We start from the raw sequence: 57,671 nt of genomic DNA, 5'->3' as shown, positions 1-57,671 counted from the left end.
CACACGTGCCGCCTCGGCCAGGTCGATGTCGGCCGGGTTCGCCAGCCAGCGGCGCGCGGCTTCGGCGGCCGGGCCGAGGACCAGGACCTCGATCAGCGGGGCGGGGACGGGCGCGATCTCGTCGGCCGCGATCCGCAGCGCCAGCCACTGGGCGATGCCTGCGAGTTGGGCCGACTTGGCCTTGCGGATCTCTTCGGCGTGTGCGGTCAGGTAGCCGGAGTAGGCGGATGCGTCGCCGGAGACCTGTCCGCGCTGTCGGGGATGCGGTCCGCAGCCGCCGAACTGCTGCGAGTGGTGCCGCACATCGATGTCCTCGTCCACAACGCGGGTGTCTGGCCGACCCGGTTGGAGCGCACCGGGGACGGCTTCGAGCAGGCCTTCGCCGTCAACCATCTGGCGCCGTTCCTGCTGAACCACCTGTTGGAGGAGCGACTGCGCGCCGACCGGACCAGGGTGATCCAGGTCAGCGCTGGCCTGTACGTCAAGGGGCGGGTGGACCCTGAACGGACGCCCAGGGGAGGCAACTTCCACCGGATGCGTACCTATTGCACGACCAAGCCGGCGAACCTGCTGACCGTGCCGCTGCGCCGAACGCTGGAAGGGCGAGGGCTCGACCGTCCTGGCCGTGCACCCCGGGATCGTCCGCACCTCACTGGGCGACCCCGGCGGGATCACGGGGCTGCTGCTGAAGGCGGTGAAGCGTACCTGGGCCGAGCCCGAGGCCGCAGTCGCGCCCTTGGCCAGGCCGCCGCTCGCGCCGGGCGCGGCGAACGACGGCTACTACGACGGGGGACCGTGCGACGCCGCTGCAGCCGCCGGCCACGGACGCGCTGCTGGCACGGCGCGTCTGGGACCAGGCTCTGGCGCTCACCGGCCTGGAGGACGACGCCGACCGCCTCGGCTCTCCTGGGCCCCGACTCCCGCGTGATCCTCCCGGTGGAGGTTCGGACGGGACGGCGTGCGCGCCACGGGTGCTGGTGCACGTGCGGGCCCGGTACGGCAACGTCCGCCTGCCGCGCGAAACGTGAGCAACAGCGCAGCACATGAGCGGCCGGACACGCTCTAGTCCGCGCCCACGAGCCTCGGCGACGGCGTCAGGTTGAGCCGCCCCACCGCCTCGGAGACGTCCCATGGCCAGAGCCACAACCGGTAGACGGGGTCGACGCGGAACCAGTCCTCCGGGCCGTGCAGTACCCGGGTGCGCATGTCCACGCAGTACCGCTCCCGCCAGGAGAACAGGTCGCTCGGCCGGAGCTTCTTGTCCCCCTCGACCTTTCTCTTCGTCACCGAGAAGAGGTCCTCGAGCGCGCGGTATTCGTACGCCAGCAGCGTGGTGGACTCCTCCCAGATGCCGCGCTTCTCCGCCACGGCCTTCTCGGCCGCGGCCAGCATGATCGGAAGGTCGAGCTCGCCAGGAATGGAGGGGTAGATGATGAACGTCGGTGACCAGCCCTTGGTGACCAGGTCGAGGTTGAACGTCGCCCGCTCCTCGCGGGACAGCGTGGCCAGCTCCTTGGCCGAGTAGCTGGGCGCGATGTAGGCCAGCAGCCGGTGATTGGGGTCGAACGGACTGTCGGCCATGCGGATGAACAGGTTACGTGGCGGCTTGCCGGGCCGGGCCAGCCGGTCGTTGATGTTCTTCTTGTTGAATTCCTTCGCAGCGGTGCCCTGCTCGAACTGCAGGCTGCCCGCCTTCCCGGTTTCCAGCTTCGGGAGCACGAACTCGGCGAGCCCCGGGGTGATGGGTGCGACGCCCTGCCGGATCCACTCGGCCAGCTGAACGAAGTTCTGGTCGACCTGTGCCGCGCCCTCCGCTGTGTCGGCCGTCACCTCGGGGGTGTCGACGGAGAGCATGCGGATGGGCATCCGGAAGTTCGGCGTGTCGCCGTCGTGCACATCGACCAGCGGCCGGGAGCCCAGGGCCGGCATGGTGGCACCGGCGGGCGACCACAGAATCTGGATGGGGTCGATCATGACGAAACTCCTTGCCTGGTGTCGGAGTTCGCATGGCGCATGAATGACTGCCCTTCCAGCATCACGCCATCGCCCTGCACGTGCAACCGCAGGGGAGGCCAACCACGGGGGCGTGAAAGGAGCTTGGGGCAAGCACCGAGGGCGCGCCCACACGGTGGACACGCCCTCGTCGTACAAAGGTCAACCATCTGCCTACCGGCCGGCGCCGATCACCGGATAGTGGTCGGACAGATTCGTGTAGGTGTACGTGGTGCCCCAGCTGGACACCGACCAGGGCGCACTCTGCTCCTTGACGACCTCATTGTCCCAGCCGGCGGGCCGTGCGTGCCCGGCGCGGTGCAGGACGTAGTCGAGGTCCTCGCGCGGGTCGTCCGGGTAGCGGTCCGCGGCGATGGAGTTGTCCTGCGTGTCGAAGGAGTACGGGTGCCCCGTACGCGTATCGGCGCCCGCGAGGCCCGCGTCCGCAAGCATCGAGGCGTACTCCGGGGTACGCGAATCGACGTTGAAGTCGCCCGCCACGATGACCTGTTCGGAGGCCGGAATGTTCTTGGCGTCGAGGAAGGCGTCCATCGCGCGGAACTGACGGCTGCGCATCTGGGCGGCCTCGCCCGCCGAGCAGCCCGGATCGGTCGACTGCGCGTGAGTGCCCACGACATGGACCTTCGTGCCGTTCACATCGAGCACGGCGTAGACGAAGCCCTTGTTCGACCACCAGTCCGCGCCGCAGGCGTCCTTGTAGACGTACTGCTCCTTGCGGACGATGGGCCACTTGCTCAGCACCGTGACGCCGCCGTCCTCCGGCGTGGTCGCCGAGTACGCCCCGCCCGTCGCGTCCCAGCCGCTCTTGCTGCGCCCCATCACCGGGGTCTGGTACGGGTACTGGGCGGCGGCCGTCCGCTGCAGCGCGTCCGACGAGGAGTTGTCGAAAGCCTCCTGGAGCACCACGACGTCATTGCCCTGGAAGAACGAGGTCTTCGGTATGGCGGCGGCCCGGTGGTCCTGGCCCCAGTTGGGGTACAGCGTCTTGCTGAACAGGAACGCGTTGTACGTGAGCACCTTCAGATGCGGCTGCTCGGCGGCAGCGGCGGTCGCCGTCGGCGCGGCCGCGGCCAGCGTGGTGGCGGCCAGCGCGGCGGACAGGGCTGCGCCGGGGATGCGGCGAAGCGCGGAGTGCAGCACAGGATCTCCCGTTCAAAGGTGGGGGGTCAGCCGGTTGGTCTACCGGCGCGGCACATCAAATCAGCCGTAGTTACCTTCAGGTAATAGGCAGGTGCCGAGTTTCTTTCCGCAGCCGCAACGATTGCCCCCGGTGCGGCCGGCGACCGCCGAGGATGCCGCAGTCCTGTGAGCCGCTGACCCGGCTTCAGCGAGTCGGCAGCACCCGGCTCAAAGGAGGACCCGGAGGCGACCGGGCCGGGGCGCATACTGGAACATGCATGAACCGGACATCGATCCGCGCGCCCGCCGACAGCCTGGAGCAAGCAGATGAGCAAGCCGGCAGCCGAGCCCCTGCCGCCAGCCCCCGGCGGCGTGCTGTGGAGCCTCGCCGGGGACGTCCGAGCCCTGCTGATGCTGCCCGCCGCCCTCACCATGCAGGTCGCCCACCCGGCGGTCGGCGCGGGCGTCGACGAGCACTCCGTCTTCCGCACCGACCCCTGGGGCCGCGGCGAGCGCTCCCTGCGCTCGCTCCAGCTGTGGATCTACGGAGGGGACCAGGCCGCGGAGGAGGGCCGCAGACTGCGCGAACTGCACCGCACCATCCAGGGCACCGACGCCCATGGCCGCCGCTACCACGCGCTCGGCCCCGCCTACTACTCCTGGGTGCACGCCACCGGGTTCCCCGTCTACCGGCACGCCGCCCGCTATCTTGTACGCCCGCTCACCGACGCCGAGGAGCGGCAGCTGTACGCCGAGTGGCTGCAGGTGGGCCGGATCCTCGGCATCCACGACCGGGACATGCCCCAGACCGTCGAGGAGTTCTGGCCCTACTACCGCAAGATGCTCGCCGACGAGCTGGAGGCGACCGTCGTGGTACGCGAGCTGGTCGCCGTCGACCAGCCCGTACCCGCGCCCGACCGCGGCCCGCTGCCGTTGCGACTGCTCCTGCGCATGCTGTGGCCCGCACTGCTGCCCCCGCTCGCGCGGTTCCGCCGGTTCATGACCATCGGGCTGATGCCGCCGGACGCCCGCGAGGCGATAGGCCTGGAATGGAGCGACGAGCAGGAGCGCAGACTGCGCAGACTCGCCCGGGTCGTACGGGCCGTGGTTCCCGTACTCCCCGAGCGGCTGCGCTACCTCCCGCTCGCCCGCGCGGCGCGGCGGCGGGAGCGCGAGGCCGAGCGGCTCAGGCGCTCAGACCGCCGCGCGCGATGACGTCCGCGTACCAGCGGGCGCTGTCCTTGAACGTGCGCCGCTGCGTCGCGAAGTCGACATGGACGATGCCGAACCGCTTGCTGTAGCCGTACGCCCACTCGAAGTTGTCCAGCAGCGACCACAGGAAGTAACCGCGAACATCCGCGCCGTCCTCGATCGCCCGGTGCACGGCCGTGAGGTGGGCGCGCAGATACGCCACCCGCTCCGGGTCGTGGACCTCACCGGACGGATCGGCGTAGTCGTCGTACGCGGCCCCGTTCTCGGTGATCACCAGCGGTACGCCCGGCAGATCGTCACGCAGCCGGGCCAGCAGCTCGTACAGCCCGTCCGCGTCCACCGGCCAGTCCATCGCGGTACGCGGACCCGGCGCGGGCAGGAACCGCACATGCTGCTCGGCGCCGGCCCACGGCGAAGGGCCCTCGCAGGAGCCCGCGGCGACGACGGTGGGGGAGTAGTAGTTGATGCCGAGCGAGTCGATGGGTGTCGAGGCCACCTCCAGATCGCCGTCCTGCACGAACGACCAGTCCGTGACGGACGCGGTGTCGGTGACCAGGTCCTCCGGGAGCCGGCCGTGGAAGACCGGGTCGAGAAAGACGCGATTGCCCACGGCATCGATACGGCGCGCGGCATCGATGTCCGCCGCCGCGTCCGAATGCGGCCGCACCGCATGGAGGTTGAGTGTCAGCGAGACCTCGGCGGAGCCTGGCAGCGCCGCATGCAGCACCTGTGCGGCCCAGCCGTGCGCCAGGTTGAAGTGGTGCGCGGCACACAGCGACGCGAGCGCACTGGTACGGCCCGGAGCATGGACCCCGGATCCATAACCGAGGAACGCGGCGCACCACGGCTCGTTGAGCGTGGTCCAGGTCGCGACCCGGTCGCCGAGCGCCGAGGCCATGATCCCGGCGTACTCGGCGAACCGCCGGGCGGTCTCGCGCTGCGGCCAGCCGCCCGCGTCCTCCAGCTCCTGTGGCAGATCCCAGTGGTAGAGCGTGGCGACGGGCCGGATGCCGGCCGTGAGCAGCTCGTCGACGAGCCGGCGGTAGAAGTCCAGGCCCTTCTGTACGGCGGGGCCGCGGCCCGTGGGCTGCACCCGTGGCCAGGCGATGGAGAACCGGTAATCGGTGATCCCGAGCCTGCGCATCAGCGCGACGTCCTCGCGCATCCGGTGGTAGTGGTCGGCCGCGATGTCGCCGGTGTCGCCGTTGCGGACCTTGCCCGGGACTCGGCTGAACGTGTCCCAGATGGACGGCGTGCGGCCGTCCTCGGCGGCGGCGCCCTCGATCTGGTACGCGGCAGTGGCGGTGCCCCAGCGGAAGGCGTCGGGGAACCGGAGGTTCGCCCTCGTGTCGGGGCGTGCGTCGAGCGCGGTCATGTGGTGGAACTCCCAGGAGTGAGACGGAGGCTGTGGGGCCACGGGGGGGAAGGGGTTCTGGCGTCCTCGGTCCTGGCGACCGGGGAGCCCTAGCCCTTGACCGCGCCCTGCATGATGCCGCCGACGATCTGACGGCCGAGCAGACCGAAGACGAGCAGGACGGGCAGCGTGCCGAGCAGCGTGCCGGCCATGATCACGGACTGGTCGTGGACATAGCCGCCGCCGAGCTGGCGCAGGGCGACCTGGACGGTCGGCTCCTGCGACGACAGCGCGACGATCGGCCAGAAGAAGTCGTTCCAGGCGGCCATGAAGGTGAGCATGCCGAGCACGGCCATCCCGGGGCGGGCGATCGGTACCACGACCGACCAGAAGATCCGGGCGGTGGACGCACCGTCGACACGGGCGGCCTCGATCAACTCGTCGGGCAGGGACTGCACCAGGTACTGACGCATGAAGAACACGCCGAAGGCGGACACCAGTCCGGGCAGGATCACCGCTTGCAGCTGGTTCACCCACTCCAGCTTCGCGATCAGCATGAACAGCGGGATGACGCCCAGCTGCGGCGGGATCATCATCGTGCCGACGGTGATCGCGAGCAGGGCGCCACGGCCGCGGAAGCGCAGTTTGGCGAAGGCGAACCCGGCGAGCGTGCAGCACAGCACCGTGCCGACGGTGATGGAGCCCGACACGATCAGGGAGTTGAGCAGGGCCTTGCCGATGTCCGCCTCTTCGAGCACGGCTTCGAAGTTGCTGATCAGGTTGGATCCCGGCCGCAGTGTCGGCGGCACCTTGGCCAGGTCGGCGTTGGAGCGGCTGGCGGCGACGATGGTCCAGTAGAACGGGAACGCCGAGATCAGCACCGCGAAGATCAGGATCGCGTGGGCGAGCTTGCCGCCGTGCATCGTACGGCCTGCGCGATTCCTCCCCGGGCGGGCGGTCCGGGCGCGTTCCCGGGTCGTGGACGGCTCGGTCGGCGGTGCGGCGAGCGCGGTCATCGGCCGGCCTCCTTCGCGGAACGGCGGCGCGCGATCAGGGCGTTCACCCCGACCAGCACCACGATGAGCAGGAACATCACCCAGGCGATGGCGGCGGCCCGGCCCAGGTGGAAGAAGCCCCAGCCCTGCTCGTACATGTACAGGCCGAGCGTCTGGTACTGGTGCGAGATACCGCCGGAGATGGAGCCCTCGAAGAGCAGCGGCTCACCGAACAGCTGGGTCGCCCCGATCGTGGAGACGATCGTGGTGAAGACGATGGTGGGACGCAGCCCTGGCAGGGTCACATGGAAGAACTGCCGCCAGCGGGACGCCCCGTCCATCTCCGCGGCCTCGTAGAGCTCGCTCGGGATGGACTGCATACCTGCCAGGTAGATCAGTGCGTTGTAGCCCGTCCAGCGCCAGATCACGATCGTCGAGACGGCGATCTGAGAGGCGAAGGTGCCGGTCTGCCAGTCCACGGGATCGAAACCGGCCAGGCCCAGCAGATAGTTGATCAGGCCGAAGTCCCGGCCGAACAGCTGGGCGAAGACAAGCGTGGCAGCCGCGACCGAGGTGGCGTACGGCAGCAGCATCGCGGTACGCAGAAAAGTCCGCCCGCGCAGCCGGTAGTTGAGCAGATGTGCAAGTCCCAGCGCCATCACCAGCTGCGGCACCGTGGAGAGCACGCCGATGGTGAAGGTGTTGCGCAGCGAGGTCCAGAAGAACTCGTCCTCCAGCAGCGCGGTGTAGTTGCCCAGCCCTCGCCACTCCATGTCGCCGGGTGTCTGCAGCTCGACCCGGTACAGCGACACGAACGCCGTGTAGATCAGCGGGAAGAGCCCGAACGCGGCGAACAGGGTGAAGAAGGGGGCGATATAGGCATACGGCGAGAGTGTGCGCCACGCGCGCAGCGCGGCCTGCGGCCTGGGCGGCGTCGGCGGCGCGAGCTGCTTCGCCGGTGCGGTGAGGGTCACGGGGCGGCCCTTCGGGTCGAGTCGGTTCGGGGCTGGGCCTTCGGGCCGGTCCGTTCGCGCGAGCGGACCGGCCCGAAGGAGCGGTGTCAGCCGATGGTGTTGGCGACGCCCTTCTCGGCGTTCGACCACGCCTTGCCGGGCGCGGTGCCCTTGCGCTCGACCTCGCTCAGCGCGTTGGTGATCTGCTGGTTGATGTTCTGGTCGTGCAGACCGAGGACCTGGACGGGAGCGGCCTTGGCGGCCTCGCCGAAGATCTGGCCGATCGGGGCGCCGGAGAAGTAGGCGTCCTTGGCGTCGGCGACCTGCTCGATGGCGCCGGTGGCGGAGGGGAAGTTGCCCTGCTTCTGGAAGAGCTTGGCCTGCTGCTCGGGGGCGGTGAGCCACTGGATCAGCTGGTAGGCCTCCTTCTTGTTCTTGGCCGCGCGCGGGATGGTGAGGTACGAGCCGCCCCAGTTGCCGGCGCCGCCGGGCAGCTTGGCGACGTCCCACTTGCCCTGGCCCGCGTCACCGGCCTGGCCCCTGATGTAGCCGAGCATCCAGGCCGGGCAGGGGATGGTGGCGAAGGAACCGGCGGCGAAGGCCTGGTTCCACTGCGGTGACCACTGGTCGAGCTTGGCGCTCAGTCCGGAATCGGCCGCCTCGACGGAGGTGTCCCAGGCCGCCTTCAGCGCCGGGTTGGTCTCCCAGATCAGCTTGCCGGAGGCGTCGTAGTAGCGCTCCTTCTCCTGGCCGATCATGATGGAGAAGAGGCTGCCGACGCTGTCCAGCCAGGCGCTCTTCGCCGGCGCCTTCTTCTTGTACTGCTTGCCGAGCTCCAGATATCCGTCCCACGTGGACCACTTGGCGGCGAGTTCGGCGCGGTCGGTCGGCAGACCGGCCTTCTTGAACAGGTCGCTGCGGTAGCACATCGCCTCGGGGCCGACGTCGGTGCCGAGCCCGAGCACCTTGTTGTCCTTGGTGGTCGCGGCGGCCCACTTGGCCTCGGCGAACTGGCTCTTGAGCTTGTCGGCGCCGTAGGTGTTCAGGTCCTCGAACTTGTCGGCCTGCTGCTGGGTGACGGAGGCGATCCGGCCCACCTCGATGCCCTGGACGTCCGCGAGACCGCCGCCACCGGCCAGCCGGGTCTGCAGCGACTTCCAGTAGTCGGCCTCGTCCTCGGTGTCGGTCTGCTTGATCCTGACGTTCGGGTGGAGCTTCTCGTACTCCGCGTAGAGCCCGGCCTCCTTGTAGCCGAAGGATCCGAACAGGTCGACGGTGAGCGTGACCTTGCCGCCGGCGCTGTCGGAGGCGCTGTCCGACGAGCCGGATCCGCAGGCGGCGAGCAGTGCCCCGGCGAGCGCTGCCGCACCCAGGCGGACGGCGGCCCTCTTGGCGGCTCGGGCTATGGGCATGGGAAGCCTCCCTTGGCTTCGGGGTGGAGCGAGACCGCTCTGCGCTGCTGGCCTTGAGAGCGCTCTCAACGATGCGTCTGGAGAGTGCCCCGCACACGCTCGCCCCGTCAAGACTCGAAGACATAACGGCTTGGACTCGGGACCAACTCCCGTTTGTGTCCCATCTATTGACACGTGTGTTTCAGGAGTTTTACGTTCCTGGCATCTGAGAGCGCTCTCGGCCCCCCTACTCATGAATGACATGAGGTGCCGTCCATGCCAGCCCCCCGCACCAGACCGGCCACCGTGCTGGTTCTGGCCACCACCCTGGCCGCTTTCGGCCTGGGTCCGTCAGCCGCTCCCGCGGCGGCCGCGACCGTGCCCGTAGGCTCCGGCAGCTACTCCGACACCCGTCCCGCCGGCGCATCCGGCCCGACCACCAACACCGGCACACCGGTCATCCCCAAGGTCACGGCCGCCGCGAAGAACCGGCCCGTGCCCACCAACGACTGGTGGTCCTCGCTCGCCTTCCAGCGCTATGGAGACAACCCGCACTCCACGCCCATGTACGGCCACCCGCTCACCTACCAGGCGACCGCCGGCGGCCTCGAGGTCGGCTACCCGACCACGCCCGCCGTCGTCGGCGACGGCCGCCAGTACGAGTACGCGCACAAACGCGATCTGACCCTCGGTCTGACCGGCCTCGACTCACCCGACACCAAGGCCGACGACTGGTCCGACTGGACCGTGACGCCCTACTGGTCCGACGGCAGCCGCACCCTGCGGACCACGATCGGCCACGGCCTGCCGTTCGTATACGCCAAGGGCTCCGGCGGGGACGCCAGGATCACCACCGCGACGGCCCCCGCCGTCTTCGCCGATCAGGGCAACGTCCTCGGCATCACGGTCGCAGGTCACCACTACGCCCTGTTCGCACCGACCGGCAGCGACTGGACGGTCTCCGGCTCCACCATCAGCGCCGGCCTCGGCGCCAAGGACTACTTCTCCCTCGCCGTCCTGCCCTCCACGGACGTGCTCGCCACCTACAAGAAGTACGCGTACAGCTTCGTCACCGGGTCCACGGCACAGTGGAGTTACACCGGCGGCACCGTGAAGGCCACGTACACGCTGACGACCGAGGCGAAGGAGGGCACCGAGCGCGGCACGCTCCAGGCCCTCTACCGTCACCAGTGGCTGCACACCACCGACGCGCTCACGCCGTACACCTATGTGTCGCCGCGCGGCACCATGAAGGTCCGCGAATCGGCCGCCTTCACCACCAGCCAGAAGGCCTCCGCCGTGCTGCCCGCCCTGCCGGAGGCGGACGGCGTGGACACGGCCCGGCTCCGCGGCCATCTGAACGAGGTCGCCAACGCCGCGGACCCCTTCTCCGGCTACACCGACACGTACTGGACCGGCAAGGCGCTCGGCCGGCTCGCCCAGCTGGTGCCCGTCGCCGACCAGATCGGCGAGACGGCGACCCGCGACAAGCTGCTCGGTCTGATCAAGGGCAGACTTCAGGAGTGGTTCACCGCCGGCGGCGCCAGTGAGTTCAGCTACGACAAGGACTGGAGGACCCTCACCGGCTACCCGGCCTCGTACGGCAGCGACACCGAGCTCAACGACCACCACTTCCACTACAGCTACTACGTGTACGCCGCGGCGGTCGTCGCCCAGTACGACCAGAGCTGGGCCGCCGACTCCGCCTGGGGCGGCATGGTCAAGACCCTCGTCCGGGACACGGCCAACCCCAGCCGTACCGACACGGCCTTCCCCTTCCTGCGCGGCTTCGACGTCTACGCCGGACACAGCTGGGCCTCCGGGCACCAGGGGTTCGCGGCCGGTAACAACCAGGAGTCGTCGTCGGAGTCCACCAACCTCAGCGCCGCTCTGGTCCTGTGGGGCTCGGCGACCGGCGACACCTCGCTGCGCGATCTCGGCACATATCTGCTCACCACGGAGTCCGAGGCGATCGCCCAGTACTGGTTCGACGCCGATGAGCAGGTCTTCCCCTCCTCTTTCGGCCACGACACGGCCGGCATGGTCTGGGGCAGCGGCGCGGCCTACGCCACCTGGTGGACCGCCAACCCGGAAGAGATCCATGGCATCAACGTCCTTCCGGTGACCGGTGGTTCACTGCACCTGGGTGGCAAGAAGGCCGCCGTCCGGCGCAACATCGCCGAGATGGAACGCGAGAACGGCGGCCCGGCCGTCGAATGGCGCGACATTCTCTGGGAGTTCCAGTCCTTCGCCGACCCCGCCGCCGCCAAGGCCAAGTGGGACGCGGGCCACGCCGGTTACACGCCCGAGCAGGGCGAGTCCAAGGCCCACACGTACCACTGGCTCGCCACCCTCGACACGCTCGGCGCACCCGATGCCACGGTGACCGGTGACATCCCGAGCTCGGCCGTCTTCACCAAGGGCACGGTGCGGACGTACGCCGCGCACAACTACGGCGCGACGGCCCGCACGGTGACCTTCTCCGACGGCAAGACGCTGTCGGTGCCGGCCCGCTCCACGGCGACCGGCACCGGCAGCGGCGGCGACCCGGACCCGGATCCCGACCCGCCGAGCGGCAACACGTTCCAGCTGCGCAGCGGCGGTGTTCTCACCACCGCGACCGGCGGCACGGCGGGCAGCGACACGGTCGCGTCGGCCGGCGGCGCCAACCACGACGGCACCCCCTACCAGCCACTCGTCTACGAGGTGAGGAACGTCAACGGCACGCTCACACCCGGCGCAGCCACCGTCTTCCGCCTCCAGCTGGACGCGGGCACCTCGGTCGGGCTCGGCCAGCAGGCCAGGATCAGCTTCGACCTGACGGGCGACGGCACGTTCGACCGCGTCGAGACGTACCACTACTTCGCGACCGATCCGGTGGCGGGATGGGAGGAGTACGCCCAGTCACGCGGCCTGAAGTCGGCGACCGGGACCCTCGGTGACCTCACGGGCGGCACCGTACGGCTGGAGGTGTGGAGCGCGATCGGCAACGGCACGTCCAGGCTCCAGACCGGCACCGACCGCTCGGTGCTCGTGATCCCCTACGGCTAGCCAGGGGGCCGCAGGGTGTGCGGCGGGCATCGGAGGTCAGGCCGATGCCCGCCGCACCAGCGTGGTCGGCGTGATCACCGAGGCGGGCGCGCCCGTCTGCGTCCCGTGCTCGTTCAGCAGCCGCATCAGCAGGCGGACCATCAGCCGTCCCATGCCCTCGATGTCCTGGCGCACCGTGGTCAGCGCCGGACTCGACTGCTCGACGACCGACGGCATGTCGTCGAAGCCCACCAGTGCCACATCCTCCGGAACCCCCACATTCCGTTCGCGCAGCGTTCGCAGTGCGCCGAGCGCCATCAGATCGTTGGAGACGAAGACCGCGTCCACGTCCGGCCGGCGCTCAAGCAGTTCCGCCATCGCGCGGGCGCCGCTCGCCTCGGTGAAGTCGCCCTGGCACAGCAGCGCCGGGTCGGCGTCCACCAGCACGTCGTGATAGCCGTCGATCCGGTCGAGCGCGGAGGTCTGGTCGCGCGGGCCCGCGATGTGCGCGATGTGCCGGCGGCCGAGTGAGACCAGATGGCGCACGGCCTCCCGGGCGCCACCGCGGTTGTCGGCGTCGACATACGGCACGGACAGGTCGGCCCCGGCGCCCGGGCGGCCGCCGAAGACCGTGGGGATCTTCGCGCGGTCGATGATCGCGGGCAGTTCGTCGTCGTCGTGGAGGGAGAAGGCCAGCGCGCCGTCGACATGCCCGCCACCGAGATAACGGGCTATCCGGTCGTGGTCCCCGGGCCCCTCCACCCACAGGAGCACCAGCTGGGAGTCGTACGCCGTCAGCTCGCGGCTGATCCCGCGCACCTGCTGCTCGAAGAACGGGTCGGAGAAGATCCGGAACTCGGGCTCCGCGATGATCACGGCCACCGCGCCGTTGCGCCGGGTGACCAGGGTGCGCGCCGCGTGGTTGGGCACGTACCCGAGTTCCTCGACCGCCCGGCGCACCTTGTCGACAAGCGGCGGGCGTACACCGGCACCGCCGTTGACGACCCGCGAGGCGGTGGCCCGGGAGACGCCGGCACGGGCGGCGACGGCTTCCAGCGTGGGGCGTGCCCCGGTGGACTGCTCGGGCAAGGCGGGCGCTCCTCGTCTGCTCCAGTCAGCTGCTCGGCACGAGCGCGGACGGCGTGATGCTGCCGCGGACAGGATATCCGCACTTCAGGGTCTGATGAGAGCGCTCCCATCCCTGGTCCAACGACCACGGGGCCTTGTGCCTGGAGGACACGCCCGGCGGATCGCGGAGGCCGTGACGCATTGCGGAGGGGCGCCGATCTCGCGCAGGTGCACTCGGAGGCTGACCGGGTTCATCGCCTGACGGTAGCCGGACGGACAGTGAGCCGCCTCACCGGCCGAAGCCGTAGTCGCCGCGGCCGGCGGTGAGCGCGATGCCGAGGGTGTCCTGGTCGAAGGTGACGGTGTGCGAGGCCGAGATGCCGCAGGTGGAGCCGGACAGCACCCAGAGGATCGGGTCGGTGCCGCCCGGTGACAAGTAGCTGCCGATCACCAGTTCCGCCGAGTGGTCCCGGTCGGTGTCCAGCAGGGCTTTCGCGTGGCCGAAGCCGGCCTCGATGTCGTCGGATCCGGTGATGCCGGGGGTGAGCCGGCTGAAGAGCCGTGCGCCTTGCGTGGTCAGGCCCTTGGCGCTGCCCAGCAACAGGATGACGGTCGGGCGGCCCACTGCGTCCGTTCCCACCGAGCCGCTGAAGACGGCATCGGCGTGACCGTCGCCGTTGGTGTCCCCGACGGACACACCCGCGCCGAAGGAGCAATAGGTGAATTTCGGCGAGCCCGGCAGCGCGGCATGCTCGGTGATACGGACCGGCTTGAGCCTGGTGCTCTGCCCCTTGGGACCGCCGTATGAAACCTCGACCCGGCTGCCGCCCTCCGGGATCACTGGATCGCCGAACCCCTCGCAGGCGAGGCCCATGACGACGTCCGCGTAGCCGTCCTTGTCGATGTCGGCGGTGACGGGTGCATGGCCGTACAGGTCCTTGCCCTGGGAGTCCTTCAGGCGCGGGCCCTTGGTGAGCCGGCCGTCGGCCGCACCCCGGTACAGGACGGTGGCGCGGGGACTGTAGGCAGCGTCGCCGTACTTCGACCAGGTGACGACGAGGTCGTCACGGCCGTCGCCGGTGACGTCCCCGGCGGCGGAGGGTGTGGCGATGTCATCCTCGGACGTGAAGGGCTCGCCCTCCGGGGTGAGGTCGAGCCGGACGGTGCGCTCCGGCTTGCCCGCGCGGCTGAAGGGTCCGAGGGCCAGGGTGCCGACGTCCGTATAGGTGTCCCTGGAGACGAGATCGGTGTAACCGTCGCCGTTGAAGTCACCGGCCACGGGTGACACGCCGGTCAGCCGGGCAGCGCCGGACTCGGGCAGGCCGCGCCTGCCGCCCCAGACGACGAAGATGGTCTTGCTGCCCGCTGTTGCGACGAGGTCCGCGTAGCCGTCGCTGTCGAGGTCCGCGCTGACCGAGTCGTCGCCGAAGCGGCCGCCCTGCCCGGCCTTGCCCAGCCCCAGGTCGTTCTGGTCGATGACCTTGCGGTGGGCGGTGCCGGGGCCCTTCGCGGAGCCGTGGACCACGACCACCTGTCCGGCGGCGTAGATGCCCTGGACCGTGGCGTCGGAATCGGTGACGACCAGATCGCTGTAGCCGTCGCCATTGAAGTCGGAGACGGAGGAGGCGACGGCCGGGCGTTGCTTCGGCTTGTCGGCGGTGCTGCTACCTGAGCATGCGGTAGTGACGGCCAGGAGGGCAGCGAGGCAGGCAAAGGCTCGTTTGCGCATGGTGGTTGGACTCCCCGTCCGCCCCAAGGGTTGTGTGGGTCACCTCCCATCACAACTGCCCCACAGCGAAGGACGGCTGTCGGCCTCGCAGCCCACGCGACCGGCCGGTTGCCGGACTCCTTGGGCCGTGTAGGAATGACCACAGTCAAGGCTTCTTCGTAGCCTTCTTGCCGCGATGCTGCCGCGAGGCGGCTCTGAGCGACGCGGATCTCGGCCCCTGGTTTGCGGGCACTGGTCCGGCCTAGGCAGTGGCTCTTCCCATCCCGGACCGTAGTTCCACTGCGTACTCCATGTGGCGACAGCGAGGTCGGCCCAGCGGTCGGCGGCACCGAGCGTGCCGAGGTCGACGTGTCCGGTCCACGTGCCGTCGTCACCGACCACGGTGTTGGGGGCGCAGGCGTCGCCATGACAGACGACGAGCCGGTCGATGGGCGGGATGTCAGTGAGCGACAGGTGTTACACAGCATCCTTTTGCACCACAGGAGCCGCTGCACCGGTTGGCCGATTGCAATGCGGTCGTCAGTTGGCGGTGACGACGGTGATGTTTCCGCCACCCGTGTGCGCCCTCACCTTGTGCGAGGAGGACGGATCGCTGGCGATGCCCACCTCACGGTCGCCGCCGTCGGTCCTGGCATCCACCGCGTAGGCGCCTTCGGGTAGCCGCACCGCGATGTTGCCGCCCTCCGACTCGGCCTCGATCTGGTCGGGCGCCGCGGTGAAGGAGACGTCGAGGTCGCCGCCGCCTGTGTGTGCGGAGAGCTTCTTCGGGGCGGACTCTGTGATCCGGACGTTGCCACCGCCCGTGTCCACGGACAGGATGGAGCCGTGCGGGACCGCCACGGTGTAGTTGACACTGCACTCTCCGGCGTCGCTCTCCGTGCAGCCAGGAGCGTTCAGCGAGAGCTCGCCGTTGCGCACGAAGTGTTCGGTGCGCGGCTTCTCGTCCGTGTACTCAAACCTCTCGGTGACGCTGACGCCGGAGCTGTTTGCGGCAACCACTTCGACGTTCCCGCCGTTCGTCTTGATGTGTAGGGACGTCACCTTCTCGTTGACCTGGTACTGCGACTCCTCCACTGTGGTCTTGCCGTTGCAGGCCGTGAGTGCGGCGCCGGCGAGGGCGGCGGACACCGTGACCAGGAGAAGGCGTCCGGTCTTGTTCCTGGCGCACGTCGAGTACATGGTTCCTCCTCAGGTTTGGCTGGAAAGGCAGGAGCACGGATGGTGACGGGGGCGCTTCCGGTACTCCGGTGCTCGGCCGCGGCTACTCGACGTCCTTGAGAGTGCGTTCCATGGACTCGACCCGCGATCGCATGTCGGCGAGCTGTGCCGAGATCTCCGACAGTCTCTGGTCCGTCAGTTCCTGTGTTGTCAGGGCCAGTTCGGTGAGCTGACGGTATTCCTGCTCGCGGGCGAGGACGGCCTCGGCGCGCTGTGTCTTGCCGCGCTGGCGCAGGGCCACGATGATCACGGGCGTGAGCAGCAGCAGACCGCCCAGCGTGAGAATGATGCCGTCCAGACCGTAGTTGTGGTTCAACGTTCCCCCTTGGCCTGGTCGGCCTCTTCGTCGGTGGCGATGGTGATCGTCTCGGCGAGCGCGATGACGCTGCGTGGAGTCAGGTTCAAGGCGAAGGGCACGACTTCGTAGTACTTCATCGCCTTTCCGTCCTCTGAGAGCTCAAGCGTGGAGGAGACCAGGCCGGCACTCTCCAGCTTGCGCAGGTGGACCTGCAGTAGGGCCCGGCTGATACGGAGCTCGCGAGCCAGTCGGCTCACGTAGTTGCGCTCCCTGGCCACGGCCGCGACGACACGTAGCCGATGCGGATTGGACAGAGCCGCGAGCACCTTCGTCAACTCGTCTCCGGTGAGATCAGAGAGGTTCATACGGACTCCTTGCTCCTGCCAAGAAAAATTAGCAGGTGCCAGCAACGCGTACAACGGGATGGCTTGTTCGGTGTGCAGGCGTGACGGAAAACCACACGTCCCCTGCGGCACTTCCACGAGGCCGAGGTGAGGGTGCGTCGGTCGGGCCGGCCGATCGTCATGGCTCGGCTCACCGGCTGCCGCCGCCCCTACCGACGCTATGAACGCAAGGCCGAGAGCTTCCTGGCCTTCACCAGCATCGGCTGCACCCTCATCTGCTGCCGCAAGGCCCGGCCTGCGGAGTCGTTCCGAGTCATTTTTGACCTGCGAATCCTCGTTGACCGGGGCCACGGGAAGAGGCCATGAAGGAGTCATGACAGCCCCGAAGGCCCGTCCCCGCGCACCGGCGGGGACGGGACAGCGCCGCCGCCCCCGAAGGGACGGCGGCGCTGTCAGGGCTGTGCACCCGGGTCAGTGGCCGTGGTCGTGGACCGAGTTCGTCGCGGCGATCTTCTTCCAGGACGCCGGCGGCTGCGGTGCCACGGACTCCGACCGCGCGTCACGCACCTTCGCGGCAGCCGGGGCAGCCGGCTTCGAGGGCGCGTACAGCCAGGTGTCGAAGAGTGCGGCCAGCGGCTTGCCCGAGACCCGCTCCGCATACGCCACGAAGTCGCCCACCTTGGCGTTCTTGTAGGCGTACTCGGTGGGCCAGCCCTTGAGGATCGCGAAGAAGTCCTCATCCCCGATCTCGTTCCGCAGGGCCTGGAGTACGAGGGCACCCCGGTCGTACACGGCGAGGTCGAACTGCTTGTCCGGACCCGGGTCGCCCGGCTTGACCGTCCAGAAGGCGTCGTCGGCCGGGTGCTGGGCGTAGACCCAGTCCGCGAGCTCCTGGGCGGTGCCTTCGCCCTCCTTCTCCGACCACAGCCACTGGCTGTAGCGGGCGAAGCCCTCGTTGACCCAGATGTCCTTCCAGCCGTCGACCGACACGCTGTCGCCGTACCACTGGTGCGCCAGCTCGTGCACCACCACCGAGACGTTGGCGCCGTTCGCGAACTGGCGCGGGCTGTAGAACGGGCGGGTCTGCGTCTCCAGTGCGTACCCGCTCTTCACGTTGGGCACGTAGCCGCCCAGCGCGTTGAAGGGGTAGGGCCCGAAGACCCCGGTCAGCCACTCGGCGACCTCACCCGTCCGCTCGACGCTGGCCCGCGCCGCGCCCGCGTTGTCGCCGAGGTCCTTGCTGTACGCGTTGAGGATCGGCAGCCCGTCCGCCGTTCTGTCGGTGGTGATGTCGAACTTCCCGACCGCGAGCGTGGCCAGATACGACGCCTGCGGTTTGTTGGAGCGCCAGTTGAAGCGGGTCCAGCCGAGCCGTGAACTCTGCGACTGCAGCACGCCGTTGCTGATGGCCTGGGTGCCGTCCGGAACCGCGACCGAGATGTCGTAGGTCGCCTTGTCCAGCGGGTGGTCGTTGCTCGGGAACCACCACACCGCCGAGTCCGGCTCCTGCGCGGCGACTCCGCCGTCCGGGGTGCGGTGCCAGGCGGTGAAGCCGTCGATGCTCAGTTCGGACGGCTTGCCCGCGTAGCGGACCACGACCGGCACCGGCCGGCCCTTCTCCAGCGCAGCGGCCGGGGTGATGACCAGTTCCCGGTCGCCCTCCTTGGCGAACGCCGCCTTCCTACCGCCTACCCGTACCTCGCTGACCGCGAGTCCGAAGTCGAGGTTGAAACGGCTCAGGTTCTGTGTGGGGGTGGCGAGGATCGTCGCCGTCCCTTCCAGCAGATCGGTGGCCGGCTGGTACCTGAGGCGGAGGTCGTAGTGGGAGACGTCGTATCCGCCGTTCCCGCTGGCCGGGTAGTAGGGGTCGCCGATGCCCGGTGCCCCGGGCGACGAAGTGGCGGCCGATGCCGGGATCGCCAGCAGGAGGGTGGCCGCGAGCGCGCCCGGGACGATGAGTCTGCGGTGCACGGATGCTCCAAGTCGTTGGGACAAGTGATCTCTCTGGACCCTAGGCACGACCCCTGCCGCCCGACAGGAGCGCGGCCCGGCCATTCACACGATCGCCATGGGGCCGACATGCCACCTGGTGTCCCTTTGGCCGCTTCGGAGCGCCGACTGCCCTCTTTTGCACGGGAGTTGACCGGAGTACCTTCCGCCCATGCCGAATCGTGTGCGGGGCAACCGCTTTACGTGCAGATCGCTGGTGGTGGCGGCCTCGGCCGCTCTGATGTCCCTGACGCTCGCCCCGACCGCCGCGCAGGGCGCGTCCGTCCGCGAGAGCAGGCCGGTCTACTCGTACGACAACGCGATACGTGAGTCCGTCTGGGTCGACACCCGGCTCGACGGCGACGGCGACGGCAGGACCGACCGGGTCGCCGTCGACATCGTCAGGCCGCGCGAGGCCGCCGAGCAGGGCCGCAGAATCCCGGTGATCATGGATGCCAGCCCGTACTACGCCTGCTGCGGGCGCGGCAACGAGAGCCAGCGCAAGACCTACGACGCGAACGGCCGCCCGGTCCAGTTCCCGCTCTACTACGACAACTACTTCGTTCCCCGCGGCTATGCCTTCGTCGCCGTCGACCTGGCCGGAACCAATCGCTCGGACGGCTGCGTGGACGTCGGCGGCCGCTCGGACATCCAGTCGGCCAAGGCGGTCGTCGACTGGCTGAACGGCCGCGCCCGCGGCTACACCACCCGCACCGGTGCCGTGCGCGCCCGGGCCGGCTGGAGCACCGGCGCCACCGGCATGATCGGCAAGAGCTACGACGGCACCATCGCCAACGGTGTCGCGGCCACCGGCGTACGAGGTCTGAGGACCATCGTCCCGATCGGCGCCATCTCCTCCTGGTACGACTACTACTTCGCCAAGGGCGCACCGTTGTACGACTCGGGCCCCGAATGGCTCTCCGACTACGTGGAGAGTCCCGAGGCGCGCGCCCGCTGCGGGGCCGTCCAGCAGCGACTGGTCGACGAGGCCCCGCGCAGCGGCGATCTGACGGGGCTGTGGACGGAGCGGGACTATGTGCCGGACGCCGGCCGCGTCACCGCCAGCGTCTTCGCCGTCCACGGCATGCAGGACCTCAACGTCCGTACGAAGCACTTCGGTCAGTGGTGGGACGCCCTGGCCGCGCAGGGTGTGGACCGCAAGATCTGGCTCTCGCAGACCGGGCACGTCGACCCCTTCGACTTCCGCCGCGGTGAGTGGGTCAGCACGCTGCACCGGTGGTTCGACCACTACCTCCTCGGCTACGACAACGGGGTCGACCGGGAGCCGATGGCCGACATCGAGCGCGCCCCCGACCGGTGGTCCACCGACCGGGTCTGGCCGCCGCGCTCCACCACCGCCACCAGCCTGCGCCCGGGCAGCGGCACCGCGGCCGGCGTCGGCACCCTCACGCTGCGGCCCGCCCGGCCCGGCGCCACCGAGACGTTCACCGACGACCCGCGACTGGACGAGACGGACTGGGCCGCGGCCGTCGACACCCCCACTCCGGCCAAAGCGGGATTCATCACCGAGCCGCTGACCCGCGAACTGCGCCTGTCCGGCTCCGCGCGGGTGACCGTGACGGCCACCGCGTCCACCTCGAGCGCCCACCTGTCCGCGGTCCTCGTCGACCTCGGTCCCGACACCATCCGCGACTACGCGGCGTCCGGCGAAGGCATCACCACCCTCGCCGAACGCACCTGCTGGGGCGCGAGCACCGCAGGAGACAGCTCGTGCTTCAAGGAGACCCGAGCGCGCACCACCACGGTCGGCCACACCATCTTCAGCCGTGGCTGGGCCGACCTTGGCAATCACGCATCCGACGCCCACGGCCGTCCCCTGACCCCCGGCCGGCCGTACACCATCAGTCTCGATCTGCACGCGAGCGACCACGTGGTCCCGGCCGGCCACCGGCTCGCGCTGATCGTCGGCGGCACCGACCGCGATCTGATCGACCCGCCGCCCTCCGTACCGCGCCTCACCCTCGACCTGGCGCGAACGGCCGCGCACCTGCCGATCGTCGGCGGAACACCGGCCTTCGTAGGCGCCACGGCCGGTTCATCCGAAGCACTCGGCCCCCGCGAGTCCCGCCTCGGCGGGGTCGCCGAACCGCGTCCGATCCGACCGATCCCGGGAGGCAGCACCCGATGACGCCCCGCCTGTCCCGCCCGCGTGTGCGCGCTCTCGCCGTGACCGGCGCCGCCGTCGCGCTGGCCGTTCCCCTGCTCACCGTTCCCGCCGAAGCGGCCCACACCCCGCCGCGCACCGGGTTCGAAGAGAGCGACGGCGCACGCTGGACCAGCCAGAGCGAGGAGCAGACGTTCCTCGCCGCCGTCGACCGCGGCAGCGGGCGCATGTCCGTGGCCCGGATCGGCACCACGAAAGAGGGCCGCCCGCTCCAGCTCGTACGCGTCGGTGACCGGCGTGCCGCCCACACCGTGCTGCTGATCTGCAGTCAGCACGGCGACGAACCGTCCGGCCGTGACGCCTGTCTGACCACGATCCGCGATCTCGCCTACGCCAGGGCCGGCAGCCCCCGCGGGCTGCCGGCCCGCACCCGGGTCCTTGTCGTCCCGACCGCGAACCCGGACGGCCGGGCCGCAGGCACCCGGGGCAACTCCGACGGCGTCGACATCAACCGCGACCACATCGCCCTCAGGACGGCCGAGGGCAGGGCCGTCGCCGCCGTCATCCGTGACCAGCGCCCGGACATCATCTACGACCTGCACGAGTACGGGGCGACCCCGCCCTACTACGACAAGGACCTGTTCGACCTGTGGCCGCGCAACCTCAACACCGATGCGCGAGTTCACCGTGAGGCGCGGACACTGTCGGACCGGTACGTGCGCCCGGCGGCGGCCGGAGCGGGTTACAGCACCGGTACGTACGGCATATGGACGGACCCGGTCACCGGGGATCCCGTCAAGCAGACCGCGGGCGACGGGCAGGAACGCATCCTGCGCAACGCCTCGGGCATCAAGAACGCAGTCGGGCTGCTCATCGAGAGCCGGGTCGACCCCCTGACCGACCAGGAGAAGGCGGATCCCGCGCTCAACAACCGGCGCCGGGTGCACAGTCAACTCGCGGCACTGGAAGGCCTGTTCGCCTTCAGTGCGGAACGGCGCGGCCGGATCGAGGCGGCGACGTCCGGGGCCCGGGCCGCCGGGACGGCGGACAGCGGGCCGGTCTATCTGGGCGGAGCCGACAACGACCCCGCCACCGGCGAGGAGACCCTCCAGGACCCGCCCTGCGGCTACCTCCTCGACGCCGCCCAGTACACGGAAGTGAAGGACGAACTGGCGTTGCACGGCGTCACGTCGCGGCCGGGACCGGAGGGCGCGTTCGTGCCGCTGCGCCAGCCGCAGCGGGAGCTGGTCCCGCTGCTCCTCGACGGCCGTGCGACCTATCACCTGGTATCAGGTGAACCGGTCACCGCCTGTTGAGGTCTGTGGTGTGCATCACATGTGGTAGGGGGTAGTCGAGAGCGGAGCCCCGATTCCGCAACCCCGCGAAAGGTGCCATCTGTGCCGCACGACGAACAACGACCGGCGGACCGGGGAGAGCTGTCGGTGACGGCAGATCTCCCCGGCCGTCCGAAGGAGACAGGGCGCCCCACGACCGACCGTGTGGTCTTCGGAGTCACGGCCGTGCTCACCCTCGCCTTCGTGGTGTGGGGCGCCGTCGCGACGGACACCCTCGAGGACGTCTCCGACGCGATGCTCGCGGGACTGATCCACAACGGCGGCTGGGCGTTCGTGCTCGCCGCGTCCGGCTTCGTGGTCTTCTCGCTCTGGCTCGCCATCAGCCGCTACGGCAGGATCACGCTGGGGCAGGAGGAGGAAGAGCCCGAGTTCCGCACCATCTCCTGGGTAGCCATGATGTTCAGCGCCGGCATGGGCATCGGCCTGATGTTCTACGGAGTCAGTGAACCGCTCGCGCACTTCACGAACCCTCCGCCGGGCACGGCGCCGGCCGACTCGGCGGATGCCATGGTCACTGCCATGGCGACCACGCTCTTCCACTGGACGCTGCACCCCTGGGCCATCTATGCGGTGGTCGGACTCGCCATCGCCTACAGCTCCTACCGCCGCAGGCGGCGGCAGACCATCAGTGCTGTCTTCGAACCGCTCATCGGCAAGCGCCGGGCGAACGGCGGCGTCGGCCGCTTCATCGACATCCTCGCGATCTTCGCCACGCTCTTCGGCTCCGCCGCGTCCCTCGGCCTCGGCACTCTGCAGATCGGCAGTGGCTTCACCGAGCTGGGCTGGATGGAAAAGGCCGGTATCGGACTGCTGGTGGGCATCATCGCCACCCTGACCGTCGCGTTCGTCCTTTCGGCGGTGTCCGGTGTCGAGAAGGGTATTCAGTGGCTGTCCAACACGAACATGGTGCTGGCGCTGCTGCTGGCTCTGTTCGTGCTCGTCGCGGGTCCGACCATCATCGTGCTCGATCTGCTGCCGACGTCCATCGCCGCCTACTTCGGCGAACTCCCGCAGCTCGCGGGCCGCACCGAGGCGAGCGGCGGGGAAGGCGTCGCCGATTGGCTGGGCAGCTGGACGGTCTTCTACTGGGCGTGGTGGATCTCGTGGACCCCCTTCGTCGGCATGTTCATCGCCCGGATCAGCAGGGGGCGTACGATCCGGCAGTTCATCGGCGGCGTCATCCTGGTGCCCAGCACCGTCAGCCTTCTGTGGTTCGCGATCTTCGGCGGATCGGCGATGAAGCTGCAGGAACAGGGGCGGCTCGGTGACGAGACCACGCCGGAGGGCCAGCTCTTCGCGGTACTCAGGGAGTACCCGCTCACCACCGCGATGAGTGTGCTCGTGATGATCCTTGTCGCCATCTTCTTCGTGTCGGGAGCGGACGCCGCGTCGATCGTGATGGGAACGCTCTCCCAGAAAGGTGTCTTCGAGCCGAACCGGCTCGTCGTCGTCTTCTGGGGTGTGCTCACCGGCGCCGTCGCCGCCATCATGCTGCTGATCGGCGACGGCAAGGGCGATGCGCTGGCGGGCCTGCAGAATCTGACGATCCTGGTCGCCGCGCCGTTCGTACTCGTCATGCTCGGCATGTGCGTCGCCCTGATGCGCGATCTGCGCAGAGATCCGCTGATCGTGCGCAAGGAGCTCGGAGCGGAAGCGGTGGAGTCCGCGGTGATCGCCGGACACACCCACTACGACGGCGACTTCGAGCTCCGGATCGGTCCGGGCACCGGCGAGGACACCGCCGGTGGCGGCGGCGTCCCCGGAGCAGGGAGCGAAGGTGGGGGCCGGCCGCCGGCCGGCGCCGGATGACCCGGTACGAGAGACGGGACCCGCACCGGCTCGGGTGCCGGAGGTCCCGCCCTGCCGGTGGCGCCGGGGTCCCGCCCCGCCTTCCCTGTGCACGGAACGGGAGTACCTTTGCGGCTGCCGTGACCCGCTCCGGCCGGCCGGGCCCGGGGCGTGGAGCGGGGGCCCGCCCCGGAACACCCCGGAATGCCTGACCGGATCGGACCGGATGAGACCGGCTCAGCTCGGTCGGCGCAGCAGCGTGCCCCGCGCCCCGGCCAGATGTCGCGGGGGACGTTGCCCGCCGGGCGTGCCGGCCGAGTCAGCACGTGTCCTCTCGCAACCGGCGCCCACCGCAAGGCCGTCCACATGCCCGTCGCCTCCCCGCCGGCGGGCGGCCATCCGGGCCCCGCGAACGGCCGCACCCCCGCTTCCCCAGGGTGCTCGGCCAACTCCTCGCAGACGTACCGGACATGAGCGATCAGCCCCGACCGGAGTGCGCGGCTCGAGGAGACATGGCCACCACAGGGCGCCCGCCCCCCGAGGCCGTCACGTCGGGACCATGACATCACCCGAATCACCGTGCGTGGACGGAACGTGGTCGGAGAGTGACCCGCGGGATTGCAACCCGCCGGGACGCGTGTGCACGGATCACGGCACAGTTGGGGATACTCACGACATGTCTGTCGAGTACGCGACCTTCGGTCTGGCTCCGGCGATGCGGGCCGGCGGTGTCCTCGCCGATGGCGGCTATCAAGTGCACCGGGACTTCCTGGACTTCATCGTCGACGGCCGTCCCTTGCTGTTCCAGCTCTGCGACCTCGATGCGGTCTCCCCGCTGGCCGCCGACGTACCACCGGCGATCTTCAGCGCACAGGTGCGCACCCTGCTGCTGGAGACGGATGCCCCGTTCGAGGGCAGCCGCTGTGTGATCTACGGCTGTCCGGAGTGCGAGGACATCCAGTGCGGAGCGGTGACCGCCGTCATAGAACGCGACGGCGACGACATCGTCTGGCGGGACTTCGCCTGGCAGACCGACGGCAGTGCCGATCTCGACCTCAACGGCTACCAAGGGATCGGCCCATTCCGCTTCCGCGGCGAGGAGTACCGCCGTGCGCTGCAGCGTCTGCTGCCCGGCGACGCGGACCAAGTCCCCGTCCGCCGCCGGGTGCTGCTGATCGGTGCGCGCGTGAACGTGCTCGCCAAGCTTGCCGCCGCGCTGCGCACCATCGGCATCGGTGCGGAGATCGCGCACGATGCCGACACCGTGCCTCCCGAGGAGCTGCGCACCTATGGAGCCGTCGCCTTCGGACGCGCGGTGGGGCAGGACGAACGAGCCGCGGTGCGCGCGGCGTTCGAGCGGGCAGCCGCCCCCGCAGCGTACGTGGAAGGGCTCGCCCCGATCATCCCTCTCCTCGTCGCCCAGATCGAACACGCCTTGGACCGCAGCCCCTTGGAGCAGCGACGGCTCACACGGCTGAACGCCACGGCGGACGGCGCGGAGGTCGAGGTGACGTCCGCGTGCCGCGTCCAGCTGGTCGCGTACCGTCTGGACCGCCTCTACCGCAGCCACACCCAGCAGCTCTTCGACGGCATGCTCGAACCGGGCCGGCACCTGATTCCGCTGGACGCGAAGACGGCCAAGGGACAGTCCTTCGTCGTGGCACGCGCCACGGGGGGTGTGCTGGTCGCACCCGTGGCGCGATGACGGAACCGAGTGGCCCGGGCGAGCCGTGGACCGCCGAGGAGAAGACATGCAGCCGCCGATGAACCGGAGGTCTGCCTCCGTGCGCCGATGAGCGCGAGGCGGATCGGACCCGCTTCGCACCCGTACGCGCGACGAGCTGCGCCGCAGGCACGGGCCCCCTACTGCCGGGACCGCCTCCACGCCGCCCCCCTGCCGCTGCACGGCGCCGGCCCGGGAACGCCCGTCGGCACCTGTGACGCGGTCGGCGCCTGCTTGACCGCGCCACGCTTTCGGTGGGTGCTCGAGGACCTGGCCTGCGGCGACACCCTGCGCAAGCCACTCGGCAAGCAGCTGTGCGCCCTCCTGGGACTTCGTCCCGGGGGCTAGGATCTCCCCCTGATGACTGCAACCCTCGTCGCCAAGGACCTCGCCGCCGGCCACGGCGACCGCTCGCTCTTCTCCGGGCTCGACCTCGTCGTCGCGCCCGGAGATGTCATCGGCCTCGTCGGCGTCAACGGCGCCGGCAAGTCGACCCTGCTGCGGCTGCTCGCCGGACTTGTCACACCCGAGCACGGGGAGCTGCGACTCTCCCCGCCCAGCGCCACCGTCGGGCACCTTCCGCAGGAGCCCGAGCGCCGCGCGGGCGAGACCGTGCGGGCCTTCCTCGCCCGGCGCACCGGCGTGGCCGCCGCCCAGGCGGCGATGGACGAGGCCACCCAGGGGCTGGTCGACGGCACCCCGGGCGCGGACGACGCGTACGCCGTCAGCCTGGAGCGCTGGCTGGACCTCGGCGGCGCCGACCTCGACGAGCGGGCGGAAGAGGTCGCGAGCTCGCTCGGCCTCACGATCGGCCTCGACCAGCCGATGACCTCGCTCTCCGGGGGCCAGGCAGCCCGCGCCTCACTCGCCTCCCTCCTGCTGTCCCGCTACGACGTCTTCCTCCTCGACGAGCCGACGAACGATCTGGATCTGGACGGCCTCGAGCGGCTGGAGACATTCGTCCACGGCCTGCGCGCGGGCACGGTCGTGGTCAGCCACGACCGCGAGTTCCTCACCCGAACGGTCACCAAGGTCCTGGAACTCGATCTTGCCCAGCAGGAGATCACCCTCTACGGCGGCGGCTACGCGGCCTATCTGGAGGAGCGGGAGACCGCCCGCCGGCACGCCCGTGAGGAGTACGACGAGTACGCCGACAAGAGGGCGGCACTCGAAGGCCGCGCCCACATGCAGCGCTCCTGGATGGACAAGGGCGTCAAGAACGCCCGCCGGAAGGCCACCGACAACGACAAGATCGGCCGCAAGCTCCGCAGCGAGGCCAGCGAGAAGCAGGCCGCGAAGGCCCGCCAGACGCAGCGCATGATCGAGCGCCTCGATGTGGTGGACGAGCCCCGCAAGGAGTGGGAGCTGCGGATGGAGATTGCCGCGGCCCCCCGCTCGGGCGCGGTCGTCGCCACCTTGCGCGAGGCCGAGGTCCGCCGCGGCGACTTCAGCTTCGGCCCGGCCACGCTGCAGATCGACTGGGCCGACCGGGTCGCCATCACCGGCGCGAACGGCGCGGGCAAGTCGACCCTGCTCGGCGCGCTGCTCGGCCGCATCACGCTCGATTCCGGCGACGCCTCGCTCGGACCGGGCGTCCTCGTCGGCGAGGTCGACCAGGCGCGGGGGCTCTTCCTCGGTACGGAGTCGCTGCTGGAAGCCTTCTGCGCGGCCGTCCCGGACACCGAACCCGCCGAGGTCCGCACGCTGCTCGCCAAGTTCGGTCTGAAGGCGGCCCATGTGCTGCGCCCGGCCACCACCCTCTCGCCGGGCGAACGCACCAGGGCCGCGCTCGCACTGCTGCAGGGCCGCGGAGTCAATCTGCTCGTACTGGACGAGCCGACCAACCACCTGGACCTGCCGGCGATCGAGCAGCTGGAGTCGGCTCTCGACTCGTACACGGGCACACTGCTCCTGGTCACTCACGACCGCCGGATGCTCGATGCCGTGCGCACCACGCGCCGGATCGAGGTGGCCGACGGGAAGGTGACCGAGCTCTGACGCAGCCCGAGCCGGTGACCGGCTCGATGCGTTGACCGGTCCGATGGCGGACCCGGACCCGGACCTGACCCCGGTGCGGACGGGACGACCGGTCCGGCCGACGATCTCCGTGCCTCCGCGGGACCGTGCAGCCCTTGGGCGGGGCCGGTCGGACCCCCTGGAGAGCGTGAGGCTCCGGGGCTCCGTACAAGCACTGGGCCCCGCAACGTCAGTGATGCGACACAGCGATGCGGGCCGGCCGGGGAAGCCCCGGCCGGCCCGCACGACTTGCTCAGCCCCGCCTGCCTCCGCCGTTCTTCGGGTCCACGAGACCGGCCCTGCGCAGGGCGTCCGCCATCGCGCTGTTGGCCGGCGCGGGGGCCTGCGCCTGACGGCCGCCGCCCGCACCGCCGCGCCGGTCGCGGGCGCCGCCGCCCTGGCGCTGCTGCGGCGGGCGGCCGCCGCGCTCCCGCCTGGGCGCGCCCGGCTCCGCCGTCTGCGCCGACGCCTCGTCGTCCAGCCGCAGCGTCAGCGAGATCCTCTTGCGCGGGATGTCGACGTCCAGCACCTTGACCTTGACCACGTCGCCCGATTTGACCACGTCACGCGGGTCCTTGACGAAGGTCTTCGACATCGCCGACACGTGCACGAGTCCGTCCTGGTGGACACCGACGTCCACGAAGGCGCCGAAGGCGGCGACATTGGTGACGACACCCTCCAGCACCATTCCGGAGACCAGGTCGCCGATCTTCTCCACGCCCTCCTTGAAGGTCGCGGTCTTGAAGGCGGGCCGGGGGTCGCGGCCCGGCTTCTCCAGCTCCCGCAGGATGTCCGTCACCGTCGGCAGACCGAACGTCTCGTCCACGAACTCCGTCGGCCTCAGCGACCGCAGCACCGACGTGTTCCCGATCAGGGACGCCACCTCGCCGCCCGTCGACTTCACCATGCGCCGCACCACCGGATACGACTCCGGGTGCACGCTCGAGGCGTCCAGCGGGTCCTCCCCGCCGCGGATCCGCAGGAAGCCCGCGCACTGCTCGTACGCCTTGGGCCCGAGCCGCGCCACGTCCTTCAGCGCCTTGCGGGAACGGAAGGGACCGTTGGAATCCCGGTGCGCGACGATGTTCTCGGCAAGACCGGTGCCGATGCCCGAGACCCGCGAAAGCAGCGGCGCGGACGCGGTGTTGACGTCGACGCCGACACCGTTCACACAGTCCTCGACCACCGCGTCGAGCGAGCGCGACAGTTTCACCTCGGACAGGTCGTGCTGGTACTGGCCGACGCCGATCGACTTCGGGTCGATCTTGACCAGCTCGGCCAGCGGGTCCTGAAGCCGGCGCGCGATCGAGACGGCGCCGCGCAGCGACACATCGAGACCGGGCAGCTCCTGCGAGGCGAAAGCGGAGGCGGAGTACACCGAGGCACCGGCCTCCGAGACCATCACCCTGGTGAGGCCCAGCTCCGGGTGCTTCTCGATGAGTTCACCGGCGAGCTTGTCCGTCTCGCGGGACGCCGTGCCGTTACCGATGGCGACCAGTTCGACGGAGTGCTCCTTGGCGAGCCGCGCCAACTTCGCCAGCGACTCGTCCCACTTGTTCGCCGGGACGTGCGGATAGATGGTGTCCGTGGCGACGACCTTGCCGGTCGCGTCCACGACGGCCACCTTCACACCGGTACGGAAGCCGGGGTCGAGGCCGAGCGTCGCCCGCGTGCCGGCCGGCGCGGCCAGCAGCAGGTCGCGCAGGTTCGCCGCGAAGACCCGTACCGCCTCGTCCTCCGCGGCTGTGCGCAGCCGCAGCCGCAGGTCGATGCCGAGGTGGACGAGGATCCGGGTCCGCCAGGCCCAGCGGACCGTGTCGCCGAGCCATTTGTCGCCCGGTCGGCCCTGCTGGGAGACGCCGAAGCGCACCGCGACGAGGCCCTCGTACGACGAAGGCCCGTCCACCGGCTCCTCCGGCTCGAGCACCAGGTCGAGAACCTCTTCCTTCTCGCCCCGGAACATCGCGAGAATCCGGTGCGAGGGCAGCTCGGTGAAGCCCTCGGCGAAGTCGAAGTAGTCGGCGAACTTCGCGCCCGCCTCCTCCTTGCCGTCCCGCACCTTCGCCGCGAGACGGCCCCGCGTCCACATCCGCTCACGCAGCTCGCCGATGAGGTCGGCATCCTCGGAGAAACGCTCCGTAAGGATCGCCCGCGCACCGTCCAGGGCGGCCGCCGCGTCGGCGACGCCCTTGTCGGCGTCGACGAACGCCGCCGCCGCGGCGAGCGGCTCCACCGACGGATCGCCGAGCAGCCCCTCGGCCAGCGGTTCGAGCCCTGCCTCGCGGGCGGTCTGCGCCTTGGTACGCCGCTTGGGCTTGAAGGGCAGATAGATGTCCTCGAGGCGCGCCTTGGTGTCGGCGGCCCGGATCCGGGCCTCCAGCTCGTCGGTCAGCTTGCCCTGCTCGCGCACGGACTCGAGGATCGCGGTCCGCCGCTCCTCCAGCTCCCGCAGATAGCGCAGCCGCTCCTCGAGCGTGCGCAGCTGCGCGTCGTCGAGCATCTCGGTCGCTTCCTTGCGGTAGCGGGCGATGAACGGCACGGTCGACCCGCCGTCCAGCAGCTCGACGGCCGCTTTCACCTGCCGCTCGCGTACGCCGAGCTCCTCGGCGATCCTGCCTTCGATGGACGTCGTCACGGTTCCCCGACTCGCCTTCTCGTGCTGGCTGTGCTTGAGAGTGCATTGTGCCGGGTGGCCGGGTGCCGTGTCGCGTGGCCTCACGGGTGCGCGGGTCGCCCGGTGCGGCCGCGCCGGGAGGGTACGGGTGCGCCAGGGGTGGTCCGGCCCGTCCCGGCGGCCGGTCGGCGCGCCCGGCGGGAAGAGACCCTCGGGAAGGAACCGGCTGGAAGAGAGCCGCGTCCCGCCGCGGCCGGGGCGCGATCCCCGGCACGTCCCCGCCGTCCGAGCCCTGGCCGACCGACCGGGGCCGGAGCCCCCGGCGCCGCGTCAGTCGTCCCGTTGCAGCGGCTCTTCGGCCGACGGGTGCCGTCCGGCGTGGCGACGACGGCCTCGCCGGGACCGGCGGGCCTGGCTCAGCCCGTGGCCTCCTTGGGGAACGCGCCCGCGGCCGCCGCAGACATCAGCAGGCTGCGCCCCAGCTCGGTCAGCCGCTCCACGCCCTCCGCGCCCAGGTGTTCGTACGGTGCGAGGTCGATCCGGTCCGTGTGCTCCTCCACCTCCGCCCGCAGCCGGGTGCCGGCCTCCGTCAGAGCGTCCGCGTCGTCCAGCAGTCCGCGCTCGCGCAGCCGTCCCTGGGCGGCTTCCCAGTCGGTGCGCCGCCAGCCGCGGCTGGCGAGGATCCAGCGCGGGGACATGCCCTTGCCGGTCGCGGTGTGGCTCACCAGCGCCTCCAGCGGGTCGAGCCCGGCGGACAGCAGGGCGGCGAGGTGACCGTCGCCGCGGTGTTCCCGCAGCAGGGTCGCGGCGTGCCAGTAGGCGAGATGCGGCTCGTCGGGCACCGCCAGATCGGCGTGCGCGGCATACAGCGGCCGGGCGTGCGGCGTGCAGGCCTCGGTGGCGCGCAGCGCGAGCTGCGCCGCCTCGGCGAGCTCCTTGGAGGCGAGGATCTCCTCACCCAGCAGCCTGCGCAGCGTGGTGTCGACGGCCCGGAGCCGCGCCTCAAGCACGGCTTCGGGCGCGGCAGTGGCCCAGACCGCCGGCAGATGCCGGGCGATCAGCTCGGGATTGAAGTTGTAGAAGGTCGCGGCCACCGCACCGGGCCCGACGGCGCCCATCGCGGCCGCGCGGGTCACGAAGTACCCGGCGCTCACGTCCTCGATCCCCAGGCGGCCGAGCTCCGCGGCCAGGTCCGGGGAGAAGTAGACCGTCGAGTGCATCGGGTTGATGACGTTGTGGCAGCGGCGTCCCGCGCGCGGTGGCAGAGAGGTCATGGATGCAGGTTACCGACTGGTTGGTACGTTCGGAACCCGGAGTGCGTGATGGCAGGAAAGGTGGGGTTCTCGACATTGCGGCCATGACCGGCAGCGTCAAGCATGGAGGGCATGACACAGCGACGCCCCCTGCTCGTCGTCCTCTTCGACGGCGTGCAGAGCCTGGACGTGACCGGCCCCGTGGAGGTGTTCGCGGGAGCGGGCCAGGCCGTCGGCGATCCCGGCGCCTACCCGATCCGTACCGCATCACCCGACGGGTCGCCCGTCCGTACGCACAGCGGACTCACCCTCGTGCCCGACTGCTCGCTGGCCGACGCCGAGGTGCCCCACACCCTGCTCGTCCCGGGTGGTCGCGGCACCAGGACCCCGGACCCTCGGCTCGTCGACTGGCTGCGCGAGCACGCCGACGACGTCGAACGGATCGTGTCCGTGTGCACCGGAGCCGCGCTGCTCGCCGCTGCCGGGCTGCTCGACGGCCGCCGTGCCACCACCCACTGGGCGTACTGCGACCATCTGGCCCGGGCGCACCCCGCCGTCGAGGTCGACGCGGACCCGATCTTCGTACGCGACGGGAAGATCGCCACATCCGCCGGAGTCACCGCGGGAATCGACCTTGCCCTCGCCCTGGTCGAGGAGGACCTCGGCCGCGACACGGCCCTCACCGTCGCCCGCCATCTCGTCGTCTTTCTGCGCCGCCCGGGCAACCAGGCACAGTTCAGCGCGCAGCTGGCGGCCCAGACCGCACAGCGCGAACCGCTGCGCGAGGTGCAGCACTGGATCACCGAGCACCCCGCCGGCGATCTCTCGGTCGACGCGCTCGCGCAGCGCGCCCGGCTCTCGCCGCGCCACTTCGCCCGTGCCTTCCAGGCGGAGACCGGCATGACACCGGGGCGCTACGTCGAACGCGTGCGGCTCCAGCACGCCCGGCGTCTGCTGGAGGAGACCGGCCACGGCGTCGAAGAGGTCTCACGCGCCTCCGGTTACGGCACACCCGAGGCGATGCGCCGCGCCTTCGTCAAAGTCCTCGGCGCCGCGCCCGCCGAGTACCGCCGCCGATTCCGCGCACCCGTCAACTGACACCGGTCCCACCGACACCGGTCCCACCGACACCGGTCCCACCGAGGTCCCACCGACACCGATCCCACCGAGGTCCCACCGACACCGATCCCGGTGACATCGATCGAAAGAGGAACCATGCAGATCGCGATCCTGCTCTACGACCGCTTCACCTCGCTCGACGCCGTCGGACCCTACGAGCTGCTGGCCCGGCTGCCCGGCGCCGAGACGGTCTTCGTCGCCGATCGGACCGGCCCGGTACCCAACGACCAGGGCAGCCTCAGCCTCGTCGCCGAGCGCACCATCGCCGAGGTGCAGGCCCCGGACATCGTCCTGGTCCCCGGCGGCCCCGGCGCACGCCAGGCGATGCACGACGAAACCTTGCTCGACTGGCTCCGAGCGGCCGATGCCGCCAGCACCTGGACCACCTCCGTGTGCACGGGGTCGCTGGTGCTCGGCGGTGCCGGGCTGCTCAAGGGCCGCCGCGCCACCTCGCACTGGCTGGCCCTGGACGACCTCGTGCCGCTGGGCGCGGAACCGACGGGGGAGCGTGTCGTCTTCGACGGCAAGTACGTCACGGCCGCGGGGGTCTCGTCCGGGATCGACATGGCGCTGCACCTGCTCGGCCGCATCGGCGGCGACGAGGTCGCCCAGACGGTTCAGCTGCTGACCGAGTACGACCCGCAGCCGCCGTACGACGCCGGCTCCCCGGACAAGGCGCCCGCCGAGATCGTCTCCAAGTGGCGTACGCAGGCGGGAAGGGTCACGAGCTGACCGGACGCGGCCTCACACGGACCGCTCTCCGCGAGATCCCACGGACCACTCGAAGCGCGGCGTACGCCGTTCCAGGAAGGCGGCGACCCCCTCCGCGGTGTCGCCGCTGCCGCGCGCCTGTTCCGTCCAGTACGCGTCCCGGTCGGTGCGCCCCGCCGCGAACTCCTTTGCCGCGCACTGGGTGAGCTGCGATCGCGTGGTGAGGATCCGGGTGAACTCCGCGGCCCGCTTGCCGAGCTCCGGGGCCGGCAGCACCTCGTCCACCAGCCCGGTGCGCAGCGCCCGCTCCGCATCGATCAACTCACCCGAGAAGAGCAGATACTTGGCGGTGGCCGGCCCCACCAGCGCGGCCAGCCGCCGGGTGGAGGCCGCCGGATAGACGATGCCGAGCTTCGCCGGCGTCACGCCGAACAGCGCGTCCTGGGCCGCGAACCGCAGGTCGCAGGCGGCGGCGAGCTGGCTTCCGCCGCCGACGCAGTAGCCGCGTACGACGGCCAGCGTCGGCTTCGGGAACGCGGCCAGCGCCTCCTCTGCGCCCACCGCCAGCGCCTGCGGGTCCACGCCGGGGCCACGCAGCGAGGAGATGTCGGCGCCCGCGCAGAACGTGTCGCCCGAACCGGTCAGCACCAGCACCCGCACCGAGGGATCGGCGGCCAACTCGTCGAGCAGCCCGGGCAGTGACGACCACATGCCGGCGGTCATCGCGTTGCGCTTGGCGGGATTGCTGATCACCACTGTGGCGACACCGTTCTCGACGGTGTGCGTCAGCTGCGGCTCGGAAGGCGTGGTCGGCGCGGAGGGCTCCATGCGCCGGATGCTATCCGTCAGGGCCGGACCAACGATCAAGGAGGGGTACGGCGAGGAGGCACCAGGGGAGTCTCTGCGAGCGGAAAAAACGATCGATACGGCAAAGCGGACAGAAGCAGATCAAAGTCAGCTGCACTACTGACGCTGTCATACGCGTCCGATCGGAAAGCGTCGATAGGCGCTGAATTCTGATCGGCGGTTCGGTACGGACCAACCGACTGCCAACACTTGTTACTCGAAGGTCAGTGGCACGGGCCAGTGGCCGACGAGCCGAGGGTGGGTGCCGGACTATGGAGAGCCGCGGGAGCGTGCCGGCCAGGCCGCTGTCGTACGAGGGCGTCTGGCGTTTCACCGCCCCGGCGGTCGACGTCTCCGTTCCGCAGGCCCGCCACGCCGTACGAGATCTGATCGGCCGGCAGCGGGTACCGATGCATGACGATCTCGTCCAGGGGTTGCTGGTGATCGTCTCCGAGCTGGTCACCAACGCCGTGAAGCATGCGGCCCTGCTCTCGCCCGAGGTCGCCGTCGAGGTGGCCATCGGCGCGCACTGGGTGCGGGTGTCCGTGGCGGACAACCACCCCTACCGGCCCAAGGCGCTCGAGACCGACTACGCCCAGACGGGCGGGCGGGGCCTGCTTCTCGTCCGCGAGATCACCCGCGAGTCCGGCGGCAGCTGCGACGTCGAGCACACCGCGAGCGGCGGCAAGATCATCTGGGCCGAGCTGCCGCTCGCTCCGGTGCACACCAGCGGCGCGGCGCCGGTCTGACCGCCGCGCCGCCGCCGCACCGGGGGCGGGGCTCACCAGCCCACGGACGGACCCGTCAGCTCCTTGATCGCGGGCCGTGCCGCGTCCAGCACCGTCATGAACCACGCCGAGAACACGGCCTGCTCATGGCGCTCCGCGAGCTCCTTCGGCGTCACGAAGGCCGTTTCGCCGATCTCTGCGGGATCCGGCCGCAGCGGCGCCTGCACCATTCCGACGAAGAGGTGGTTGAACTCCTGCTCGACCAGGCCCGACTCGGGATCCGGATGGTTGTAGCGGACGGTGCCGGCCTCCGCGAGGAGCGAGGGCGAGATTCCCAGCTCCTCGTACGTACGCCGGGCGGCGGCCGCGAACGGCGCCTCGCCCGGGTACGGGTGACCGCAGCAGGTGTTCGACCACACTCCGGGGGAGTGGTACTTGCCGGGCGCCCGGCGCTGCAGCAGGAGCCGCCCGTGCTCGTCGAAGAGGAACACCGAGAAGGCGCGGTGCAGCTGACCGGGCGCCTGATGCGCGGCGAGCTTCTCCGCGGTGCCGATGGTGTTGCCCTGTGCGTCGACCAGCTCGAGCAGGATCGCTTGTGACGTGCCGTTCGACGAGCTGTTCGCCGTGACGGCTGGAGTGATCGGCATACCCATCCTTCGCATCGGTCCTCGGCCCTGACAGGCCTGTCCAGTCTGCCGTACAGAAGCAGCTTGTCCGCACTTCGGCGACTCGGCATGTCCGCCCCGTCGAGCGACGTCGCCGACGGGGCGGACATACACGTCAGACCCCGAAGGCGGCCGGACAGCGGATGGTTCCCCCTGGCACGTCCCGCGATCCGTCGAGTACCAGGGCCATCAGCGCCTCGTCGGGTACGTCGAAAGTTGGCCGGATTCCGTACCGTGAGGCCCGCTCGAAACCGAATCGCGGGTAGTACTCCGGATGCCCCAGCACGACAGCCAGCCGCTCACCGCGGGCCCTGGCCGCGTCCAGCACCGCACGCACGACGGCCTGGCCCGCACCCCGGCGCTGGTGGTCGGGCGCCGTCGCGACCGGGCCGAGCGCGAGCGCGGGTGAGTCACCCACCCGGCACCGCGTGAGCAGGGCGTGCGCCGCCACTGTGCCGTCCGCAGCCTCGGCCACGTAAGAGAGGCCGGGCAGCCAGGCCTCGCCGTCCAGGCGCAGCGCGTCCACCAGGGCCGCCTCCTCGGCTGTCGGGAAGGCCGCGGCGTTGAGCTCGCGCACCGCCGGGATGTCGGCCGCCCTCTCGGGCCGGGTACGCCAGTGCACATCGGCCGGGCGCAGCACGTAGCCGGTGTAGCCGTACTCCGACCCGTGCTCCTCGCGCATGGCGATCTCCGCCCGGGTGGCGGCGAGCGCCTGGTCCATGCCGGGGGCCGCCGGATCAGCGGCGGCGGCCCGCTCGCCCAGCGGAAGGTAGTACTCCTGCCAGTCGCTCTCCGGCTGCCGGTACACGCCGCGCACCGTGCAGCCCGCGGCGACCGCGGCGGCGCAGTTCTCGGCCGTCGTACGCAGCGGATAGTGCAGGTCCCAGAAGGCGCGTGCGTCGGCCGAGGGATGCTCGGCCGTCCACTCGCACTCGGTCAGGACCAGAGCACCACCGGGCCCCAGCAGCCGTTGCCACTGCCGCAGAGCGGTGTCGAAGCCGATGCTGTAGACGGAGCTCTCGGCCCAGACGAGGTCGAACGAGCTGTCGGGGAAAGGGAGCTCGCCCATGTCGGCGCGGACCGTGCGGACGGCATCGCCGAGCCCACGGGCGTCGGCGGCCTGCCGCAGCTCGTCGAGGAAGGGTTCGTGCAGATCGACCGCGGTCACCCGCGCAGCGGCCTCGGCGGCCAGCAGCAGCGCGGACCGGCCGGGACCGCAGCCCAGATCCAGGACACGCGGACGGACGGGCACCGGGCCGGCCAGGTCGAGCAGCCGGCGCGAGGTGGCATCGGAGCCGGGGCCCTGGCGCGGCAGACCCTGGTGCAGGGTGAAGAAAGCGTCGTGGAGAGTGTTGTCGGACAACGTGAAACCCTTGAGTGTGAGAGGGCTCCGGCCGACGGGCGAGATCGGATCAGTGAGGACGCGATCGGATCAGGGCCGGTGGGGAGCCCGGAGGCAGAGGGAGGACCGGGTGCTGCGCGAGGCAGGGGGCACCACCACGCCGCAGGCGTAGGGGGACCTCACCGCGGCGGTCATCAACCTCAGCTCCTCTCAGGGGGACGGGACCCGAACGGTCCCGACGTGTTCCCGGCGCAGACCCTAACAGCCGCATCACCTCAGTGGCAGAGCTTTGCCTCGTGCTCCGCGTGCCCGACGGGCTCCAGCTGGAACGTGCAGTGCTCGACGTCGAAGTGATGACCGAGGCAGCCCTGCAGATCGTGCAGCAGCTTCTCGTGCCCCACCGCGTCCAGCACGTCCTGGGTCACCACCACATGTGCGGAAAGCACCGGCATCCCCGAAGTGATCGTCCAGGCATGCAGATCGTGCACGTCCTCCACACCGGGCAGTGCCAGTATGTGTTCGCGGACCTCGGCCATGTCGACGCCCTTGGGCGCCGCCTCCAGCAGGACGTTCAGCGTCTCGCGCAGCAGCTTCCAGGTACGCGGCACGATCATCAGGCCGATGACCAAGGAGGCGATCGGGTCCGCCGCCTGCCAGCCGGTCGCGATGATGATCGCGGCGGACACCAGCACCGTCAGCGAGCCGAGCGTGTCCGCGAGCACCTCCAGATAGGCGCCGCGCACATTGAGGCTTTCCTTCTGCCCCCGCACCAGCAACGACAGCGAGACCATGTTGGCCACCAGGCCGACCAGGGCGAAGACGACCGTGAGACCGCCGCGGGTGTCGGCCGGGTTGATGAACCGGTCGACCGCCTCGAAGAGCAGATAGCCGCCCACGACGAGCAGGAGCAGACAGTTGGCGAGTGCCGCGAGGATCTCGGCACGCGCGTACCCGAACGTGCGGTTCGCCGTGGCAGGCCGGCCCGCGAAGTGAATCGCGAGCAGTGCCATCGCGAGTCCGACCGCGTCCGTCGCCATGTGCGCGGCGTCGGCGATCAGAGCGAGCGAATCGGCCAGCACACCGCCGACGACCTCCAGCACCATCACGCCGAGCGTGATGGCGAGCGCGATCCGCAGCCGTCCCTTGTAGGCCGCGGCCGCTGTACCGGTCGGCGGCGGGCCGCCGTGCGCGTGCCCGTGGTCGTGCCCAGCCCCCATGAAGCTGCCTCCCGCAATCGTCGGACGTGGTCTCCCGGCACGTGCAGTGAACTACGGGTGGGGGGTATGGGGCAACACGGGACTGAACACCGTTGTCATGTGCTCTGACCTGCGGAAATGATCGCAGGTCAGAGCGTCGGGAAGATCACGCGGCGGCGTCGGGGTGCCGGAGCAGCCAGCCCTCCCAGGCCGACGCGACCATGTCGCGCACATCGTGCGAGGCCGTCCAGCCCAGCTCCTTGGAGATCAGTTCGACCGAGGCGACCGCGCGGGCGGCGTCGCCGGCCCTCCGCGGCTCGACCACCGGATCGAGGCGGTGGCCGGTCACCTCGCCCACCAGATCGGCGAGCTCCCGCACCGAGACACCCACCCCGCGGCCGATGTTCACCGTCAGGTCGCCGGTGGCGTCCGGCTCGGTGAGCCGGCGGGCGACGGCGAGATGGGCGTCGGCCAGATCCGACACATGGATGTAGTCCCGGATGCAGGTGCCGTCCGGCGTCGGATAGTCGGCGCCGAAGATCCTGGGCGCCTCGCCGCGGGTGATCCGGTCGAAGAACATGGGGATGATGTTGAACACCCCCGTGTCGGACAGCTCGGGGGTGGCCGCGCCCGCCACGTTGAAGTAGCGCAGGCAGGCGGTCGGCAGTCCGTGCGCGCGGCCTGTCGACCGCACCAGCCACTCCCCGGCGAGCTTGGTCTCCCCGTACGGGTTGATCGGCTCGCACGGCGCGCTCTCCGGGATGAGATCCAGTTCGGGCACCCCGTACACGGCGGCCGACGAGGAGAACAGGAACCGCTGGACACCGGCCTCGACCACCGCGTCCAGCAGGACGGTCAGACCGTGCACATTCTCCCGGTAGTACGTCAGCGGCCGCTCCACTGACTCCCCGACCTGCTTCTTCGCCGCGAGATGTACGACACCTGTGACCTCGTGCTCGGCGAGGGTGCGCGCGACCGTCCGCGCGTCGAGCACCGATCCGCGTACCAGTGGGATCGAGTCCGGCAGCCGCTCGGGAATCCCGGTGGAGATGTCGTCGAGCACGACGACCCGCTCCCCGGCCGCCGCCATGGCGTGCGCCACATGTGCGCCGATGTATCCCGCTCCGCCTGTGATCAGCCAAGTCATGTCGGCCACCCTAGGGCCTTCCTTCCGGATCTTGCCGGGCTCCTGTGTCCTGGCTCTCCCACAGCCCTCGGCGCGGGTGGTGCCCCCGCACCGGACCCTGCTCGCTGATCCGGCCCGATCCGGCCTGATCAGGAAGAAAGGCCCTGGCGGACGGGGCAAGGACCTACGCGCCGACCGGCCTTCCCGAGGTCCGCGGTTTGGAGGGCGGGGTGGTGATCGAGGATGATGATTCCGGCGGGCCGCCAGGGCGTAAACGGCTGGTGAACTCCTGCTTCCATTCATCCGATAGCCTCTGCCGACGTGCCGCCGCCCGGGGACCGGGCCGAGCCGCCGTGCTCTTGCACCGTCAGCTCCAAGGAGTGAGTTCGTCTGTCGACCGCCATCCTCACCGGTCCGCCCGTGCCCGGATCGTCGCTCGAGGGCGATCTGCGGTCGCTTGGGTTTGACGTACGCGTCGCCTCCGGCGCCGAGGACACCGCCGCCCTGATCGCCGCCGTACCCGCAGGCGACCGGGTCGCCGTCGTGGACCCCCGCTTCGTTGGGCATGTCCACGCCCTCCGTCTCGGGCTGACCGATCCCCGTTTCGACGCCGCCGCCGTCACCGGCGCGCTGACCGTCCAGCCGCAGGCCCGCCAGGCCCTGACCGATGCCGTGCGCACGGTCTGCGCCCATGTGCCGGCCGGCGCCGCTCCTGCTGGTGCCGACGGTCTCGTGGACACCGTGGCCGAGGCGCTGGTCACAGAGGGCACCGTGGTGCACCGGCCCGAGCTGGGCCGGCTGGTCGCTGCCGTACCCACCGACGCGCAGGAACGCCACCAGGCTCGTGCCGAGGTCGAGGCCGTGGACGAGGAGGCCGTACGGCTGCGCTCGGCGGTCAAGGCCCGCGACGGCTTCTTCACCACGTTCTGCATCAGCCCGTACTCGCGTTACATCGCCCGCTGGTGCGCCCGGCGCGGACTGACCCCGAACCAGGTCACCACCGCCTCGCTGCTCACGGCGCTGATCGCGGCCGGCTGCGCCGCGACAGGGACCCGCGGCGGCTACATCGCAGCAGGCCTGCTGCTGCTCTTCTCCTTCGTCCTTGACTGCACCGACGGGCAGCTCGCCCGCTACTCCCTGCAGTACTCGACGATGGGCGCCTGGCTGGACGCCACGTTCGACCGCGCCAAGGAGTACGCGTTCTATGCGGGCCTCGCCCTCGGGGCCGCCCGCAACGGCGACGACGTATGGGCGCTCGCCCTCGCGGCGATGATCCTGCAGACCTGCCGGCACATCGTCGACTTCTCCTTCAACGAGGCGAACCACGACGCGACCGCGAACACGAGTCCGACCGCTGCCCTGTCCAGCAAGCTGGACAGCGTCGGCTGGACGGTGTGGGTGCGCCGGATGATAGTGCTGCCGATCGGCGAACGCTGGGCCATGATCGCCGTGCTCACCGCCGTGACCAGCCCCCGGATCGTCTTCTACGCGCTCCTCGTCGGCTGCTCGCTGGCCGCCTGCTACACCACCGCGGGCCGTGTTCTGCGCTCGCTCACCCGCAAGGCGCACCGCACGGACCGTGCCGCGCAGGCGCTCGCGGACCTCGCCGACTCCGGCCTGCTCGCCGAGACGGTCGCCCACGCCGCCGCGTCACGCGTGAGAGGGCTGCCGGGCCTGATACCCCTCGCGTCGGCCGTGGCCGGCGGTGCCGCCCTGGTGGCGACCGCGGCCTTCACCGGCTTCGGCACCGTCTGGCCCGTCCTCGCGGCTCTTGTGTACATCATCACTTCCGGCATCGCCGTCGCCAGGCCCCTCAAGGGCGCCCTCGACTGGCTCGTCCCCCCGGTGCTGCGGGCCGCCGAATACTGCACGATCCTCGCCCTCGCGGCCCACGCGGAGGTGAACGGGGCACTTCCGGCAGCTTTCGGGCTGGTGGCCGCCGTCGCCTACCATCACTACGACACGGTGTACCGCATTCGCGGTGGCACGGGCGCGCCGCCGCGCCGGCTGGTGCGCGCCATCGGCGGGCACGAGGGGCGGGTCCTGGCAGTCGCACTGCTGGCCTTCCTGACCGACAGCACAGATTTCACCATCGCGCTGGCGGCCCTGGCCGTGGCCGTGGCTCTCGTGGTGCTCGTCGAGAGCACCCGCTTCTGGGTGTCCTCGCAGGCACCCGCCGTACATGACGAAGGAGAACCCGCATGATCGGCCTCGTACTGGCAGCCGGAGCCGGACGCCGTCTGCGCCCCTACACCGACACGCTTCCGAAGGCCCTCGTGCCCGTGGATCCCGCGGGAGACGGTTCCAGCACGGTCCTGGACCTGACGCTCGGCAACTTCGCCGAGATCGGGCTCACCGAGGTGGCCATCGTCGTCGGCTACCGCAAGGAGGCCGTGTACGAGCGCAAGGCCGCCCTCGAGTCGAGGTACGGGCTGAAGCTCACCCTCATCGACAACGACAAGGCCGAGGAGTGGAACAACGCCTACTCCCTGTGGTGCGCGCGTGACGTCCTCAAGGAGGGTGTGATCCTCGCCAACGGCGACACCGTGCACCCCGTGTCCGTCGAGCGCACCCTGCTGGACGCCCGCGGAGACGGCCGGAAGATCATCCTCGCCCTCGACACGGTGAAGCACCTCGCCGACGAGGAGATGAAGGTCATCACCGATGGCGACAAGGGCGTGTCGCGCATCACCAAGCTGATGGACCCGGCCACCGCCACCGGCGAGTACATCGGCGTCACCCTCATCGAGCCCGAGGCCGCGGCCGCCCTCGCCGACGCGCTGAAGGCCACCTTCGAGCGGGACCCCGACCTCTACTACGAGGACGGCTACCAGGAGCTGGTGAACCGCGGCTTCCGTATCGACGTCGCCCCCATCGGCGACGTCAAGTGGGTCGAGATCGACAACCACGACGACCTCGCGAAGGGCCGTGAGATCGCGTGCCAGTACTGACCCGGCTCATCCCGTCCCCGGTCGTCGTCGACATCAGCTGCGGGGCGCTTGACAACCTGGCCGGCGTCCTGGCCGACCAGAGGATCTCCGCCTCCGGCAAGCTGGCGTTCGCGGTCAGCGGCGGCTCGGGGAAGGCGCTGCGCGAGCGGCTCTCCCCGATGCTGCCGGGCGCGGACTGGTACGAGGTCGGCGACGGCACGATCGACTCGGCGGTCAAACTCGCCGACGACATCAAGGGAAGCCGGTACGACGCGGTCGTCGGCCTCGGCGGCGGCAAGATCATCGATGTGGCGAAGTACGCCGCGGCCCGCGTCGGCCTCCCGATGGCCGCCGTCGCGACGAACCTCGCGCACGACGGACTGTGCTCGCCGATCTCCATCCTGGACAACGACAACGGCCGCGGCTCCTACGGTGTCCCCTCGCCCATCGCCATGGTCATCGACCTCGACGTGGTCCGTGACGCCCCCGTCCGTTTCGTCCGCTCCGGCATCGGCGACGCGATCTCCAACATCTCGGCGATCGCGGACTGGGAGCTCGCCCACCGCGTCAAGGGCGAGCCGGTCGACGGCCTCGCCGCGGCCATGGCCCGCACCGCGGGCCAGTCCGTACTGCGCCACCCCGGCGGCATCGGTGACGACGAGTTCCTCACCGTGCTCGCCGAGGCACTCGTGCTCTCCGGCATCGCCATGTCGATCAGCGGCGACTCCCGGCCCTCCTCCGGCGCCTGCCACGAGATCAGCCACGCCTTCGACCTGCTCTACCCCAAGCGTGCCGCGAGCCACGGCGAGCAGGTCGGCCTCGGTGCCGCGTTCGCGATGCATCTGCGCGGAGCTCACGAGGACTCGGCCCTCTTCGCCGAGGTGCTGCGCAGACACGGACTGCCGGTGCTGCCCGAGGAGATCGGGTTCTCCCCGGACGAGTTCGTCCGGGCCGTGGAGTACGCACCGCAGACCCGCCCGGGGCGTTTCACCGTCCTCGAGCACCTCGACCTCACCAACGACCAGATCAGGGACGCGTACGCCGACTATGCCAAGACCATCCGTAGCTGAACTCCGCCCGGTCGTGCACCCGGCCGGTGTCAAGGACCGGCGTAGCGGTGAGCACTGGGGCGGCCGCCTGTACATGCGCGAGATCTCCCTGCGCATCACCCGCGTCCTGGTCGGCACCAAGGTCACGCCGAACCAGCTGACCTACCTGATGACCCTCGCGGGTGTGCTGGCCGCCCCGGCGCTGCTGGTACCGGGCATATGGGGTGCCGTCCTCGCCGTGGTGATGGTTCAGCTCTACCTGCTGCTCGACTGCGTGGACGGCGAGGTCGCCCGCTGGAAGAAGCAGTACTCCCTTTCCGGCGTGTACCTGGACCGGGTCGGCGCCTATCTGTGCGACGCGGCGGTCCTGGTCGGCTTCGGCCTGCGCGCCGCGGACCCGTGGGGCAGCGGGCGGATCGACTGGTTGTGGGCTTTCCTGGGCACCCTCGCCGCCCTCGGCGCGATCCTGATCAAGGCCGAGACCGACCTGGTCGGCGTCGCCCGGCACCAGGCCGGGATGGAGCCGGTCAAGGAAGCAGCGGCCGAGCCGCGCTCGTCCGGTATGGCGCTCGCCCGCCGGGCCGCCGCCGCGCTCAAGTTCCACCGGCTGGTCCTCGGCATCGAGGCATCTCTGCTCATCCTCGTGCTGGCCGCCCTCGACCAGGCTCGGGGCGATCTCTTCTTCACCCGCCTGGGTGTCGCCGTGCTGGCCGGTATCGCGCTGCTGCAGACGGTGCTGCACCTGATCTCCGTCCTCGCGTCGAGCAGGCTGAAGTGACGCCGCTCATGAAGGCACCGGTGAAGCCGATGAAGCTGGGCGCGGTCATCATCACGATGGGCACCCGGCCCGACGAGCTGCGTGCCCTGCTCGAGTCGGTCGCCCGGCAGGACGGAGACCGGATCGAGGTCGTCGTCGTCGGAAACGGCGCCGAGGTCAGGGGTCTGCCCGAGGGCGTGCGCACCGTGACGCTGCCCGAGAACCTGGGCATCCCCGGCGGCCGCAACGTCGGCATCGAGGCCTTCGGCCCGTCCGGTTCCGACGTCGACGCCCTGCTGTTCCTCGACGACGACGGACTGCTGCCGAACTCCGACACGGCGCAGCTGGTCCGCGAGGCCTTCGAGGCCGACCCGGAGCTGGGCATCGTCAGCTTCCGCATCGCCGATCCGGAGACCGGGCTCACCCAGCGCCGCCACGTCCCGCGGCTGCGCGCCTCCGACCCGATGCGCTCCTCTCGCGTGACCACCTTCCTGGGCGGCGCGAACGCGGTGCGGACCAAGGTCATCGCCGAGGTCGGCGGCCTTCCCGACGAGTTCTTCTACGCGCACGAGGAGACCGACCTCGCCTGGCGTGCACTGGATGCCGGCTGGGCGATCGACTACCGCGCGGACATGGTGCTGTTCCACCCGACGCTGCCGCCGTCCCGGCACGCGGTGTACCACCGGATGGTGGCCCGCAACCGCGTCTGGGTCGCCCGGCGCAACCTGCCGGCGCCGCTGGTCCCCGTCTACCTCGGCGTGTGGATGCTGCTCACCCTGGTGCGGCGCCCGTCGCTGCCCGCGCTCAAGGCGTGGTTCGCAGGCTTCCGCGAAGGCCTGCGCACGCCCTGCGGACCGCGCCGGCCCATGAAGTGGCGTACTGTGTGGCGGCTCACCCGGCTGGGCCGACCTCCTGTCATCTGACAAGCTCGGTTCTGAGAGCATCGGGGGCGCTCCCGAAATGCCGCGCATCTTGGACACGAAAGTTTCAACTTGTGAGTGACACAACCCATGACGGTGCCATCGCGATGAGCCCCACGCCATCGCCCGACGACGGCCTGTCTCCGGCACAGCTCGCCGCCAAGTACGGCCTGTCGGTGAGCGGTGCCCGCCCGGGCCTGTTCGAGTACGTCCGGCAGCTCTGGGGCAGGCGCCACTTCATCCTGGCCTTCTCCCAGGCAAAGCTGACCGCCCAGTACAGCCAGGCCAAGCTCGGGCAGCTCTGGCAGGTGGCGACCCCGCTGCTGAACGCCCTGGTCTACTTCCTGATCTTCGGGCTGATCCTGAAGGCGAACCGGGGCATGCCGACGAGCATCTACGTCCCCTTCCTGGTGACGGGTGTGTTCGTCTTCACCTTCACCCAGAGCTCCGTCATGGCCGGTGTCCGGGCGATCGCGGGCAATCTGGGCCTTGTGCGCGCACTGCACTTCCCGCGTGCCTCGCTGCCGGTCTCCTTCGCGCTCCAGCAGCTCCAGCAGCTGCTGTTCTCCATGATCGTGCTGGTGGTCATCGTGGTCGCGTTCGGCAGCTTCCCCACGTGGTCCTGGTTCCTGGTCCTACCCGCCCTCGCGCTGCAGTTCGTGTTCAACACGGGGCTCGCGCTGATCATGGCGCGGCTGGGGTCGAAGACGCCTGACCTGGCCCAGCTGATGCCGTTCGTCATGCGTACCTGGATGTACGCCTCGGGTGTCATGTTCTCCATCCCGATCATGCTCGCCGACCGGCCGGCCTGGATCGCCGACGTCCTGATGTACAACCCGGCGGCCATCTACATGGACCTCGTCCGGTTCGCCCTGATCGACGGATACGGGTCCTCGAACCTGCCCTCGCACGTCTGGGCGGCGGGCCTGGGGTGGGCGGCCCTGATCGGCTGTGCGGGCTTTGTGTACTTCTGGAAGGCTGAGGAGCGCTACGGCCGTGGCTGAGAACAAGAACGACCGGCCGGACGTGAACGCCGCCGCACGCGTCCCCACGGTCATCGCGGACAACGTCCACATCGTCTACCGCGTCAACGCGGGCCGCGGCGGCAAGGGCAGTGCCACGGCCGCGCTCAGCCGGATGGTCCGCCGGAACAAGGGCGAGTCCCGGGGCGTGCGCAAGGTGCACGCCGTGCGCGGCGTCTCCTTCACCGCTTATCGCGGTGAGGCGATCGGTCTGATCGGTACCAACGGTTCCGGCAAGTCCACCCTGCTGCGGGCCATCGCCGGCCTGCTGCCGACCGAGAGCGGCAAGGTCTACACCGATGGCCAGCCCTCACTGCTCGGCGTCAATGCCGCTCTGATGAACGATCTGACCGGAGAGCGCAACGTCATACTCGGCGGCCTGGCCATGGGTATGTCGCGCGAGGAGATCCGCGAGCGCTACCAGGGAATCGTCGACTTCTCGGGGATCAACGAGAAGGGCGATTTCATCACCCTCCCCATGCGCACGTACTCCTCCGGCATGGCGGCCAGGCTCCGGTTCTCCATCGCGGCCGCGAAGAACCACGATGTGCTGATGATCGACGAGGCGCTGGCCACGGGCGACCGCCGCTTCCAGATCCGTTCGGAGCAGCGCATCCGTGAGCTGCGCAAGGAGGCAGGCACGGTCTTCCTGGTCAGTCACAGCAACAAGTCGATCAGGGACACCTGCGACCGCGTTCTGTGGCTGGAGAAGGGCGAGCTGTTGATGGACGGTCCGACCGACGAGGTCATCAAGGCGTACGAGAAGGAGACCGGCAAGTAGCCCGGTCCCGCGCTCGGTGCCGGTGGACCCCTGCCGCCGCTCAGCGGCGCCAGGGGCCTTCGGCCTCAACCCCTGTGGAGCCGGGGGCGGTTGGGAGAACTGCGTTCCATGGGGCAGGAACGCGTCGCACCCTGACGTGTCGTTCGGTGTTGTACAACGTAAGCTGGAGCGGTGCTGAATTGCGGAGAACGGGGCGAAACCCCCTAGGCATCCCGTCCGTCAGGCGATCACCCCCGAGTCGGGACGACCGGCGGCGTGTCCGAAATAGGATGTATTGGGTCGGCAGTGTAGAACGGGAGATGTGACGGCCATGACGGAAACTCTCCAGCTCCGCGAAAACGTTGCCGTCCCCGCAGCGGGCAGCGGGCAGTGACAGGCGTCCGCCAGTCGCGTCCCCAGGCGCCTGCCCGTGCCACCCTCGACAAGGCCGCGGACGAGAACTTCCCCGTCGCCCCCTTCTTTCTGCCCCGCGCTTGGCGCCAGGATCTGAAGGCCGTCTACGGCTACGCGCGGCTCGTCGACGACATCGGCGACGGCGACCTCTCTCCCGGTGGCGCCGATGCCCGGCATCTCGGCGTCGAACCCGAGCACGCCGAGGACCCGGCCGTCCTGCTCGACGCCTTCGAGGCCGATCTGTGCCGCGTCTTCGACGGCACGCCGCGCCACCCGCTCCTGCTGGCGCTGCAGCCGACCGTCCGCCGCTGCTCGCTCACCCCGGAGCCGTTCCTCGGCCTGATCGCCGCCAACCGGCAGGACCAGCTGGTCCGGCGCTACGAAACCTGGGACGACCTGCTCGCCTACTGCAGGCTGTCGGCCAACCCCGTCGGCCGGCTGGTGCTGCAGATCACCGGCACCGCCAGCCCCGAACGGCTGCGCCGCTCCGACTCCGTGTGCACCGGTCTGCAGATCGTCGAGCATCTCCAGGACGTGGTCGAGGACCTCGGACGCGACCGGATCTATCTGCCCGCCGAGGACATGAAGCGCTTCCAGGTCACCGAGGCGGATCTCACCGCGGCCACGGGCAGCGCATCAGTGCGCGCACTGATCGCCCACGAGGCCGAGCGCGCCGGTGAGCTGCTGGATGAGGGCACCTTTCTGGTGGGCAGCGTCCACGGCCGACTCCGGCTTCTGCTGGCCGGATTTGTGGGCGGTGGGCGCGCCGCTCTCACTGCGATCGCCGCGGCCGGACATGATGTGCTGCCCGGACCGCCCAAGGCCGCCACATCGGATGTGCTGCGTGAAGCGGGTGCTGTCCTGCGACGAGCGCGTGGAGAGAGGTGAGCCGGACGATGGAGGGACCCATCCAGCTGTCCGCGCCTGTTCAGGCCGCCTACAGCTACTGCGAGGCCGTCACCGGCCACCAGGCACGTAACTTCGCCTACGGCATCCGTCTGCTGCCCGCCGGCAAGCGCCAGGCCATGTCGGCGCTCTACGCCTTCTCCCGGCGCATCGACGACATCGGTGACGGCAAGCTCGCATCGGATGCCAAGCGGGGCAGGCTCGAGGAGACCCGGGAGCTGCTCGGACGCATCAGACGCAACGCCGTCGACCAGGACGACACCGACCCGGTCGCCGTCGCGCTCGCGGACGCCGCGCAGCGCTTCCCGGTGCCGCTGGGCGGGCTCGACGAACTCATCGACGGCGTGCTGATGGACGTACGCGGCAAGACGTACGAGACCTGGGACGACCTCAAGGTCTACTGCCGGTGCGTCGCGGGAGCGATCGGACGGCTCTCCCTCGGCGTGTTCGGCACCCTGCCCGCCGCGCGCGGCGCCGAGCGCGCCTCCGAGTACGCCGACACGCTCGGTCTCGCACTCCAACTCACCAACATCCTCAGGGACGTTCGCGAGGACGCCGAGGGCGGGCGGATGTATCTGCCCGCCGACGACCTCGCCAAGTTCGGTTGCGGCGCGGGCTTCCACGGCGCCACCCCGCCACCGGGCTCCGACTTCGCGGGCCTGGTCCATTTCGAAGTGCGGCGCGCCCGCGCCCTGTTCACCGAGGGCTACCGGCTGCTGCCCATGCTCGACCGGCGCAGCGGCGCCTGTGTCGCCGCCATGGCGGGCATCTACCGAAGGCTGCTCGACCGCATCGAGCGCGACCCTGATGCGGTCCTGCGCGGCCGGGTCTCCCTGCCCGGACGCGAGAAGGCGTATGTCGCCGTGCGCGGCCTGTCCGGCCTCGACGCCCGGCATGTCAGCCGGCAGTCCTTCAGGGGGCGGGTGTGACGAACTGCGCCTGCATCCACGGCCGGTGGGCAGCCCTGACCCACCCGTCCACGTCCGCGACTGCGGTGGCTCGAAGGGAGATCGCATGCCGGACCACTCCATGACGCCGCGGCACGCGGTGGTCGTCGGCGGCGGACTCGCCGGTGTCACAGCGGCCCTCCGGCTCGCCGACGAGGGCGTCCATGTCACCCTCACCGAGGGCCGGCCCCGCCTCGGCGGCCTCGCGTTCTCCTTCCGCCGCGGCAGCCTCACCGTGGACAACGGCCAGCACGTGTACCTGCGATGCTGCACCGCCTACCGCTGGTTCCTCGACCGGGTCGACGGCGCCGCACTCGCGCCCCTGCAGCGCCGTCTCGACGTACCCGTCCTGGACGTGGCCGCCCCCCACGGCCCCCGGCTCGGACGGCTGCGCCGCAGTGCGCTGCCCGTACCCCTGCACCTGGCCGCGAGCCTCGCCGGCTATCCGCACCTCTCGCTCGCCGAGCGGGCGGGTGTGGGCCGCGCCGCCCTGGCCCTGGGCAGGCTCGACCCGGCCGACCCGGCACTCGACGGCATCGACTTCGCCACCTGGCTCGGCCGCCACGGCCAGTCACGGCGCGCCATCGAAGCCCTGTGGGACCTCGTCGGCGTGGCCACCCTCAACGCCACCGCGGCCAACGCCTCGATGGGGCTCGCCGCGATGGTCTTCAAGACCGGTCTGCTCTCCGAGCCGGGCGCCGCCGACATCGGCTGGGCGCGTGTCCCCCTCGGCGAGCTGCACGACACGCTGGCCCGCAAGGCGCTCGACAGCGCCGGTGTACGCACCGAACTGTCCACCCGCGTCCGTGAGATCACCCGTGGCGAGGGCGGACGCTGGCACGTGGACGTCGACGGCGAGCGGCTGGACGCGGACACCGTCGTACTCGCCGTGCCCCAGCGCGAGGCCCATGCCCTGCTGCCCGACGGCGCGCTGGAGGACCCCGACCGACTCCTCGACATCGGCGCCGCGCCCATCCTCAACATCCATGTGCTCTACGACCGCAAGGTGCTGCGCCGGCCGTTCTTCGCCGCGCTCGGCACCCCCGTGCAGTGGGTCTTCGACCGCACCGACGCCTCCGGACTGGGAGAGGGCCAGTACCTGGCCCTCTCCCAGTCCGCCGCCCAGGACGAGATCGACGCACCCGTCGCCGAGCTCCGCGGGCGCTATCTGACCGAGCTGGAGCGACTGCTGCCCGCCGCGCGCGGCGCCGAGGTACGCGACTTCTTCGTCACCCGGGAGCGGGCGGCGACCTTCGCGCCCTCCCCGGGCGTCGGCCGGCTGCGGCCCGGCGCCCGCACCCGCCTGCCCGGTCTGTACCTGGCCGGAGCGTGGACCGCCACCGGCTGGCCCGCGACCATGGAGAGTGCCGTGCGCAGCGGATTCACCGCAGCGGGCGCCGCACTCTCGGCGCTCGGCCGCCCCCATGAACATCCGCTCAAGGAGGCGGTGTGAGCACCAGTACTGGAACCAGAGGAGAGATCGTGCCGACAGTGCCCTCGGCGGAAACCGCTGAAGACACCGCACACAGCCCAGGTGACGTGCCGAACACGGACATCCACGCGTTGCTGGAGCGCGGCAGGACCCTGTCCACACCGGTGCTGCGTGCCGCGGTGGACCGCTTGGCCCCGCCCATGGACACCGTCGCCGCCTACCATTTCGGCTGGATCGACGCATATGGGCGGCCCGCCGAGGGCGACGGCGGCAAGGCCGTACGCCCCGCGCTCGCGCTGCTGTCCGCCGAGGCTGCCGGTGCGGCACCCGAGGTCGGCATCCCCGGCGCGGTCGCGGTCGAGCTGGTGCACAACTTCTCGTTGCTGCACGACGACCTGATGGACGGTGACGAACAGCGCCGCCACCGCGACACGGTGTGGAAGGTGCACGGACCCGCCCAGGCCATCCTGGTCGGCGACGCGCTCTTCGCGCTGGCCAACGAGGTGCTGCTGGAGCTCGGCACCGTCGAGGCCGGCCGCGCGACCCGCCGGCTGACCACCGCCAGCCGCAAGCTGATCGACGGTCAGGCCCAGGACATCTCCTACGAGCACCGCGAGCGGGTCACCGTCGAGGAGTGCCTGGAGATGGAGGGCAACAAGACCGGCGCGCTGCTGGCCTGCGCCGTCTCCATCGGCGCGGTGCTCGGCGGCGCCGACGACCGCACCGCAGACACCCTCGAGGCCTACGGCTACCACCTCGGTCTCGCCTTCCAGGCCGTCGACGATCTGCTGGGCATCTGGGGCGACCCGGTCGCCACCGGCAAGCAGACCTGGAGCGACCTGCGCCAGCGCAAGAAGTCCCTGCCGGTCGTCGCCGCCCTCGCCGCCGGAGGCCCGGCATCACGACGTCTCGGCGAACTGCTCGCCGCGGACGCCAAGAGCCATGACTTCGACACCTTCTCCGAGACGGAGTTCGCCACCAGGGCGGCCCTGATCGAGGAGGCGGGCGGCCGCGAGTGGACCTCCCAGGAGGCCCGCCGGCAGCATGCCGTCGCGATCGAGGCCCTCAGCCGAGTCGACATGCCGGAACGTATCCGCGCGCAGTTCGTCGCACTCGCGGACTTCGTCGTCGTACGAAAGAGATGATCACCATCACCCGCTCGATATGAATCGCAGTCGCCGGCCGGTGACCGACATCGTCACCGGCCGACGGCCACCCCAGCACAGCAGAGATCCACTGCAACGAAGGGGAAGCCATGACAGCGACGACCGACGGAAGCAGCGGGTCCTCGGGGACCCGTGCCCCCGCGGCCACTGAATCGACCGACACACGGTCCGCACTCGTCCAGGCGCCGGACGACATCCATGAGGCCGCGCGGCGCGCCGCAGAACGCTCGAGCGCCTATCTGCTCGCCCGGCAGGACGCCGAAGGCTGGTGGAAGGGCGACCTCGAGACCAATGTGAGCATGGACGCCGAGGATCTGCTGCTGCGTCAGTTCCTCGGGATCCAGGACGCCCGCACCACCGACGCAGCCGCGCGGTTCATCCGGGGACAGCAGCGTGAGGACGGCACCTGGGCCACCTTTTTCGGCGGCCCCGGCGAACTGTCCGCCACCATCGAGGCCTACGTCGCCCTGCGGCTCGCCGGCGACCGGCCCGACGACCCGCACATGGCACGGGCCTCCGCCTGGGTCCGCAAGCACGGGGGGATCGCCGCCGGCCGGGTCTTCACCCGGATCTGGCTCGCGCTCTTCGGCTGGTGGAAGTGGGAGGACCTCCCCGAACTGCCGCCCGAGCTGATCTTCCTGCCCACCTGGGCGCCCCTGAACATCTACGACTTCGGCTGCTGGGCACGGCAGACCATCGTTCCACTGACGGTCGTCTCGGCCAAGCGGCCGGTGCGCCCCGCCCCGTTCCCGCTCGACGAACTGCACACCGATCCGAAGACGCCGAATCCCCCCAAGCGCCTCGCACCTGCCGCGAGTTGGGACGGCTTCTTCCAGCGGGCCGACAAGGCGCTGCGCCTCTACCACAAGGTTGCACCGCGCCGGCTGCGCCGAGCGGCCATGAACACCGCAGCCCGCTGGATCGTCGAGCGGCAGGAGAACGACGGCTGCTGGGGCGGCATTCAGCCGCCGGCCGTGTACTCGGTCATTGCGCTCCATCTGCTCGGCTACGACCTGAAGCATCCCGTGATGCGCGCCGGCCTCGAGTCGCTGGACCGTTTCGCGGTCTGGAGCGAGCGGGACGGCCGTCCCGTCCGCATGATCGAGGCCTGCCAGTCCCCGGTCTGGGACACCTGCCTCGCCACCATCGCGCTCGCCGACGCCGGCCTGCCGGGCGACCATCCGGCCCTGGTCAAGGCCGCGGACTGGATGCTCGGCGAGCAGGTCGTGCGGCCCGGCGACTGGTCGGTACGCAGGCCAGGCCTGTCGCCGGGCGGCTGGGCGTTCGAGTTCCACAACGACAACTACCCGGACATCGACGACACGGCCGAGGTGGTCCTTGCCCTGCGCCGGGTGAAGCACCCGCACCCCGCGCAGGTCGATGCCGCGGTGGAACGCGGGGTGCGCTGGAATCTCGGCATGCAGTCCGCCAACGGTGCCTGGGGCGCGTTCGACGCCGACAACACCAGCGCCTTCCCCAACCGGCTGCCGTTCTGCGACTTCGGCGAGGTGATCGACCCGCCGTCCGCGGACGTCACCGCGCATGTCGTGGAGATGCTGGCGTGGGAGGGCAAGGCCCATCATCCACGTACTCGCCGTGGTATTCGGTGGCTGCTCACCGAACAGGAGGCCAACGGCGCCTGGTTCGGCCGCTGGGGCGTCAACTTCATTTACGGCACAGGGTCGGTGGTGCCCGCTCTCACCGCCGCCGGGTTGCCGCCCTCGCACCCCGCGATCCGCCGCGCCGTCCGCTGGCTCGAATCCGTGCAGAACGACGACGGCGGCTGGGGCGAGGACCTGCGCTCGTACCTTCCCCAGGGACATCGTCCTGGGGGGACCCCGATGGAGAGCTGGATCGGACATGGCACGTCCACCGCTTCCCAGACGGCCTGGGCCCTGCTCGCGCTGCTGGCGGCGGGGGAGCGGGACAGCAAAGCGGTCGAGCGCGGGATCGTCTGGCTCGCCGGGACCCAGCGCGAGGACGGCTCCTGGGACGAGCCGTATTTCACCGGTACCGGATTCCCCTGGGACTTCTCCATCAACTACCACCTGTACCGGCAGGTCTTCCCGCTGACGGCGCTCGGCCGGTACGCGCACGGCGAGCCGTCCGCCGACCGTTCGGCCACCCGCAAGGGGGGCTGATGCCGGACCCCGTGGAGCCCTCCGGCTCCGCCGCGCCGCTGCTGATCGCCTGCGCGCTCGGCATCGAGAAGATCGCCCTGCGCACCGGCGACCACAGCGGCGCGCGCGGCCAGGTCACCGTCCTGCGCACCGGGATGGGGCCGGTCTGCGCCGAACGGGCGCTGCGCGCCGCCTGCGGCGACGGCCCCCTGCGGGAGGCGGCCGTGATCGCCTCCGGCTTCTGCGCGGGGCTCGCACCGGGAATGCACCCGGGCGATCTCGTGGTCGCCGACCGGACCCGGCTCGCCACCGCGCACACCCCCTGCACCGCAACCGAACTGCTGGTCAAGGCGGTGTCCAGGGCGCTGCCCGGCCGCACGGTCCACACCGGACTGCTGGCCGGCACCGACCATGTCGTGCGCGGACACGAGCGGACCGAGCTGCGCGCCACCGGCGCCATCGCGGCGGACATGGAATCGGCCGCCACCCTCAGCAGCGCCCTGAGCGCCGGTCCGCGTCCGGTTGCGGCCGTCCGAGTGGTCGTGGACGCTCCTGAGCACGAACTGGTCCGTATCGGCACGGTGCGCGGTGGAATATCAGCCTTCCGCGTTCTTCGCGCCGTACTTCCCGCGTTCTTCGAATGGCACCGTTCTTTGCTGCTCCCCAGGAGGTGAGCCAGATGGCCATGCCGCTGCGTCAGACCGTCAGGGTCGGGACCTATCTCATTGAACAAAAGCTCCGCCGCCGTGAGAAGTTCCCGCTCATCGTCGAGCTGGAGCCGCTCTTCGCCTGCAACCTCAAGTGCGAGGGCTGCGGGAAGATCCAGCACCCGGCCGGAGTGCTCAGGCAGCGCATGCCGGTGGCACAGGCTGTGGGAGCGGTGCTGGAGTCAGGTGCCCCGATGGTCTCCATCGCGGGCGGCGAACCTCTGATGCATCCTCAGATCGACGAGATCGTACGCCAATTGGTCGCCAGGAAGAGGTACGTCTTTCTGTGCACCAACGCACTGCTGCTGCGCAAGAAGATCGAGAAGTTCGTACCGTCCCCGTTCTTCGCCTTTGCCGTGCACATCGACGGGCTGCGCGAGCGGCACGACGAATCGGTGGCCAAGGAAGGCGTGTTCGACGAGGCCGTGGAGGCGATCAAGGAGGCCAAGCGGCGCGGCTTCCGGGTCACCACCAACTCGACCTTCTTCAACACGGACACCCCGCAGACCGTCATCGAGGTGCTCAACTACCTCAACGACGACCTCAAGGTGGACGAGATGATGATCTCGCCCGCATACGCCTACGAGAAGGCGCCCGACCAGGAGCACTTCCTCGGCGTCGAGCAGACCCGCGAGCTGTTCAGGAAGTCCTTCGCCGGCGGCAACCGGCGGCGCTGGCGGCTCAACCACTCACCGCTCTTCCTCGACTTCCTCGAGGGCAAGGCGGACTTCCCGTGCACCGCCTGGGCGATCCCCAACTACTCGCTCTTCGGCTGGCAGCGCCCCTGCTATCTGATGAGCGACGGGTACGTGCCCACATACCAGGAGCTCATCGACGACACGGACTGGGACAAGTACGGCCGCGGCAAGGACCCGCGCTGCGCCAACTGCATGGCGCACTGCGGCTACGAGCCCACCGCCGTACTGGCCACCATGGGCTCGCTGAAGGAGTCGCTCAGGGCAGCCCGCGAAACCGTCACCGGGAGCCGATGACGCCGCACGAGAAGGGGTCAGACCGTGACGATTCTCGAGACCATCCGGTGCCCGCGCGACCTCAAGTCGCTGGGCGAGGAGGAGACGGTCCAACTCGCACAGGAGATCCGGGACTTCCTGATCCAGGCGGTGGCCAGGACCGGCGGCCATCTGGGCCCCAACCTGGGTGTGGTGGAACTGACCATCGCCCTGCACCGGGTCTTCGACTCACCCGCGGACCGGATCCTTCTGGACACCGGCCACCAGTCCTACGTACACAAACTGCTCACCGGACGGCAGGACTTCTCCAAGCTGCGCGGGAAGGGCGGGCTGTCCGGTTACCCCTCGCGGGAGGAGTCCGAGCACGACGTGATCGAGAACTCCCATGCGTCGACCGTGCTCGGCTGGGCGGACGGACTGGCCAAGGCGCACCAGGTACGGGGCACGAGCGACCATGTCGTCGCGGTGATCGGCGACGGAGCCCTCACCGGCGGCATGGCCTGGGAGGCCCTCAACAACATCGCCGCGGCCAAGGACCGGCCGCTGATCGTCGTGGTGAACGACAACGAGCGGTCCTACGCGCCGACGATCGGCGGCCTCGCGAGCCATCTCGCCGCCCTGCGCACCACCGACGGCTATGAACAGCTGCTGGCCTGGGGCAAGGACATCCTGGAGCGCACCCCCGTCGTCGGGAAACCGCTCTACGAGTCCCTGCACGGCGCGAAGAAGGGCTTCAAGGACGCCTTCGCGCCCCAGGGCCTGTTCGAGGACCTGGGGCTGAAGTACCTCGGGCCGGTCGACGGGCACGACATCGAGGCCGTCGAGTCGGCGCTGCGCCGTGCCAAGCGCTTCCGTGGACCTGTCCTGGTGCACTGCCTGACCGAGAAGGGCCGCGGATACCGGCCGGCCCTGGAGGACGAGGCCGACCGGTTCCACGCGGTCGGTGCGATGGACCCGGTGACCTGCGCGCCGCTCGCCCTGCCCGACCGCGCGTCGTGGACCTCGGTGTTCGGGGACGAGATCGCCGAGATCGGGGCCGAGCGCCCGGACGTCGTGGCCATCACCGCGGCGATGCTGCATCCCGTGGGGCTCACGAAGTTCGCCGAGCGCTTCCCGGACCGGGTGTGGGACGTCGGCATCGCCGAGCAGCATGCGGCGGTCTGTGCCGCGGGGCTCGCCACCGCGGGGCTGCACCCGGTCGTCGCCGTCTACGCCACGTTCCTCAACCGTGCTTTCGACCAGCTGCTGATGGATGTCGCCCTGCACAGGTGCGGCGTGACGTTCGTACTGGACCGGGCCGGGATCACCGGCACCGACGGCCCGTCCCACAACGGCATGTGGGACATGTCCCTCCTGCAGGTCGTCCCGGGTCTGCGGATCGCGGCCCCGCGTGACGCCGTACGGCTGCGGCAGGAGCTGCGCGAGGCGGTCGAGGTGGGCGACGCGCCCACCGTGCTGCGCTTCCCGAAGGAGAGCGTCGGTGACCCCGTCGAGGCCGTCGGGCGGATCGGCGGGATGGACGTACTGCTCCGGCCAAAGGACGCCGATGTGCTGATCGTGTCCGTCGGGGCGCTGGCACCGGTCTGCCTGCAGACGGCCGAACTGCTGTCGGGCCGGGGCATCCGCTGCACGGTCGTCGACCCACGCTGGGTCAAGCCCGTCGACGAGCAGCTCGCCCCGCTGGCCGCCCGCCACCGGCTGGTCGCGGTCGTGGAGGACAACAGCCGCAGGGGCGGCGTCGGCTGCGCCGTCGCTCAGGCATTGCGCGATGCCGGGGTGGACGTGCCCCTGCGGGACTTCGGGATCCCCGAAGAGTTCCTCGCCCACGGCAGGCGCAGCGAGGTGCTGGCCGACATCGGGCTGACCCCGGTGGAGATCGCCGGGCGGATCAGTGCGGCCATGGCAGCCAAGGAGATCTGAGCGATGACCGAGCGGCCCAAAGGCTTCGATCTCGCGGCGCTGCTCGCCGAGCGCGGGGCCGAGCGCTATGAGCTGCACACCCGCCACCTCAACCACCAGCTGCCCCGCATGCTGCACACCATCGGCTTCGACAAGGTTTATGAACGGGCCGAGGGCGCGTACTTCTGGGACGCGGACGGCAACGACTACCTCGACATGCTCGCCGGCTTCGGCGTGATGGGCCTCGGCCGCCACCACCCCGTCGTACGCAAGGCGCTGCACGACGTCCTGGACGCCTCGCTCGCCGATCTGACGCGTTTCGACTGCCAGCCGCTGCCCGGGCTGCTGGCC

General features: G+C 70.3%; 48 protein-coding genes and 1 pseudogene (2 of these 49 only partly in view). 28 read left to right on the top strand and 21 right to left on the bottom strand.

What is annotated here, in order from left to right; genetic code table 11:
- The 3 genes from OHS70_RS03610 to sph all read right to left on the bottom strand — a co-directional run.
- On the bottom strand, positions 1-393 hold the 5' portion of the coding sequence (locus OHS70_RS03610) for a hypothetical protein (RefSeq protein WP_328406183.1). Its footprint begins 42 nt before the window's first position; the window shows 393 of its 435 coding nt (coding positions 1-393); it begins with the start codon at positions 391-393; the stop codon falls past the left edge of the window.
- Between the two features lie 669 nt (positions 394-1,062).
- The gene (locus OHS70_RS03605) at positions 1,063-1,974 is read right to left on the bottom strand and encodes a nuclease (RefSeq protein ID WP_328393554.1); all 912 of its coding nucleotides are present in this window, start codon (positions 1,972-1,974) and stop codon (positions 1,063-1,065) included.
- 192 nt (positions 1,975-2,166) lie between these two features.
- Entirely contained in the window at positions 2,167-3,153 is a 987-nt protein-coding gene (gene sph / locus OHS70_RS03600; RefSeq protein WP_328393552.1) for a sphingomyelin phosphodiesterase, read from the bottom strand.
- 306 nt (positions 3,154-3,459) lie between these two features.
- On the opposite strand from sph, the gene OHS70_RS03595 reads away from it, so the two are divergent.
- The gene (locus tag OHS70_RS03595; RefSeq protein WP_328393550.1) at positions 3,460-4,347 is read left to right on the top strand and encodes an oxygenase MpaB family protein; all 888 of its coding nucleotides are present in this window, start codon (positions 3,460-3,462) and stop codon (positions 4,345-4,347) included.
- Here OHS70_RS03595 and OHS70_RS03590 read toward each other — a convergent pair.
- The 4 genes from OHS70_RS03590 to OHS70_RS03575 form a co-directional block, all read right to left on the bottom strand.
- The gene (locus OHS70_RS03590) at positions 4,319-5,719 is read right to left on the bottom strand and encodes a GH1 family beta-glucosidase (protein WP_328393548.1); all 1,401 of its coding nucleotides are present in this window, start codon (positions 5,717-5,719) and stop codon (positions 4,319-4,321) included. The genes OHS70_RS03595 and OHS70_RS03590 overlap by 29 nt on opposite strands.
- A gap of 89 nt (positions 5,720-5,808) precedes the next feature.
- On the bottom strand, positions 5,809-6,714 hold the full coding sequence (locus OHS70_RS03585; RefSeq protein ID WP_328393546.1) for a carbohydrate ABC transporter permease: 906 nt from the start codon (positions 6,712-6,714) through the stop codon (positions 5,809-5,811).
- On the bottom strand, positions 6,711-7,667 hold the full coding sequence (locus OHS70_RS03580; RefSeq protein ID WP_384048844.1) for a carbohydrate ABC transporter permease: 957 nt from the start codon (positions 7,665-7,667) through the stop codon (positions 6,711-6,713). Before OHS70_RS03580 ends, OHS70_RS03585 begins: the two co-directional genes overlap by 4 nt.
- 86 nt (positions 7,668-7,753) lie before the next feature.
- Entirely contained in the window at positions 7,754-9,058 is a 1,305-nt protein-coding gene (locus OHS70_RS03575; RefSeq protein ID WP_328393544.1) for an ABC transporter substrate-binding protein, read from the bottom strand.
- A gap of 255 nt (positions 9,059-9,313) precedes the next feature.
- Here OHS70_RS03575 and OHS70_RS03570 point away from each other — a divergent pair, with 255 nt between their 5' ends.
- Positions 9,314-12,088, top strand: coding sequence for a glycosyl hydrolase (locus OHS70_RS03570; RefSeq protein WP_328393542.1), 2,775 nt, complete (start codon positions 9,314-9,316; stop codon positions 12,086-12,088).
- Positions 12,089-12,124: 36 nt separating this feature from the next.
- Here the strand turns inward: OHS70_RS03570 and OHS70_RS03565 are convergent, their stop codons facing one another.
- The 6 genes from OHS70_RS03565 to OHS70_RS03540 form a co-directional block, all read right to left on the bottom strand.
- A complete protein-coding gene (locus OHS70_RS03565; RefSeq protein WP_328393540.1) occupies positions 12,125-13,156 on the bottom strand; it encodes a LacI family DNA-binding transcriptional regulator in 1,032 nt (343 codons plus the stop codon).
- A gap of 268 nt (positions 13,157-13,424) precedes the next feature.
- Positions 13,425-14,864 carry an FG-GAP repeat domain-containing protein gene (locus OHS70_RS03560; protein WP_328393537.1) on the bottom strand — a complete coding sequence of 480 codons (1,440 nt, stop codon included), beginning with the start codon at positions 14,862-14,864 and terminating at the stop codon, positions 13,425-13,427.
- A 39-nt stretch (positions 14,865-14,903) separates the two neighbouring features.
- Entirely contained in the window at positions 14,904-15,293 is a 390-nt protein-coding gene (locus tag OHS70_RS38975) for a phosphotransferase (protein WP_443062724.1), read from the bottom strand.
- Between the two features lie 90 nt (positions 15,294-15,383).
- Positions 15,384-16,043 carry a DUF4097 family beta strand repeat-containing protein gene (locus OHS70_RS03550; RefSeq protein WP_328393535.1) on the bottom strand — a complete coding sequence of 220 codons (660 nt, stop codon included), beginning with the start codon at positions 16,041-16,043 and terminating at the stop codon, positions 15,384-15,386.
- 82 nt (positions 16,044-16,125) lie between these two features.
- Positions 16,126-16,398 carry a hypothetical protein gene (locus OHS70_RS03545; RefSeq protein ID WP_328393533.1) on the bottom strand — a complete coding sequence of 91 codons (273 nt, stop codon included), beginning with the start codon at positions 16,396-16,398 and terminating at the stop codon, positions 16,126-16,128.
- Positions 16,395-16,745, bottom strand: coding sequence for an ArsR/SmtB family transcription factor (locus OHS70_RS03540; RefSeq protein WP_328393531.1), 351 nt, complete (start codon positions 16,743-16,745; stop codon positions 16,395-16,397). Before OHS70_RS03540 ends, OHS70_RS03545 begins: the two co-directional genes overlap by 4 nt.
- 168 nt (positions 16,746-16,913) lie before the next feature.
- On the opposite strand from OHS70_RS03540, the pseudogene OHS70_RS03535 reads away from it, so the two are divergent.
- Positions 16,914-17,012: pseudogene (locus OHS70_RS03535) on the top strand (IS5/IS1182 family transposase); the annotation flags it as partial.
- 183 nt (positions 17,013-17,195) lie between these two features.
- Here OHS70_RS03535 and OHS70_RS03530 read toward each other — a convergent pair.
- Complete coding sequence (locus OHS70_RS03530) at positions 17,196-18,695, bottom strand: M1 family metallopeptidase (protein ID WP_328393529.1); 1,500 nt, start codon at positions 18,693-18,695, stop codon at positions 17,196-17,198.
- Between the two features lie 190 nt (positions 18,696-18,885).
- Between OHS70_RS03530 and OHS70_RS03525 the strand changes: the two genes are divergently transcribed.
- The 6 genes from OHS70_RS03525 to OHS70_RS03500 all read left to right on the top strand — a co-directional run bounded on the left by OHS70_RS03525 (position 18,886) and on the right by OHS70_RS03500 (position 27,702).
- Positions 18,886-20,862 carry a Xaa-Pro dipeptidyl-peptidase gene (locus tag OHS70_RS03525; RefSeq protein WP_328393527.1) on the top strand — a complete coding sequence of 659 codons (1,977 nt, stop codon included), beginning with the start codon at positions 18,886-18,888 and terminating at the stop codon, positions 20,860-20,862.
- Complete coding sequence (locus tag OHS70_RS03520) at positions 20,859-22,154, top strand: M14 family metallopeptidase (RefSeq protein WP_328393525.1); 1,296 nt, start codon at positions 20,859-20,861, stop codon at positions 22,152-22,154. Before OHS70_RS03525 ends, OHS70_RS03520 begins: the two co-directional genes overlap by 4 nt.
- Before the next feature lie 120 nt (positions 22,155-22,274).
- Positions 22,275-24,002, top strand: coding sequence for a BCCT family transporter (locus OHS70_RS03515; RefSeq protein ID WP_328405385.1), 1,728 nt, complete (start codon positions 22,275-22,277; stop codon positions 24,000-24,002).
- 655 nt (positions 24,003-24,657) lie between these two features.
- Entirely contained in the window at positions 24,658-25,686 is a 1,029-nt protein-coding gene (locus tag OHS70_RS03510; RefSeq protein WP_328393523.1) for an oxidoreductase, read from the top strand.
- An 87-nt stretch (positions 25,687-25,773) separates the two neighbouring features.
- Positions 25,774-26,052: a hypothetical protein gene (locus OHS70_RS03505; protein ID WP_328393521.1), complete on the top strand. Its 279-nt coding sequence runs from the start codon at positions 25,774-25,776 to the stop codon at positions 26,050-26,052.
- A 12-nt stretch (positions 26,053-26,064) separates the two neighbouring features.
- Positions 26,065-27,702 (top strand): ABC-F family ATP-binding cassette domain-containing protein, encoded by a 1,638-nt coding sequence (locus OHS70_RS03500; RefSeq protein ID WP_328393519.1) that lies wholly within the window; start codon positions 26,065-26,067, stop codon positions 27,700-27,702.
- 271 nt (positions 27,703-27,973) lie between these two features.
- Here OHS70_RS03500 and OHS70_RS03495 read toward each other — a convergent pair whose 3' ends face one another.
- The gene (locus OHS70_RS03495) at positions 27,974-30,355 is read right to left on the bottom strand and encodes a Tex family protein (RefSeq protein WP_328393516.1); all 2,382 of its coding nucleotides are present in this window, start codon (positions 30,353-30,355) and stop codon (positions 27,974-27,976) included.
- Between the two features lie 395 nt (positions 30,356-30,750).
- Positions 30,751-31,608 carry an SCO6745 family protein gene (locus tag OHS70_RS03490; RefSeq protein WP_328393514.1) on the bottom strand — a complete coding sequence of 286 codons (858 nt, stop codon included), beginning with the start codon at positions 31,606-31,608 and terminating at the stop codon, positions 30,751-30,753.
- A 111-nt stretch (positions 31,609-31,719) separates the two neighbouring features.
- Here OHS70_RS03490 and OHS70_RS03485 point away from each other — a divergent pair, with 111 nt between their 5' ends.
- Positions 31,720-32,685 (top strand): GlxA family transcriptional regulator, encoded by a 966-nt coding sequence (locus tag OHS70_RS03485; RefSeq protein ID WP_328393512.1) that lies wholly within the window; start codon positions 31,720-31,722, stop codon positions 32,683-32,685.
- Positions 32,686-32,802: 117 nt separating this feature from the next.
- Positions 32,803-33,438 carry a DJ-1/PfpI family protein gene (locus tag OHS70_RS03480; protein WP_328393510.1) on the top strand — a complete coding sequence of 212 codons (636 nt, stop codon included), beginning with the start codon at positions 32,803-32,805 and terminating at the stop codon, positions 33,436-33,438.
- A 12-nt stretch (positions 33,439-33,450) separates the two neighbouring features.
- On the opposite strand, the gene OHS70_RS03475 is transcribed toward OHS70_RS03480, so the two are convergent.
- Positions 33,451-34,245, bottom strand: coding sequence for an enoyl-CoA hydratase/isomerase family protein (locus OHS70_RS03475; RefSeq protein ID WP_328393508.1), 795 nt, complete (start codon positions 34,243-34,245; stop codon positions 33,451-33,453).
- 290 nt (positions 34,246-34,535) lie between these two features.
- Here OHS70_RS03475 and OHS70_RS03470 point away from each other — a divergent pair, with 290 nt between their 5' ends.
- The gene (locus OHS70_RS03470; protein ID WP_328393506.1) at positions 34,536-35,012 is read left to right on the top strand and encodes an ATP-binding protein; all 477 of its coding nucleotides are present in this window, start codon (positions 34,536-34,538) and stop codon (positions 35,010-35,012) included.
- 32 nt (positions 35,013-35,044) lie between these two features.
- Here the strand turns inward: OHS70_RS03470 and idi are convergent, their stop codons facing one another.
- From idi to galE, 4 genes are all read right to left on the bottom strand, one after another.
- Positions 35,045-35,638, bottom strand: a complete 594-nt coding sequence (gene idi / locus OHS70_RS03465) for an isopentenyl-diphosphate Delta-isomerase (RefSeq protein WP_328393505.1) — start codon at positions 35,636-35,638, stop codon at positions 35,045-35,047.
- A 133-nt stretch (positions 35,639-35,771) separates the two neighbouring features.
- The gene (locus OHS70_RS03460; protein ID WP_328393503.1) at positions 35,772-37,019 is read right to left on the bottom strand and encodes a bifunctional class I SAM-dependent methyltransferase/N-acetyltransferase; all 1,248 of its coding nucleotides are present in this window, start codon (positions 37,017-37,019) and stop codon (positions 35,772-35,774) included.
- Between the two features lie 254 nt (positions 37,020-37,273).
- Positions 37,274-38,215: a cation diffusion facilitator family transporter gene (locus OHS70_RS03455; RefSeq protein ID WP_328393501.1), complete on the bottom strand. Its 942-nt coding sequence runs from the start codon at positions 38,213-38,215 to the stop codon at positions 37,274-37,276.
- A gap of 145 nt (positions 38,216-38,360) precedes the next feature.
- Positions 38,361-39,341, bottom strand: a complete 981-nt coding sequence (galE, locus tag OHS70_RS03450; protein WP_328393499.1) for a UDP-glucose 4-epimerase GalE — start codon at positions 39,339-39,341, stop codon at positions 38,361-38,363.
- Between the two features lie 369 nt (positions 39,342-39,710).
- Here galE and OHS70_RS03445 point away from each other — a divergent pair, with 369 nt between their 5' ends.
- The 16 genes from OHS70_RS03445 to OHS70_RS03370 all read left to right on the top strand — a co-directional run.
- Positions 39,711-41,525 (top strand): DUF5941 domain-containing protein, encoded by a 1,815-nt coding sequence (locus OHS70_RS03445; protein WP_328405383.1) that lies wholly within the window; start codon positions 39,711-39,713, stop codon positions 41,523-41,525.
- Entirely contained in the window at positions 41,522-42,271 is a 750-nt protein-coding gene (locus tag OHS70_RS03440; RefSeq protein ID WP_328393497.1) for a phosphocholine cytidylyltransferase family protein, read from the top strand. Before OHS70_RS03445 ends, OHS70_RS03440 begins: the two co-directional genes overlap by 4 nt.
- Positions 42,259-43,320, top strand: coding sequence for an iron-containing alcohol dehydrogenase family protein (locus OHS70_RS03435; protein WP_328393495.1), 1,062 nt, complete (start codon positions 42,259-42,261; stop codon positions 43,318-43,320). Before OHS70_RS03440 ends, OHS70_RS03435 begins: the two co-directional genes overlap by 13 nt.
- Positions 43,298-44,077 (top strand): CDP-alcohol phosphatidyltransferase family protein, encoded by a 780-nt coding sequence (locus OHS70_RS03430; RefSeq protein ID WP_328393493.1) that lies wholly within the window; start codon positions 43,298-43,300, stop codon positions 44,075-44,077. Before OHS70_RS03435 ends, OHS70_RS03430 begins: the two co-directional genes overlap by 23 nt.
- Positions 44,078-44,106: 29 nt before the next feature.
- Positions 44,107-44,979, top strand: coding sequence for a glycosyltransferase family 2 protein (locus OHS70_RS03425; RefSeq protein WP_328405381.1), 873 nt, complete (start codon positions 44,107-44,109; stop codon positions 44,977-44,979).
- A gap of 71 nt (positions 44,980-45,050) precedes the next feature.
- Positions 45,051-45,980 (top strand): ABC transporter permease, encoded by a 930-nt coding sequence (locus OHS70_RS03420; RefSeq protein WP_328393491.1) that lies wholly within the window; start codon positions 45,051-45,053, stop codon positions 45,978-45,980.
- Positions 45,973-46,779: an ABC transporter ATP-binding protein gene (locus OHS70_RS03415; protein WP_328393489.1), complete on the top strand. Its 807-nt coding sequence runs from the start codon at positions 45,973-45,975 to the stop codon at positions 46,777-46,779. Before OHS70_RS03420 ends, OHS70_RS03415 begins: the two co-directional genes overlap by 8 nt.
- A gap of 369 nt (positions 46,780-47,148) precedes the next feature.
- Positions 47,149-48,060: a squalene synthase HpnC gene (gene hpnC, locus OHS70_RS03410; protein WP_328393487.1), complete on the top strand. Its 912-nt coding sequence runs from the start codon at positions 47,149-47,151 to the stop codon at positions 48,058-48,060.
- An 8-nt stretch (positions 48,061-48,068) separates the two neighbouring features.
- A complete protein-coding gene (gene hpnD / locus OHS70_RS03405) occupies positions 48,069-49,007 on the top strand; it encodes a presqualene diphosphate synthase HpnD (RefSeq protein ID WP_328393485.1) in 939 nt (312 codons plus the stop codon).
- 85 nt (positions 49,008-49,092) lie between these two features.
- The gene (gene hpnE, locus OHS70_RS03400; protein ID WP_328393483.1) at positions 49,093-50,478 is read left to right on the top strand and encodes a hydroxysqualene dehydroxylase HpnE; all 1,386 of its coding nucleotides are present in this window, start codon (positions 49,093-49,095) and stop codon (positions 50,476-50,478) included.
- A gap of 26 nt (positions 50,479-50,504) precedes the next feature.
- Entirely contained in the window at positions 50,505-51,602 is a 1,098-nt protein-coding gene (locus tag OHS70_RS03395) for a polyprenyl synthetase family protein (protein WP_443062723.1), read from the top strand.
- Between the two features lie 110 nt (positions 51,603-51,712).
- Positions 51,713-53,764, top strand: a complete 2,052-nt coding sequence (gene shc, locus OHS70_RS03390) for a squalene--hopene cyclase (protein ID WP_328393481.1) — start codon at positions 51,713-51,715, stop codon at positions 53,762-53,764.
- Positions 53,764-54,417 carry a phosphorylase family protein gene (locus OHS70_RS03385; protein WP_328393479.1) on the top strand — a complete coding sequence of 218 codons (654 nt, stop codon included), beginning with the start codon at positions 53,764-53,766 and terminating at the stop codon, positions 54,415-54,417. The genes shc and OHS70_RS03385 overlap by 1 nt, the downstream gene beginning before the upstream one ends.
- A 5-nt stretch (positions 54,418-54,422) precedes the next feature.
- Positions 54,423-55,442, top strand: coding sequence for an adenosyl-hopene transferase HpnH (hpnH, locus tag OHS70_RS03380; protein WP_328393477.1), 1,020 nt, complete (start codon positions 54,423-54,425; stop codon positions 55,440-55,442).
- Positions 55,443-55,466: 24 nt separating this feature from the next.
- Positions 55,467-57,341, top strand: coding sequence for a 1-deoxy-D-xylulose-5-phosphate synthase (dxs, locus tag OHS70_RS03375; RefSeq protein ID WP_328393475.1), 1,875 nt, complete (start codon positions 55,467-55,469; stop codon positions 57,339-57,341).
- Positions 57,342-57,344: 3 nt separating this feature from the next.
- Positions 57,345-57,671, top strand: partial view of an aspartate aminotransferase family protein gene (locus OHS70_RS03370; RefSeq protein ID WP_328393473.1) — the 5' end (the start) only. Its footprint extends 1,068 nt past the window's final position; 327 of the gene's 1,395 nt are visible here — the first part of the coding sequence; the start codon lies at positions 57,345-57,347; its stop codon lies off the right edge, out of view.

This window comes from Streptomyces sp. NBC_00390, assembly GCF_036057275.1.
Lineage (GTDB): Bacteria > Actinomycetota > Actinomycetes > Streptomycetales > Streptomycetaceae > Streptomyces.
This window is presented reverse-complemented; position numbering and strand designations above follow the sequence as displayed.

Bases quoted from the DNA above. Each gene is read 5' to 3' on its own strand.
- OHS70_RS03475 (WP_328393508.1), bottom strand. From the start codon at position 34,245: ATGGAGCCCTCCGCGCCGACCACGCCTTCCGAGCCGCAGCTGACGCAC.
- OHS70_RS03490 (WP_328393514.1), bottom strand. From the start codon at position 31,608: ATGACCTCTCTGCCACCGCGCGCGGGACGCCGCTGCCACAACGTCATC.
- OHS70_RS03595 (WP_328393550.1), top strand. From the start codon at position 3,460: ATGAGCAAGCCGGCAGCCGAGCCCCTGCCGCCAGCCCCCGGCGGCGTG.
- OHS70_RS03590 (WP_328393548.1), bottom strand. From the start codon at position 5,719: ATGACCGCGCTCGACGCACGCCCCGACACGAGGGCGAACCTCCGGTTC.
- hpnH (WP_328393477.1), top strand. From the start codon at position 54,423: ATGGCCATGCCGCTGCGTCAGACCGTCAGGGTCGGGACCTATCTCATT.
- OHS70_RS03480 (WP_328393510.1), top strand. From the start codon at position 32,803: ATGCAGATCGCGATCCTGCTCTACGACCGCTTCACCTCGCTCGACGCC.
- OHS70_RS03550 (WP_328393535.1), bottom strand. From the start codon at position 16,043: ATGTACTCGACGTGCGCCAGGAACAAGACCGGACGCCTTCTCCTGGTC.
- OHS70_RS03485 (WP_328393512.1), top strand. From the start codon at position 31,720: ATGACACAGCGACGCCCCCTGCTCGTCGTCCTCTTCGACGGCGTGCAG.
- OHS70_RS03575 (WP_328393544.1), bottom strand. From the start codon at position 9,058: ATGCCCATAGCCCGAGCCGCCAAGAGGGCCGCCGTCCGCCTGGGTGCG.
- OHS70_RS03500 (WP_328393519.1), top strand. From the start codon at position 26,065: ATGACTGCAACCCTCGTCGCCAAGGACCTCGCCGCCGGCCACGGCGAC.
- OHS70_RS03455 (WP_328393501.1), bottom strand. From the start codon at position 38,215: ATGGGGGCTGGGCACGACCACGGGCACGCGCACGGCGGCCCGCCGCCG.
- idi (WP_328393505.1), bottom strand. From the start codon at position 35,638: ATGCCGATCACTCCAGCCGTCACGGCGAACAGCTCGTCGAACGGCACG.
- OHS70_RS03505 (WP_328393521.1), top strand. From the start codon at position 25,774: ATGAGCGCGAGGCGGATCGGACCCGCTTCGCACCCGTACGCGCGACGA.
- OHS70_RS03430 (WP_328393493.1), top strand. From the start codon at position 43,298: ATGCCAAGACCATCCGTAGCTGAACTCCGCCCGGTCGTGCACCCGGCC.
- OHS70_RS03585 (WP_328393546.1), bottom strand. From the start codon at position 6,714: ATGACCGCGCTCGCCGCACCGCCGACCGAGCCGTCCACGACCCGGGAA.
- OHS70_RS03605 (WP_328393554.1), bottom strand. From the start codon at position 1,974: ATGATCGACCCCATCCAGATTCTGTGGTCGCCCGCCGGTGCCACCATG.
- OHS70_RS03385 (WP_328393479.1), top strand. From the start codon at position 53,764: ATGCCGGACCCCGTGGAGCCCTCCGGCTCCGCCGCGCCGCTGCTGATC.
- OHS70_RS03440 (WP_328393497.1), top strand. From the start codon at position 41,522: ATGATCGGCCTCGTACTGGCAGCCGGAGCCGGACGCCGTCTGCGCCCC.
- OHS70_RS03570 (WP_328393542.1), top strand. From the start codon at position 9,314: ATGCCAGCCCCCCGCACCAGACCGGCCACCGTGCTGGTTCTGGCCACC.
- OHS70_RS03540 (WP_328393531.1), bottom strand. From the start codon at position 16,745: ATGAACCTCTCTGATCTCACCGGAGACGAGTTGACGAAGGTGCTCGCG.
- shc (WP_328393481.1), top strand. From the start codon at position 51,713: ATGACAGCGACGACCGACGGAAGCAGCGGGTCCTCGGGGACCCGTGCC.
- OHS70_RS03425 (WP_328405381.1), top strand. From the start codon at position 44,107: ATGAAGCTGGGCGCGGTCATCATCACGATGGGCACCCGGCCCGACGAG.
- OHS70_RS03560 (WP_328393537.1), bottom strand. From the start codon at position 14,864: ATGCGCAAACGAGCCTTTGCCTGCCTCGCTGCCCTCCTGGCCGTCACT.
- galE (WP_328393499.1), bottom strand. From the start codon at position 39,341: ATGACTTGGCTGATCACAGGCGGAGCGGGATACATCGGCGCACATGTG.
- OHS70_RS03520 (WP_328393525.1), top strand. From the start codon at position 20,859: ATGACGCCCCGCCTGTCCCGCCCGCGTGTGCGCGCTCTCGCCGTGACC.
- hpnD (WP_328393485.1), top strand. From the start codon at position 48,069: ATGGAGGGACCCATCCAGCTGTCCGCGCCTGTTCAGGCCGCCTACAGC.
- OHS70_RS03470 (WP_328393506.1), top strand. From the start codon at position 34,536: ATGGAGAGCCGCGGGAGCGTGCCGGCCAGGCCGCTGTCGTACGAGGGC.
- OHS70_RS03510 (WP_328393523.1), top strand. From the start codon at position 24,658: ATGTCTGTCGAGTACGCGACCTTCGGTCTGGCTCCGGCGATGCGGGCC.
- OHS70_RS03525 (WP_328393527.1), top strand. From the start codon at position 18,886: ATGCCGAATCGTGTGCGGGGCAACCGCTTTACGTGCAGATCGCTGGTG.
- hpnE (WP_328393483.1), top strand. From the start codon at position 49,093: ATGCCGGACCACTCCATGACGCCGCGGCACGCGGTGGTCGTCGGCGGC.